Source organism: Amorphus orientalis (assembly GCF_030814015.1).
In the GTDB taxonomy this organism is placed as follows: domain Bacteria; phylum Pseudomonadota; class Alphaproteobacteria; order Rhizobiales; family Amorphaceae; genus Amorphus; species Amorphus orientalis.
Genome location: NZ_JAUSUL010000009.1, coordinates 1 through 56,480 on the forward strand (window position 1 = coordinate 1; position 56,480 = coordinate 56,480).

Annotated in this window: 52 protein-coding genes, 1 tRNA gene and 1 pseudogene (1 of these 54 running past the window's edge); 21 read left to right on the plus strand and 33 right to left on the minus strand. The window is 67.0% G+C overall.

The features are described from left to right. The first annotated feature begins 18 nt into the window (after window positions 1-18). The gene (locus tag J2S73_RS21225) at window positions 19-1,587 is read left to right on the plus strand and encodes a YifB family Mg chelatase-like AAA ATPase (RefSeq protein WP_306887773.1); all 1,569 of its coding nucleotides are present in this window, start codon (window positions 19-21) and stop codon (window positions 1,585-1,587) included. A gap of 257 nt (window positions 1,588-1,844) precedes the next feature. On the opposite strand, the gene J2S73_RS21230 is transcribed toward J2S73_RS21225, so the two are convergent. Further along, entirely contained in the window at window positions 1,845-2,297 is a 453-nt protein-coding gene (locus J2S73_RS21230) for a type II toxin-antitoxin system RatA family toxin (protein WP_306887711.1), read from the minus strand. A 31-nt stretch (window positions 2,298-2,328) separates the two neighbouring features. After that, the gene (gene lipA / locus J2S73_RS21235; RefSeq protein ID WP_306887712.1) at window positions 2,329-3,306 is read right to left on the minus strand and encodes a lipoyl synthase; all 978 of its coding nucleotides are present in this window, start codon (window positions 3,304-3,306) and stop codon (window positions 2,329-2,331) included. Window positions 3,307-3,581: 275 nt separating this feature from the next. Between lipA and J2S73_RS21240 the strand changes: the two genes are divergently transcribed. Beyond that, on the plus strand, window positions 3,582-4,562 hold the full coding sequence (locus J2S73_RS21240; RefSeq protein WP_306887713.1) for a threonine ammonia-lyase: 981 nt from the start codon (window positions 3,582-3,584) through the stop codon (window positions 4,560-4,562). A gap of 55 nt (window positions 4,563-4,617) precedes the next feature. Here J2S73_RS21240 and J2S73_RS21245 read toward each other — a convergent pair whose 3' ends face one another. Together J2S73_RS21245 and J2S73_RS21250 are read right to left on the minus strand one after the other, a co-directional pair. After that, a complete protein-coding gene (locus J2S73_RS21245; RefSeq protein ID WP_306887714.1) occupies window positions 4,618-5,535 on the minus strand; it encodes a response regulator transcription factor in 918 nt (305 codons plus the stop codon). Next, a complete protein-coding gene (locus tag J2S73_RS21250) occupies window positions 5,525-8,890 on the minus strand; it encodes a hybrid sensor histidine kinase/response regulator (RefSeq protein ID WP_306887774.1) in 3,366 nt (1,121 codons plus the stop codon). The genes J2S73_RS21245 and J2S73_RS21250 overlap by 11 nt, the downstream gene beginning before the upstream one ends. Before the next feature lie 273 nt (window positions 8,891-9,163). Between J2S73_RS21250 and urtA the strand changes: the two genes are divergently transcribed. The 7 genes from urtA to J2S73_RS21285 all read left to right on the plus strand — a co-directional run bounded on the left by urtA (window position 9,164) and on the right by J2S73_RS21285 (window position 16,043). Continuing rightward, the gene (urtA, locus tag J2S73_RS21255; protein WP_306887715.1) at window positions 9,164-10,438 is read left to right on the plus strand and encodes an urea ABC transporter substrate-binding protein; all 1,275 of its coding nucleotides are present in this window, start codon (window positions 9,164-9,166) and stop codon (window positions 10,436-10,438) included. A gap of 122 nt (window positions 10,439-10,560) precedes the next feature. Next, window positions 10,561-11,487 carry an urea ABC transporter permease subunit UrtB gene (gene urtB / locus J2S73_RS21260; RefSeq protein WP_306887716.1) on the plus strand — a complete coding sequence of 309 codons (927 nt, stop codon included), beginning with the start codon at window positions 10,561-10,563 and terminating at the stop codon, window positions 11,485-11,487. A gap of 11 nt (window positions 11,488-11,498) precedes the next feature. After that, window positions 11,499-12,644, plus strand: coding sequence for an urea ABC transporter permease subunit UrtC (urtC, locus tag J2S73_RS21265; protein ID WP_306887717.1), 1,146 nt, complete (start codon window positions 11,499-11,501; stop codon window positions 12,642-12,644). 13 nt (window positions 12,645-12,657) lie between these two features. Next, window positions 12,658-13,428 carry an urea ABC transporter ATP-binding protein UrtD gene (gene urtD, locus J2S73_RS21270; protein ID WP_306887718.1) on the plus strand — a complete coding sequence of 257 codons (771 nt, stop codon included), beginning with the start codon at window positions 12,658-12,660 and terminating at the stop codon, window positions 13,426-13,428. A 63-nt stretch (window positions 13,429-13,491) separates the two neighbouring features. Next, entirely contained in the window at window positions 13,492-14,181 is a 690-nt protein-coding gene (urtE, locus tag J2S73_RS21275) for an urea ABC transporter ATP-binding subunit UrtE (RefSeq protein ID WP_306887719.1), read from the plus strand. Between the two features lie 49 nt (window positions 14,182-14,230). After that, the gene (gene fmdA / locus J2S73_RS21280; RefSeq protein ID WP_306887720.1) at window positions 14,231-15,460 is read left to right on the plus strand and encodes a formamidase; all 1,230 of its coding nucleotides are present in this window, start codon (window positions 14,231-14,233) and stop codon (window positions 15,458-15,460) included. Window positions 15,461-15,701: 241 nt separating this feature from the next. Continuing rightward, window positions 15,702-16,043 (plus strand): FmdB family zinc ribbon protein, encoded by a 342-nt coding sequence (locus J2S73_RS21285; protein WP_306887721.1) that lies wholly within the window; start codon window positions 15,702-15,704, stop codon window positions 16,041-16,043. 11 nt (window positions 16,044-16,054) lie between these two features. On the opposite strand, the gene J2S73_RS21290 is transcribed toward J2S73_RS21285, so the two are convergent. Together J2S73_RS21290 and J2S73_RS21295 are read right to left on the minus strand one after the other, a co-directional pair. Next, a complete protein-coding gene (locus J2S73_RS21290) occupies window positions 16,055-16,510 on the minus strand; it encodes a hypothetical protein (RefSeq protein ID WP_306887722.1) in 456 nt (151 codons plus the stop codon). A gap of 391 nt (window positions 16,511-16,901) precedes the next feature. Next, window positions 16,902-16,978 (minus strand) — tRNA-Arg (locus tag J2S73_RS21295). A 278-nt stretch (window positions 16,979-17,256) separates the two neighbouring features. On the opposite strand from J2S73_RS21295, the gene J2S73_RS21300 reads away from it, so the two are divergent. Next, window positions 17,257-17,979 (plus strand): GntR family transcriptional regulator, encoded by a 723-nt coding sequence (locus J2S73_RS21300; RefSeq protein ID WP_306887723.1) that lies wholly within the window; start codon window positions 17,257-17,259, stop codon window positions 17,977-17,979. 60 nt (window positions 17,980-18,039) lie between these two features. Here the strand turns inward: J2S73_RS21300 and J2S73_RS21305 are convergent, their stop codons facing one another. Both J2S73_RS21305 and J2S73_RS21310 read right to left on the minus strand, forming a co-directional pair. Next, window positions 18,040-19,128 (minus strand): glycosyltransferase family 4 protein, encoded by a 1,089-nt coding sequence (locus J2S73_RS21305; RefSeq protein WP_306887724.1) that lies wholly within the window; start codon window positions 19,126-19,128, stop codon window positions 18,040-18,042. Window positions 19,129-19,337: 209 nt separating this feature from the next. Next, on the minus strand, window positions 19,338-19,760 hold the full coding sequence (locus tag J2S73_RS21310) for a CBS domain-containing protein (protein ID WP_306887726.1): 423 nt from the start codon (window positions 19,758-19,760) through the stop codon (window positions 19,338-19,340). Window positions 19,761-20,161: 401 nt separating this feature from the next. Between J2S73_RS21310 and cysD the strand changes: the two genes are divergently transcribed. From cysD to J2S73_RS21325, 3 genes are all read left to right on the plus strand, one after another. Beyond that, window positions 20,162-21,070, plus strand: coding sequence for a sulfate adenylyltransferase subunit CysD (cysD, locus tag J2S73_RS21315; RefSeq protein WP_306887727.1), 909 nt, complete (start codon window positions 20,162-20,164; stop codon window positions 21,068-21,070). Continuing rightward, a complete protein-coding gene (gene cysN, locus J2S73_RS21320; RefSeq protein WP_306887728.1) occupies window positions 21,070-22,983 on the plus strand; it encodes a sulfate adenylyltransferase subunit CysN in 1,914 nt (637 codons plus the stop codon). Before cysD ends, cysN begins: the two co-directional genes overlap by 1 nt. A 210-nt stretch (window positions 22,984-23,193) precedes the next feature. Continuing rightward, entirely contained in the window at window positions 23,194-23,424 is a 231-nt protein-coding gene (locus J2S73_RS21325; protein ID WP_306887729.1) for a hypothetical protein, read from the plus strand. Between the two features lie 15 nt (window positions 23,425-23,439). On the opposite strand, the gene J2S73_RS21330 is transcribed toward J2S73_RS21325, so the two are convergent. After that, entirely contained in the window at window positions 23,440-23,880 is a 441-nt protein-coding gene (locus J2S73_RS21330) for an EamA family transporter (RefSeq protein WP_306887730.1), read from the minus strand. Window positions 23,881-24,245: 365 nt separating this feature from the next. Between J2S73_RS21330 and J2S73_RS21335 the strand changes: the two genes are divergently transcribed. Then, on the plus strand, window positions 24,246-24,620 hold the full coding sequence (locus J2S73_RS21335; RefSeq protein WP_306887731.1) for a DUF805 domain-containing protein: 375 nt from the start codon (window positions 24,246-24,248) through the stop codon (window positions 24,618-24,620). Window positions 24,621-24,704: 84 nt separating this feature from the next. On the opposite strand, the gene J2S73_RS21340 is transcribed toward J2S73_RS21335, so the two are convergent. From J2S73_RS21340 to J2S73_RS21380, 9 genes are all read right to left on the minus strand, one after another. After that, window positions 24,705-25,745 carry a magnesium transporter gene (locus J2S73_RS21340; protein WP_306887733.1) on the minus strand — a complete coding sequence of 347 codons (1,041 nt, stop codon included), beginning with the start codon at window positions 25,743-25,745 and terminating at the stop codon, window positions 24,705-24,707. A 145-nt stretch (window positions 25,746-25,890) separates the two neighbouring features. Further along, on the minus strand, window positions 25,891-26,790 hold the full coding sequence (locus J2S73_RS21345) for a 2-oxo acid dehydrogenase subunit E2 (RefSeq protein WP_306887734.1): 900 nt from the start codon (window positions 26,788-26,790) through the stop codon (window positions 25,891-25,893). A 10-nt stretch (window positions 26,791-26,800) separates the two neighbouring features. Then, on the minus strand, window positions 26,801-28,246 hold the full coding sequence (locus tag J2S73_RS21350) for an NAD-dependent succinate-semialdehyde dehydrogenase (RefSeq protein ID WP_306887736.1): 1,446 nt from the start codon (window positions 28,244-28,246) through the stop codon (window positions 26,801-26,803). Window positions 28,247-28,453: 207 nt separating this feature from the next. Continuing rightward, window positions 28,454-29,797 carry a biotin/lipoyl-containing protein gene (locus J2S73_RS21355; protein ID WP_306887737.1) on the minus strand — a complete coding sequence of 448 codons (1,344 nt, stop codon included), beginning with the start codon at window positions 29,795-29,797 and terminating at the stop codon, window positions 28,454-28,456. Further along, complete coding sequence (locus J2S73_RS21360) at window positions 29,787-30,785, minus strand: alpha-ketoacid dehydrogenase subunit beta (protein ID WP_306887738.1); 999 nt, start codon at window positions 30,783-30,785, stop codon at window positions 29,787-29,789. Before J2S73_RS21360 ends, J2S73_RS21355 begins: the two co-directional genes overlap by 11 nt. Beyond that, window positions 30,782-31,801: a thiamine pyrophosphate-dependent dehydrogenase E1 component subunit alpha gene (locus J2S73_RS21365; protein WP_306887739.1), complete on the minus strand. Its 1,020-nt coding sequence runs from the start codon at window positions 31,799-31,801 to the stop codon at window positions 30,782-30,784. Before J2S73_RS21365 ends, J2S73_RS21360 begins: the two co-directional genes overlap by 4 nt. A 184-nt stretch (window positions 31,802-31,985) precedes the next feature. Next, a complete protein-coding gene (locus tag J2S73_RS21370; protein WP_306887740.1) occupies window positions 31,986-33,284 on the minus strand; it encodes a M24 family metallopeptidase in 1,299 nt (432 codons plus the stop codon). A 77-nt stretch (window positions 33,285-33,361) separates the two neighbouring features. Continuing rightward, entirely contained in the window at window positions 33,362-34,171 is an 810-nt protein-coding gene (locus J2S73_RS21375; RefSeq protein ID WP_306887741.1) for an SDR family NAD(P)-dependent oxidoreductase, read from the minus strand. Between the two features lie 12 nt (window positions 34,172-34,183). After that, complete coding sequence (locus tag J2S73_RS21380; RefSeq protein ID WP_306887742.1) at window positions 34,184-35,938, minus strand: extracellular solute-binding protein; 1,755 nt, start codon at window positions 35,936-35,938, stop codon at window positions 34,184-34,186. Window positions 35,939-36,256: 318 nt separating this feature from the next. Here J2S73_RS21380 and J2S73_RS21385 point away from each other — a divergent pair, with 318 nt between their 5' ends. From J2S73_RS21385 to J2S73_RS21415, 7 genes are all read left to right on the plus strand, one after another. After that, window positions 36,257-37,219 (plus strand): sugar ABC transporter substrate-binding protein, encoded by a 963-nt coding sequence (locus J2S73_RS21385; protein ID WP_306887743.1) that lies wholly within the window; start codon window positions 36,257-36,259, stop codon window positions 37,217-37,219. A gap of 418 nt (window positions 37,220-37,637) precedes the next feature. Further along, window positions 37,638-38,651 carry an ABC transporter permease gene (locus tag J2S73_RS21390; protein WP_306887744.1) on the plus strand — a complete coding sequence of 338 codons (1,014 nt, stop codon included), beginning with the start codon at window positions 37,638-37,640 and terminating at the stop codon, window positions 38,649-38,651. Window positions 38,652-38,664: 13 nt separating this feature from the next. Continuing rightward, window positions 38,665-39,666, plus strand: coding sequence for an ABC transporter permease (locus tag J2S73_RS21395; protein ID WP_306887745.1), 1,002 nt, complete (start codon window positions 38,665-38,667; stop codon window positions 39,664-39,666). Then, complete coding sequence (locus J2S73_RS21400) at window positions 39,663-41,174, plus strand: sugar ABC transporter ATP-binding protein (protein WP_306887746.1); 1,512 nt, start codon at window positions 39,663-39,665, stop codon at window positions 41,172-41,174. Before J2S73_RS21395 ends, J2S73_RS21400 begins: the two co-directional genes overlap by 4 nt. Continuing rightward, a complete protein-coding gene (locus tag J2S73_RS21405) occupies window positions 41,174-42,052 on the plus strand; it encodes an NAD(P)-dependent oxidoreductase (RefSeq protein ID WP_306887747.1) in 879 nt (292 codons plus the stop codon). Before J2S73_RS21400 ends, J2S73_RS21405 begins: the two co-directional genes overlap by 1 nt. Continuing rightward, on the plus strand, window positions 42,049-42,762 hold the full coding sequence (locus J2S73_RS21410) for a ThuA domain-containing protein (RefSeq protein ID WP_306887748.1): 714 nt from the start codon (window positions 42,049-42,051) through the stop codon (window positions 42,760-42,762). The genes J2S73_RS21405 and J2S73_RS21410 overlap by 4 nt, the downstream gene beginning before the upstream one ends. A gap of 300 nt (window positions 42,763-43,062) precedes the next feature. Beyond that, the gene (locus tag J2S73_RS21415) at window positions 43,063-44,736 is read left to right on the plus strand and encodes a methyl-accepting chemotaxis protein (RefSeq protein ID WP_306887749.1); all 1,674 of its coding nucleotides are present in this window, start codon (window positions 43,063-43,065) and stop codon (window positions 44,734-44,736) included. Between the two features lie 316 nt (window positions 44,737-45,052). Here the strand turns inward: J2S73_RS21415 and J2S73_RS21420 are convergent, their stop codons facing one another. The 15 genes and pseudogenes from J2S73_RS21420 to J2S73_RS21490 form a co-directional block, all read right to left on the minus strand. Then, the gene (locus tag J2S73_RS21420; RefSeq protein WP_306887750.1) at window positions 45,053-45,457 is read right to left on the minus strand and encodes a hypothetical protein; all 405 of its coding nucleotides are present in this window, start codon (window positions 45,455-45,457) and stop codon (window positions 45,053-45,055) included. After that, the gene (locus J2S73_RS21425) at window positions 45,454-46,527 is read right to left on the minus strand and encodes a peptidoglycan-binding protein (RefSeq protein ID WP_306887751.1); all 1,074 of its coding nucleotides are present in this window, start codon (window positions 46,525-46,527) and stop codon (window positions 45,454-45,456) included. The genes J2S73_RS21420 and J2S73_RS21425 overlap by 4 nt, the downstream gene beginning before the upstream one ends. Window positions 46,528-46,745: 218 nt before the next feature. Continuing rightward, complete coding sequence (locus tag J2S73_RS21430) at window positions 46,746-47,867, minus strand: DUF2793 domain-containing protein (protein ID WP_306887752.1); 1,122 nt, start codon at window positions 47,865-47,867, stop codon at window positions 46,746-46,748. Next, a complete protein-coding gene (locus J2S73_RS21435) occupies window positions 47,860-51,435 on the minus strand; it encodes a baseplate multidomain protein megatron (RefSeq protein WP_306887753.1) in 3,576 nt (1,191 codons plus the stop codon). The genes J2S73_RS21430 and J2S73_RS21435 overlap by 8 nt, the downstream gene beginning before the upstream one ends. Next, window positions 51,422-51,736, minus strand: a pseudogene (locus J2S73_RS21440) (C40 family peptidase); the annotation flags it as partial. The pseudogene J2S73_RS21440 and the gene J2S73_RS21435, both read right to left, overlap by 14 nt. Then, window positions 51,736-52,617, minus strand: a complete 882-nt coding sequence (locus tag J2S73_RS21445) for a phage/gene transfer agent baseplate hub protein (protein ID WP_306887754.1) — start codon at window positions 52,615-52,617, stop codon at window positions 51,736-51,738. The gene J2S73_RS21445 and the pseudogene J2S73_RS21440, both read right to left, overlap by 1 nt. Beyond that, window positions 52,614-53,258, minus strand: a complete 645-nt coding sequence (locus J2S73_RS21450; RefSeq protein ID WP_306887755.1) for a DUF2460 domain-containing protein — start codon at window positions 53,256-53,258, stop codon at window positions 52,614-52,616. The genes J2S73_RS21445 and J2S73_RS21450 overlap by 4 nt, the downstream gene beginning before the upstream one ends. Before the next feature lie 29 nt (window positions 53,259-53,287). Further along, window positions 53,288-53,875 carry a phage tail tape measure protein gene (locus J2S73_RS21455; RefSeq protein WP_306887756.1) on the minus strand — a complete coding sequence of 196 codons (588 nt, stop codon included), beginning with the start codon at window positions 53,873-53,875 and terminating at the stop codon, window positions 53,288-53,290. Further along, complete coding sequence (locus tag J2S73_RS21460; protein ID WP_306887757.1) at window positions 53,868-54,101, minus strand: phage tail assembly chaperone; 234 nt, start codon at window positions 54,099-54,101, stop codon at window positions 53,868-53,870. Before J2S73_RS21460 ends, J2S73_RS21455 begins: the two co-directional genes overlap by 8 nt. Beyond that, window positions 54,098-54,430 carry a gene transfer agent family protein gene (locus J2S73_RS21465; protein WP_306887758.1) on the minus strand — a complete coding sequence of 111 codons (333 nt, stop codon included), beginning with the start codon at window positions 54,428-54,430 and terminating at the stop codon, window positions 54,098-54,100. Before J2S73_RS21465 ends, J2S73_RS21460 begins: the two co-directional genes overlap by 4 nt. 2 nt (window positions 54,431-54,432) lie before the next feature. Then, a complete protein-coding gene (locus J2S73_RS21470) occupies window positions 54,433-54,846 on the minus strand; it encodes a phage major tail protein, TP901-1 family (protein WP_306887759.1) in 414 nt (137 codons plus the stop codon). 90 nt (window positions 54,847-54,936) lie between these two features. Next, window positions 54,937-55,368 (minus strand): hypothetical protein, encoded by a 432-nt coding sequence (locus tag J2S73_RS21475; protein WP_306887760.1) that lies wholly within the window; start codon window positions 55,366-55,368, stop codon window positions 54,937-54,939. Window positions 55,369-55,432: 64 nt separating this feature from the next. Beyond that, entirely contained in the window at window positions 55,433-55,840 is a 408-nt protein-coding gene (locus tag J2S73_RS21480) for a DUF3168 domain-containing protein (protein ID WP_306887761.1), read from the minus strand. Beyond that, window positions 55,840-56,172, minus strand: coding sequence for a phage head closure protein (locus tag J2S73_RS21485; RefSeq protein ID WP_306887762.1), 333 nt, complete (start codon window positions 56,170-56,172; stop codon window positions 55,840-55,842). Before J2S73_RS21485 ends, J2S73_RS21480 begins: the two co-directional genes overlap by 1 nt. Then, on the minus strand, window positions 56,169-56,480 hold the 3' portion of the coding sequence (locus J2S73_RS21490) for a head-tail connector protein (RefSeq protein ID WP_306887763.1). 249 nt of this gene lie beyond the right edge of the window; only the last 312 of its 561 coding nucleotides appear in the window; its start codon lies beyond the right edge, outside the window; it ends in the stop codon at window positions 56,169-56,171. Before J2S73_RS21490 ends, J2S73_RS21485 begins: the two co-directional genes overlap by 4 nt.

Sequence of the window (56,480 nt, forward strand, 5' to 3'; positions counted from 1 at the left end):
TCGTTCATGGTATTGGCCATGGTACCGGCCAATTCAGCCAATCTATTTGTCTTTGATTTTCAATATCTTGATTTTCCGGTGGCGTTTCAGGGGGTCGAGGCGGTTCCGGTCGACGTTCAGGTCCAGATCGGGCCGGGCGCGGTCGCCTTCACCATCGTCGGCCTGCCCGACAAGGCTGTGGCGGAGAGCCGGGAGCGGGTCCGCTCGGCGCTGATCGCCTCCGGCCTGTCGCTGCCGCCCAAGCGCATCACCGTCAATCTGGCACCCGCCGACCTGCCGAAGGAAGGCAGCCACTACGATCTGCCGATCGCCATCGGTCTGATGGCGGCGATGGGCGTGGTGCCGGCCGATCAGGTGCTCGACTACGTGGTCCTCGGCGAGCTGTCGCTGGACGGCACGATCGCCCAGGTTGCCGGCGCCCTGCCCGCGGCGATCGGGGCCAACGCGCTCGGCAAGGGCCTGATCTGTCCGGCCGCCTGCGGGCCCGAAGCGGCCTGGGCTTCCGGCGACATGGCGATCCTGGCGCCGCGCAGCCTCATCGCGCTCGCCAACCATTTCAAGGGCACCCAGGTCCTGTCCCGGCCGGATCCGCGGATCCGGTCCGAAGACGCGCCGCTGCCGGACCTCGTCGACGTGAAGGGCCAGGAGACCGCCAAGCGGGCGCTGGAGATCGCGGCGGCCGGCGGACACAATCTCCTGATGGTGGGGCCGCCCGGCGCCGGCAAGTCGATGCTCGCCCAGCGTCTACCCTCGATCCTGCCGCCGCTGTCGCCGCGCGAGCTGCTCGAGGTGTCGATGGTCCAGTCGATCGCGGGTCAGCTCGGCGAGGGCCGGCTGTCCCAGCGCCGGCCGTTCCGCTCGCCTCATCACTCCGCCTCGACGGCGGCCATGGTCGGCGGTGGCGTGCGGGCGCGGCCGGGCGAGGTCTCGCTGGCCCATCTCGGCGTGCTCTTTCTCGACGAACTGCCGGAATTCGCCCCCCAGGTGCTGGACGCCCTGCGCGAACCGCTGGAGACGGCCCGGGCCGTGATCGCGCGGGCCAACCACCGGGTCAGCTATCCCGCCCAGTTCCAGCTCGTCTGCGCCATGAACCCGTGCCGCTGCGGCTACTACGGCGAGCCGGGCCACCAGTGCCGGCGCGGCGACCGCTGCGCCACGGAGTATCAGGCGCGATTGTCCGGGCCTTTTCTCGACCGGATAGACGTCCGCATCGACGTGGCGGCCGTGACCGCCGCGGATCTGGCCCTGCCCGCGCCCGGCGAAGGCTCGGCCGAGGTGGCGGCCCGGGTCAAGACCGCGCGGGAGCTTCAGGCGGCCCGTTTCGCAGCCCTCGGCGCGCCCGCGCGGACCAACGCGGACTGCGGCCCGAGCCTGATCGAGGACATCGCCCGGCCGGACACGGAGGGCGCCAGACTGCTGCGGGATGCGTCGGAAGCCATGCGGCTGTCGGCCCGCGGCTATCACCGGGTGCTCAAGGTGGCCCGCACGCTCGCGGACCTCGACGGCAGCGAGCGGGTGGGCCGGTTGCATCTCGCCGAGGCGCTGGCCTATCGCCAGGCCGGCCCACGGCTCGCGCTGGCGGCGTGACCGGATCGGGCCCTTTCCCCGGCATGAGGCCTCGGGCGGCCTTCAATGTCGGACAGACAGCGGCTTTCGCTGGAATTTGCTCGTCAGAGCGAGACAGCGCGCCGGCCGCTCAAGAAGCGCGGAGCGAAGCGACCGGGACTTAAGGACCGGCCGCCCACCCGGAGCCATGAGCGAAGCGAACTCGGCGTGAGGGAGAAGATCTCTTCACCGCAAAGCCGGACGCGAAACCGGTGCCCACTTTCGCTGGGATTTGCTGGTCAGGTCCCGTAGACCTCGTCGGCGCGTTCCTCGAACGCCGTGGCAAATTTGCGGAACGCCCGGTCGAACACGGACCCCATCACGGCGGACAGCGCCCGGCTCTTGAACTCGTAGTTGATGTAGAAGCCGACCTCGGAGTGCTCGTCATCGACCGGCTTGAAGGTCCACCGGTTCTCCATGTGACGGAACGGGCCGTCGAGATATTCCACGAAGATCGTCCGGTTCGCCCGGTCGAGCACCACCCGCGACGTGAAGGTCTCGCGGATGAACCGGTAGGCCACCGTCATGTCGGCCACCAGCACCTCCGTGCCGTCGCCCTGCTCCCGGCGCCCACGCACGGAGAGCGACTGGCACAGGGGCACGAAGTTCGGATACTTCTCCACGTCCGCCACCAGGTCGAACATGTCCTCGGCAGAGTGGTTCACTCGGTGCGTGGTTTCGAAATGCGGCATGAGAGGACAACGACCTGGAGCGGGTTGGGTTTCACGCGCGGGTGCGCGCCTCGCGAGCCTGGCGCAGCCGCTCGAAGTCCTCGCCGGCGTGGTGCGACGAGCGGGTGAGCGGGCTCGCCGACACCATCAGGAAGCCCTTGGCATAGGCGATCGCCTCGAACGACTTGAACTCTTCCGGCGGAACGAAGCGGACCACGGCGTGATGCCGGCGGGTCGGCTGGAGATACTGGCCGATGGTCAGGAAGTCCACGTCGGCGGAGCGCAGGTCGTCCATCAGCTGGAGCACCTGATTCCGCTCCTCGCCGAGGCCGACCATGATCCCAGACTTGGTGAACATGCCCGGGTCGAGCTGCTTCACCCGGTCGAGCAGCCGGATCGAGTGGTAGTAGCGGGCCCCCGGCCGCACGGTCAGATACAGCCCCGGCACCGTCTCCAGATTGTGGTTGAAGACGTCTGGCTTGGCCTCCACGACGCGCTCCAGCGCGCCCGGCTTGCGCAGGAAGTCCGGAGTCAGGATCTCGATGGTGGTTCCGGGCGCTGCGTTCCGGATCTCGGTGATCACCCGGTAGAAATGCTCCGCGCCGCCGTCATCGAGATCGTCGCGGTCGACGGAGGTGATGACCACGTGATTGAGGCCGAGCTTGGCGACGGCTTCCGCCACTTTCTGCGGCTCGTCCTGATCGAGCGCGTCCGGCAGGCCGGTGCGCACGTTGCAGAACGCGCACGCCCGAGTGCAGGTGTCGCCCATGATCATGAACGTGGCGTGCTTCTTCGACCAGCATTCGCCGATGTTCGGGCACCCGGCTTCCTCGCAGACCGTGACGAGGCCGTTTTCCTTCACGATCTTCTGGGTGTCGCGATAGACCGGCGAGCCGGGCGCCTTGACGCGCAGCCAGTCGGGTTTGCGCTGCGTCGGCGTTTCCGGCCGGCGCGCCTTTTCCGGGTGCCGCGGACGCGCGGCCCGCGCCTCGGCGTCCTGACGTTCGGTGGTGTCGAGCAATGTTACCATGATGTCTTCATTGTCGGGCGGCAGGACCTGTTTATCAAGTCCGCCACCATGAGCTCGAGGGATCAGGGTTCACGTCTCCGCAAGGGGATAAGGCGCGTGGCAGGCTGCGGCAAGACCCGGCGTCCCGGCAAACGCGCAGACCAGAAGCGCGCGCAGCGCGCAGCCGTCTGCCTGCGCGAAATTCGCTGCGCGCGCGCACTGGCGTCGGCGCAGCGGTCGGATAGAGTGCGCACAGCCCCATACCCTCCACCCTGCCCCGTGCGGAGCCCCTTTCGATGTCCTCCCGTCCCGATCTCGACGACATCCGGCGCGCAGCCGACGGCCTGCGGGGACAGGCGATTCGAACGCCGCTTCTGGAGAATGACTGGCTGAACCAGCACACGGGCGGCCGGGTCCTGATCAAGCCGGAGGCCCTGCAGCGGACCGGCTCTTTCAAGTTCCGCGGCGCCTACACCAAGATTTCCCGGCTGACGCCGTCCGAGCGCGAAAAGGGCGTCGTCGCCTATTCGTCCGGCAATCATGCCCAGGGCGTCGCATATGCCGCACGTATTTTCGGAATACCGGCCACGATCGTGATGCCGTCGAACGCGCCGCGCGCGAAGATCGACGGCACGAAGCGCTACGGAGGCCGTGTGGTGCTCTATGATCGCGCGACGGAAGACCGCGCCGCGATCGCCGCCGCAATCGTCGAGGAAACCGGCGCGACCCTCGTACGGCCGTTCGACGACCCGGACATCATCGCCGGCCAGGGTACGGTCGGCCTTGAGATCATGGAGGATGCCGCGACCCTCGGCCTTTCGATCGATTTGGTGATCGTGCCGGCCGGTGGCGGTGGCCTGACCGCGGGGACGGCAACGGCCGTCAAGGCGCTGTCGCCCGCCACCGAGATCTGGTCGGCGGAGCCGGCGGACTTCGACGACACGGCACGGTCGCTTGCCGCCGGAGAACGGCTCGGCAACGCTCCGGGCGGACACTCCATCTGCGACGCGCTGCTGTCGCCGATGCCCGGCGAGATCACCTTCGAGATCAACCGGCGGCTCCTCGCGGGCGGGCTCACCGCGAGCGACGAAGAGGCCGAAGAGGCGATGCGGGTGGCTTTCGATCACCTCAAGGTCGTGCTGGAGCCGGGCGGCGCCATCGCCCTCGCCGCGGTGTTGGCGGGCCGCATCGAACTCGCCGGACGGACCTGCGTGATCGTCGCCTCGGGCGGCAACACCGACCTGCAGCATCCCGGCCGGGCGAGCGCCGCTGCCTGACGGATCGCCCCACCGAACACGAGACAGAACCGTTTCCGTGAAGGTGGGCAACGCTCTAGCGCGTGCCCAGCGCGCGCAGGGCCTGAACGGCGGCGGCCGTCCGGTTCTCGACCCCGAACTTGTCGAGAATCTTCTCCAGATGCTTGTTCACCGTGCCGGGATTGAGCGAGAGGATCTCGGCGATGTCCCGGTTCGACTTGCCCTGAACGATCCAGTGCAGCACTTCCGCCTCCCGCTGGGTCAGGCCGAGCTTCTCCCGGAAGAGCGCCTCGTCCGCCTGTTCCCCTCGGGAGACGCGCACCAGCACGTCGCCGGACGTGGTGCGACCGATATAGGTCACCGTGACGTGGCCGCGTCCCTCCGCCGCCTCCCAGGGGGCGACCGACGAGGTCGGGCTTTCCCAGACCGACGCCACCCAGCCGAGAAACGCAGCATTGCCGATCTCGGAGCCGTCGTCGGCGATCTGCAGCGCGCGGCCGGCGATATCCAGCGCCTGGACCGAAGCCCATGCGATGGCACCGGTCGGACTGAGCGCCATCACCGGCTGACCGACCGCATCGAACGCGTTGCGGGTATCGTCGATCAGGCGGGCGTTGGCGATGTGGATGGCCACGCGCGCGATGAGCTCTTCCGTGTTTACCGGCTTGGTCACGTAGTCGACGCCGCCGGCCCTAAGTCCGGCGACGATGTGGGAGGGGTCGGACAGGCCGGTCATGAAGATGATCGGCGCGGCGACCGGGTCCGGTCCGGACTTGAGCCGCCGGCAGGTCTCGAAACCGTCGATCTCCGGCATCATGGCATCGAGCAGGATCGCGTTCGGCTGGACCCGGCGCGCCAGCGTGAGCGCGGTGATGCCGTCGCGCGCAACGATGACCGTCAGACCCGCCTCCTCCAGCGTGTCGATCAGCATCGACAGCGTTTCGGGCGCATCGTCCACCACCAGCACGATGTCGCGCGTCTGGTTAAGCATCATGGTCGCGCTCCATGTCGCCGAGCACCTTGTCGAGGTGCGGCAGATCGTAGGTCGCGACGATGCCGCGCAGGCGCGCCACGGTGCTGCTGAGGCCCGGATCGTCCACCTCGATGGCCGAGAGGGTCTGCCGTAGCCCGCGCGGATAGCCGATCTGGGCGAAGTGCCGAAGCTCTTCGATCCGGTCTCGCGGAAGCCTCGGATGCTCCAGCGCCTCGGCGCGCTCAACGCCGCCGGCCAGCGTGTAGGTGATCTTCAGGTGCCGCTCGAGCTTGATCAGAAGCTCGTCGATGTTGATCGGCTTGGAGATGAAATCATCGTGCAGCGCGCCCTGGGCCCCGCGCGTGCGCAGGTCGTTGGCATGGGCGGACACCATCAGGATCGGCGTCGTCTCGTGGCCGTGGGCACGCAGATGTTCGGCGAGTTCCCACCCGCTCATGCCCGGAAGCGCCACATCGAGAAGAAAGAGGTCGGGGACCAGGTCCGGCAACATGGCAATGGCGGCTTCCGCACTTTCGGCGAAGTGGAGCGACAGGCCGACTGGGCGCAGGGCGTCCTGGATCAGGGCGCGATGGTCGGGTTCGTCCTCCACGGCCAGGATCGTGCGGCGCGGGCCGCGGTAGCCGTTGACCCTGCGGCGATGATCGGCGGGTAGCGTGGTGCGCCGGTGAACCCTCGGCAGCATCAGGCGGATCTCGAACCGGCTCCCCTCGCCCACCACCGAGTCCACCGTGATCTCGCCGCCCTGGATCTCGGTGAGAAGCTTGGTGATGGTCAGGCCGAGCCCCGTGCCGGGTACGACCGGCCCGTGCGGCCGGGTCAGCCGCTCGAACGGCAGGAACATGCGGGGGATCTGGTCTTCGGGAATGCCAGGGCCGGTATCGGTCACGGTGAACCGCGCGACCTCGCTGCGATACTGGACCTCGAAACGGACCTCGCCGGTCTCCGTGTAGCGGATGGCGTTGGTCAAGAGGTTCATCAGGATCTGGCGGAGCCGGCGTTCGTCGCTGCGGACCCATCCCGGCAGCCGATCGGTCGCCTCATACGTGAAGACAAGGCCTTTTTCGGCCGCCTGCATGCGGAACACGGCGGCAAGCTGGTTCAGGAATTCCGGCAGATAGATGATATCGGAATCGATCTCCAGCCGTCCGGCCTCGATCTTCGAGATGTCGAGAAGGCCCTCGATCAGGCCGGAGAGATGTTCGCCGGACCGCCGGATGACCGAGACCGCCTCCTGGCGGCGCGGGGGCAGATCCGGATCGTTCTCCAGGAGCTGGGCATAGCCGAGAATGGCGTTCAGCGGCGTCCTCAGTTCGTGGCTGATGCCGACGACGTAGCGGCTCTTGGCCACGTTCGCCGCATCCGCCGCCTCCCGCGCCCGCTGCAGTTCGGCGTCGGTGTGCTTGTGGGCGCGGATCTCACGCATCAGGAGTTGGGCCTGCTGCTCGCTTTCGGCCATGGCGGTGCGCTGGCTTTCCTGGGCCAGCACGAACAACCAGATGGCGATGCCGGCGATGAAGATCAGCATTGCGTAGGACAGCCACAACGCCTGGACGAGCGAGCCGGCCGGGTCGGTGCTGACCAGATAGATCCACCGCATCGGCAGGCCGATCGCCAGGGCCGCGCCCGCCATGAGAACGACGAACACGGCGTAGCGGGTCTTGAGCGCCCGCCCGACACGCTCCGGAAAGGCCCAATCCACCAGGTCCTTGAGCTGTTCGGGCAGACTGCCGTGGGGCTTGCAGATGTCGCTGCAGCGCGCGTCCAGCGAACAGCACAGCGAGCAGATCCAGTTGGCGTAGAACGGGCAGTGGATGGAATCCTCGCGCTCGAAGACGTTGCCGCACAGGCTGCAGGCGACCTCGCTCTCGTCCAGCGGCTCCGGCGGACGGGCGATATAGTATCGGCCCCTGGTGGCGCAGGCGATCAGGGGGGCGAGGACGAAGGTGGCGGCCAGGGTGATCGCCGTGGCAAAGGCATCGGCGGTCGTTCCGAACAGGCCGCCGCTGGCCGCCAGCCCCAGCGCCGCCGAGCCGACCATGGCGCCGACGCCGACCGGGTTGATGTCATAGAGATGGCCGCGACGGAACTCGATGCCGGGCGGGCTGAGGCCGAGCGGCTTGTTGATCACCAGATCCGCGACGATCGCGCCGATCCAGGCGACGGCCACCGTCGAATAGATGGTCAGCGTGGATTCCAGCGCCGCGAAGACCCCGAGCTCCATCAGCATCAGGGCGATCAGGACGTTGAACAGCAGCCAGACGACGCGGCCCGGATGGGCGTGGGTCAGCCGGGAGAAGAAGTTCGACCAGGCGATGGAGCCGGCATAGGCGTTGGTGACGTTGATCTTGAGCTGGGAGACCACGACGAAGGCGCCGGTCAGGGCCAGCGCGATCATCGCATCGGGGATCATGGTCTGGAACGCGACCAGATACATCTGGGTCGGCTCGACCGCGTTGAAGGAGGCGACGCCCGCATGGACCGCCAGGACGGCGAGATAGGACCCGGCCAGCATCTTCACCACGCCAAGGACGGACCAGCCCGGACCGGCGGTGACGAGGGCAAGCCACCATTTGCGCTTTTCCGCCGGCGTGGTCGGCTCCGGCAGGAAGCGGAGGAAATCGACCTGCTCGCCGATCTGGGCGATCAGCGAGAACACCACCCCGGAGGCCGCGCCGACCATCAGAAGGTCCAGCCCGCTGCCTGACACCCCGTTGCGGGGCGCGAACGACATCCAGTCCGCCAGGCCGAGATGGCCGGAGACCGCCACAAGGGCGAAAGGCGTGATGTGCAGGATGATCCAGAGCGCCTGGGTCCACTTCTGGAAGATCGAGATCTTGGTGAAGCCGTGGGTCACCAGCGGGATCACCACCAGCGCGTTCAGGAGATATCCGATCCCCAGCGGCACCCCGAAGCAGAGCTCCAGTGCCAGCGACAGGATCGCCGCTTCAAGGGCGAAGAAGATGAAGGTGAACGAGGCGTAGATCAGCGAGGTGACGGTGGACCCGATGTAGCCGAAGCCCGCGCCACGCGTCAGCAGATCGATGTCCACGCCCGCCTTGGCCGCATGGTAGGAAATCGGCAGGCCGGTCAGAAACAGCACGAGGCCGACAAGCATGATCGCGACGATCGCGTTGTCGAACCCGTAGGACAGCGTGATCGCTCCGCCGATCGCCTCGAGCGCAAGGAACGAGATCGACCCGATCGCCGTGTTCGCGACCCGGCCGAACGACCAGCGGCGGGCCCGGCGCGCGGTGAAGCGCAGCGCGAAATCCTCCAGCGTCTCGTTCGCGACCCACTGATTGTAGGTGCGGCGCTGCCGAGTGATCGGCCGCGCCCGGTCTATCGAGCGATCCACCGCGTCCAACTGCCACTTCCGGCATGCTGCATTGCAACGTGACGATGCAATCCGTCGGCCGGTCCCCGTTGCTCACAAGATCTCGGTCTCCGACATCCCCAGCGAAAACCGCAGAGCGACGCCAGTTTCAGCAGCATGACCTCCAATTTTGCGTAGCACCATGGGTAAATTCACCCATTGCTGCAGCGCACCAGCCGCGACGATGCTCCTCGAAACGGGTCAGACGGCCCGAACAACCAAGCAACCGTTCCACCAACGTCACTTGCGAGGGGCATGATGACTGATCGAAAAACACCTTCCGGCCTGAATCCGCCGGTCAACCGGCGCAGTGTTCTCATGGGCGGCGCCGCTCTTTCTGCTGCACTGTTCATGCCGAAAGGCTTGCGTGCGCAGGATTACCCGACCGCGCAGGTGAATACGACCGGGCTTGCGGTGACCGACGACACGGTGACTGTCGGAATTCTTCATTCCATCACCGGCACGATGGCGATTTCAGAGACCGGATCGGTTCAGGCCGAGAAGCTCGCCATAGAGCAGATCAACGCCCAGGGCGGCGTGCTCGGCCGCAAGATCAACTACATCCAGGAGGACGGCGCCTCGGACTGGCCGACTTTCGCCGAAAAGGCGAAGAAACTGCTGGTCAACGACAAGGTCGCCTCGGTGATGGGCTGCTGGACCTCGGCGTCGCGCAAGGCGGTGCTGCCGGTCTTCGAACAGTACAACGGCTTCCTCTACTACCCCACCTTCTACGAGGGTCTCGAGGAGTCGCCGAACGTCATCTACACCGGCCAGGAAGCGACCCAGCAGATCATCGCCGGCATCGACTGGGTCGTGAGGGAGCGCGGAGCCGAGACGTTCTACCTGCTCGGCTCCGATTACATCTGGCCGCGCACCTCCAACAAGATCGCGCGCAAGCACATCGAGGACAAGCTGGGCCTGAAGGTCGTCGGCGAAGAGTATTACCCGCTCGGCCACACCCAGTTCAACTCGGTCATCAACAAGATCCGGCTCAGGAAACCCGACGTGATCTACGCGATCGTGGTCGGCGGGTCGAACGTCGCCTTCTACAAGCAGCTGAAGGCGGCCGGCATCGACATGACCCAGGAGAACCCGCTGCTGCTGACGATCTCCGTGACGGAGGACGAGATCCGCGGCATCGGCGGCGAGAACATCGAGGGCGCCTATGCCTGCATGAAGTACTTCCAGAGCCTGGAGAACGAGAACAACAAGGAATTCGTCAAGGCGTTCAAGGACATGTGGGGCGAGGACATGGTCATCGGCGACGTGACCCAGGCCGCCTATCTGGGCCCGTGGCTGTGGAAGATGGCCGTGGAAAAGGCCGGTTCGTTCGACGTCGACAAGGTGCGCGAAGCGTCCCCCGGCCTGGAGTTCACCAAAGCGCCGGAAGGCTACGTGCGCATCCACGAGAACCATCACCTCTGGTCCAAGACCCGCGTCGGCCGGGCGCTCGAGAACGGCCAGTACGACGTGGTCTACGAGACCTCCGAACTGGTCGAGCCCGATCCGTTCCCCGAGGGCTACCAGTAAGCCGCCTCCCTCTGCGGCCAAGGGCGTCTCCCGCACATGCGGGGACGCCTGCCGCCGAGCGGTTTACGACCTGAAGCCGCCGATCATCGCGCGGCGTCCTTTCGGCACCGGGGGCATCTGCCATGTTTGACGGCTATTCATCCAGCGAGCTCGTCGCGATCTTTGCCATGCAGGGATTTGCGGGCCTTATTCTCTTCTCCGTCCTCGTTCTCATGGCCCTCGGCCTCGCCATCATCTTCGGACAGATGGGCGTCATCAACATGGCGCACGGCGAATTCATGATTCTGGGCGCGTACGTCACCTATCTCTGCTCGAACATCTTCGAGACGTACATTCCCGGCCTGTTCTGCATCTACTTCTTCATCGCCATGATCCTGGCGTTCATCGCGGCAGGCGCGCTGGGCATGTTTGTGGAATGGGCGATGATCCGGCACCTCTACCGCCGGCCGCTCGACACGCTGCTGGCGACCTGGGGCCTGAGCCTGATCCTGCAGCAGACCTACCGCTCGATCTTCGGCGCCCGCGAGGTCGGCGTTCAGATCCCGGACTGGATGATGGGCGCCCTGCCGCTCACCGACATGATCGACCTGCCGATCAACGGCATCTTCGTCATGGTGCTGACCTTCGCGATCTTCGTCGCGGTGGCGCTGCTCCTCTTGAAGAGCGGCTGGGGCAAGCAGGTCCGCGCGGTGATGTTCAACCGCACCATGGCCGGCGCCGTCGGCATCAACACCGAGCGCGTCGACCGGATGACGTTCGGCATCGGCTGCGGCATCGCCGGCGTCGCCGGGGCGGCTTTCACCATGATCGGGTCGACGGGCCCCTCCTCCGGCCAGCTCTACATCGTGGACACCTTCCTGGTGGTCGTCTTCGGCGGAGCCGCGAGCCTGTTCGGCACGCTCGCCTCGGCCTTCTCCATCAGCCAGGCCCAGTCGATCATGGAGTTCTTCCTGTCCGGCTCGATGGCCAAGGTTCTCACCCTGCTCACCGTCGTCGGCATCCTGATGCTGCGCCCGCAGGGTCTGTTCAGCCTCAAGATCCGCAGCTGAGGGCCGGCATCATGACATCCTTCGCCAACCGCACCTTCACCAGCGCCGAGATCATCGGGTTTCTCGTCCTCGCCGCGCTAATCTTCGTGGTCCTGCCGCTCGGGCTCGACACCTTCCGGCTGAACCTGTTCGGCAAGTACCTCACCTACGCCTTCGTCGCCCTCGGGTTGGTTCTGTGCTGGGGCGCAGGCGGCATCCTCTCCCTCGGCCAGGGCGTGTTCTTCGGGCTCGGCGGCTACTGCATGGCCATGTTCCTGAAGCTGGAAGCCTCCTCGCCGGAAAACACCGCGATCCAGTCCACCCCCGGCATCCCGGACTTCATGGACTGGAACCAGGTGACCGCCCTGCCCTGGTGGTGGGAGCCGTTCCACTCCTTCGCCTTCACCATCTTCGCGGTGATCGCGGTTCCCACGGCGCTGGCCTTCATCATCGGCATCGCCATGTTCCGGCGGCGCGTGGGCGGGGTCTATTTCGCCATCATCACCCAGGCCATCGCCGCGATCCTGACCATCCTGATCATCGGCCAGCAGGGCTACACCGGCGGCGTCAACGGCATCACCGACCTCAGGACCCTGCACGGCTGGGACATCCGGACCGACGACGCCAAGGTGATCCTCTACTTCGTCAACGCGGTGCTCCTGTTCGGCTGTCTTGTGGCGGCCCAGTTCGTGCGCCGCTCCAAGCTCGGCCGGCTCCTGATCGCCATCCGCGACCAGGAGGACCGGGTCCGCTTCTCCGGCTACGACGTGGCCAACTTCAAGGTGTTCGTCTTCTGCCTGGGCTCCGCCTTCGCCGCCATCGGCGGGGCGATGTTCACGCTCCAGGTCGGCTTCATGTCGCCGACGCTGGTCGGCATCGTGCCCTCGATCGAGATGGTGATCTTCTGCGCCGTCGGCGGCCGCTACTCCATCTTCGGCGCCGTCTATGGAGCCCTGCTGGTCAACTGGGCCAAGACCACCTTCTCGGAGAGCTTCCCCGAACTCTGGCTGTTCGCCATGGGGGCGCTCTTCATCGGCGTGGTGCTCGCTTTCCCCCAGGGCCTGGCCGGCCTCTACGCCGAGCACGTCGAGCCGCACCTGAAGCGCCTGTTGCGCCGCTCCGGAGATGTCCGTCCCGCGCCCGGGGCAACACCCGCGCCCGACGCGGCGGCAGAGTGAGGAAGGACACGCCATGACCCCCCAAGCAGCATCGGCCGCGCCGCAACAGAAAGACTTCCTTCTCGCCGTCGAGGCCCTGACGGTCTCCTTCGACGGGTTCAAGGCGGTCAACGACGTCTCCTTCTACGTGGACCCGAACGAGATACGGGTGATCATCGGACCGAACGGGGCCGGCAAGACCACCGTGCTGGACCTGATCTGCGGCAAGACGCGCTCATCCGGCGGGTCCGTCAGGTTCAAGGGCCACGATCTGACCCGGATGCGGGAGGACCAGATCGTCCATGCCGGCGTCGGGCGCAAGTTCCAGAACCCGTCGATCTACGAGGACCTCAGCGTCTTCGAGAATCTCGAACTGTCCTATCCCAAGGGCCACAACGTGTTCGGGGCGCTGTTCTTCAAGCGCGACCAGGCGGTGATCGAGCGCATCCATGAGGTCGCCGAGATGATCTTCCTCGGCGACCACCTGACGGACAAGGCGGCCCACCTCTCCCACGGCCAGAAGCAGTGGCTGGAGATCGGCATGCTCCTGATCCAGAAGCCCGAACTCCTGATGCTCGACGAGCCGGTCGCCGGCATGTCGGTGGCGGAGCGGCGCAAGACCGCCGAGCTCCTGAACCGGATCATCCAGGACCACGCCGTGATCGTCATCGAGCACGACATGGGGTTCGTCGAGGACATCGCCCACAAGGTCACCGTCCTCCACCAGGGCAAGGTGCTGGCCGAAGGGTCGATGGAGAAGGTCAAGACCGACCCGCGCGTGATCGAGGTCTATCTCGGGCACTGACCCGCCGCGGCGCCGGACGGGGATCCGGCGACGGCACTGCGCCCCTTCCGAGGAGAGCCGAAGATGCTCAACGTCCACTCCCTGCACGTCGCCTACGGCGAAAGCGAGGTCCTGCACGGCATCGATCTCGATGTCGCGCCCGGCGAGATCGTCGCCATCATGGGCCGCAACGGCATGGGCAAGACCACGCTCATGAAGTCGATGATGGGGATCATCCCGCCGAAGTCGGGGTCGATCCGGGTCGGAGACACCGACGTCACGTCCATGAAGAGCTACCGGCGGGTGGCGAACGGGATCGCCTACGTGCCCCAGGGCCGGATGATCTTCTCCACCATGACGGTGCGGGAGAACATCGAGACCGGGCTGACCGTCACCGGAGAGACCACCGTTCCGGAGACCATCTACGAACTCTTTCCGGTCCTGCTGGAAATGAAGGGTCGCCGGGGCGGCAACCTGTCCGGCGGCCAGCAGCAGCAGCTGGCTGTGGCGCGCGCGCTCGCTTCCAAGCCGAAGGTGCTGCTTCTCGACGAGCCGACCGAGGGCATCCAGCCGTCCATCATCCGCGACATGGGCCGCACGCTCCGCCGCATCCGCGACGAGCGCGGCCTGTCGATCGTGGTCTCCGAACAGGTCCTCTCGTTCGCCCTCGACGTCGCCGACCGGGTGCTCGTCATCGAGAACGGCGAGATCGTGCACGAGAGCCCGCGCGAGACCATCGACGAGGAGAAGGTCGCCAAATTCCTGTCCGTCTAGATCAAGTCACGGACGGCCATTTCATCACTTTGGAAGAAGGGGAGCCAAGATGCCCGAAACGCTGATCAAGATCGATCTGGGCGAAAGCCCGCACACCAACGAGAAGATCCACAACCGCTGGCATCCGGATCTGCCGATGGCCGACTGGGTGGAGCCCGGGGACGACTTCCTGGTCGAGACCTACGACTGGACCGGCGGGCAGATCAAGAACGACGACGATGCGGCCGACGTGCGCGACGTGGAGCTGCAGCAGGTCCACTACCTGTCCGGCCCGATCGGCGTGAAGGGCGCGGAACCCGGCGACCTGCTCGTCGTCGACATTCTCGACATCGGCGCCTTCGACACGATGCTGTGGGGTTTCAACGGCTTCTTCTCGAAGAAGAACGGCGGCGGCTTCCTGACCGAGCATTTCCCCGAGGCGCAGAAGTCGATCTGGGACTTCGAGGGCATGTTCACCAAGTCGCGCCACGTGCCCGGCGTGCGCTATGCCGGCCTGATCCATCCGGGCCTGATCGGCTGCCTGCCCGATCGCAAGATGCTCGACATGTGGAACACGCGCGAAAAGGCGCTGGTCGACACTGATCCCGACCGGGTCCCCGAGCTCGCCACCCTGCCCAACACCCAGTCGGCCCACATGGGCAAGCTCACCGGCGAGGCCCGCGACAAGGCGGCGGCCGAGGGCGCCCGCACGGTGCCGCCACGCGAACACGGCGGCAACTGCGACATCAAGGATCTGTCACGCGGTTCGAAGATCTACTTCCCCGTCTACGTGGACGGGGCCGGCCTTTCCATGGGCGACCTGCATTTCAGCCAGGGCGACGGCGAGATCACCTTCTGCGGCGCGATCGAGATGGCCGGCTGGCTGCACATCAAGGTGGATCTGATCAAGGGCGGCATGGCCAAGTACGGGATCAAGAACCCGATCTTCCGGCCCTCCCCGATCACGCCGAAGTACGACGACTACCTGATCTTCGAGGGCATCTCCGTCGACGAGGCCGGCAAGCAGCACTATCTCGACGTCCACATCGCCTACCGGCAGGCCTGCCTCAACGCCATCGAGTACCTGAAGACGTTCGGCTACACCGGCGCCCAGGCCTACGCGATCCTCGGCACAGCGCCGGTGCAGGGGCACATCTCCGGCGTCGTCGACATCCCCAACGCCTGCGCGACGCTATGGCTGCCGACCGACATCTTCGAATTCGACATGATGCCGGGCAAGGACGGGCCGACGAAGTATCTGGACGGCTCCGTCGACGTACCGCTGGCGCCGGATCTGTAGAGCAATCCCAGGAAAAGTGGGAACCGGTATTCCGTCCGGGATTGCGGTGAAGAGGAAACCGGTTTTTTGCGCTCACGCCAGCTCGCTACGCTCGCGGCTGCGCGGGCGCGGCGATCCCCATGGTCCCGGTCGCTGCGCTCCTCGCCTCTTGACCGGCCGGCGCGCGGTCGCGCGCTGGCCTCGCGGGGCAGGAGAATGACTGCGAGCCGGTTCTTCGATATCGCTGAAGGGAGAAAGAGCCATGCCGCTCTATGATTATTACTGCGAGGAGCACGGGGCCTTCACGGCACTGCGCCCGATGAGCGCCTACGCCGAGCCGTGCGAATGTCCCGACTGCGGCGCCTCCGCGCCCCGGGTCATGCTGACGGCGCCGCGTCTGGGCCTGCTCGACACCGCCACCCGCACCGCCCACGCCGTCAACGAACGCTCGGCCCACGAGCCGAAGCGGGCAAGCTCCCACGGGCATGGTCCCGGATGCGGCTGCTGCGGCGGGGGGACGGCTAAGAAAGGCCGCAAGACCCTCCATCGCCCGGACGGCTCAAAGTCGTTCCCTTCCGCCCGCCCGTGGATGATCTCTCACTAGGTCACGACGGCCTAGGGACACGGACTCGGCCCGATCCACGTTCCCGCCTGCTGAGAAAAGACGCAGAGCCGATGGGCCCGTTGGTAGGGGGTCCCATACACAACGAAATTCGCGCTGCTGCCGCCGTTCATGAACAATTGCCACGCGGTAAAGATGGCAGGCGGGGGCGCGTGAGTTGCGGCGAACCGGTCGGCATCCCTCTCGAGGGCTGCAGGATGCACCCCCATCGTAAACGGATGGCCGAGTGCAACATGGCCATGCTCATGAAACTTAAAGAAGACGCAGGCCAAACCGATCTGATTGCAGAGGTGGGGGTTGTAAACGATCACCGCCCCGGTCGGGCTACCCGGATGCTGTTGAACCATCGCGATGTCATTGAGACTTGCGTTCGGAATTTCCGGTGTCGGCGTCTGCGCGGATGCCGAAAAGGACCAAAAGAAAAGCAGCAAGCCGGCAAGAGATCTCATTGCATCCAGCCCCCAGAGAACCCATCCAGAAAGTAAACTGGCTATCGATCCAAAATGCAATCTGCTGGCGGCCTGCCCTTTTGCAAGCTGAGTCCGGCGAGCGTGTCACCGATCATTCCTATCTCGCCCCCGATGGAGATCGGCATCTGAATATCGCGCCGTGCCCTGGCCGTGAGACCGGCCTGAACCTGTCTCCGAACAGGTGCTTTGCCGCTCCTTGGAAGCGCCTTCCAAACAAGGCTCATCCGGCGGAACGTTGATGGCGACCGAGCTTGCGCACCGCTGCCAACCGAAGTTGCGCGCTACATCAATCGAACATCGCCGCACACGCGTCCCATTGGACTGGCGCGACCGCCTTCCATCCCGATGCTTCAGCCGTGGTGCGGAAAAGTGGTGTCCCCGGCAGGATTCGAACCTGCGACCCTCAGATTAGGAATCTGATGCTCTATCCTGCTGAGCTACGAGGACCCGGGTCGATATAGCCGGAATCGGCGCCGCCGCGAAAGTCCCGCGCCGAATGTTCGACCCGCCACTTCACGACCCTATATCAAAATGTCGCAGGGACGACGCCCGTTCCGCAAGCTCCGGGCGATGGACCTGGCGGAGGAACGCACAGACAGCGGGTCGGGGAGGCCGACGGACGGGCCCGCGACGGACGGAACCAGACGTTCGTCCGGATCAGACTCCGGGCGCGTCGAACCAGAACGAACGGTCTTAGAGAATTGTCGGACCACCAGATCAAGCTCGTGAGCCTGCCTCCCGGAGAGCGGCCGGAACCGGAGGATGCCGACGTGCCGGGTGACGACCTTCCGGTCACGCGCACCGCCCTCGCCTACGCCCAGATCAGGCGCGATATCCTGTCCAACGCGTTCGAGCCCGGCAGCCGCATCACGATCCAGTTCCTGCAACGGCGCTACGATATCGGCCCGACGCCGCTTCGCGAGGCCCTTGCCCGGCTCGCCGCCGTCGGCTTCGTGATCGGAGAGGACAATCGCGGCTTCCGGGTGCCCCGGATGTCCCTGACGGCGCTGCGCGACATCACCGATCAGCGCAAGCTCGTCGAGGCCCAGGGGCTGAAGCTCTCCATCGAACGCGGCGAACGCGCCTTCCGCAGCGACCTCAAGGAGACGTTCCGGCAGCTGGAGGTTTTCAACCAGGCGCGCAGCAAGGACGACCTGAACGGGTTCCTGGCTTGGGAGGCGCTCCATCGCCGCTTCCATGCGGCCCTCATCTCGGGATCCGGCTCCGAGTGGCTGATCCGCTTCCAGAGCATTCTGTTCGATCAGGCGGACCGCTATCGGCGGACCTACAGCAGTTGCAGGATGAAGCCCGACATCGAGCAGGACCACCGCCGCATCATGGAAGCGGCCCTGGATGCGGACGCGCCGATGGCCGTGCTGCTCCTGGAGCGCCACATCGAACGCGTCTATGCCACGGCCGAGGCCTCGGGCCGGCTGCCGGATGTTTAAGGCGGAACCAGAAGGACCGAACGGGACCGAAGCCTCTCTGCCGGCCCGGCCGTGCAGGCGCTACGCCCGGATCAGCTCCGGCTGGCGTTCGGCCCGGCGGACGCGGGCGGCGTCGTAGGCGTCCAGCAACTGGTCGACCTGATGGTTTGGCGTGAACTGGCGCGAACGCAGCGTGGCGGCGGTGACCATCGCCTCGAGCCGTGCCGGGTCGGCAAGCAGCGCCTCGATGGCCGCGGCGAAGCCGGCGGTGTCGTCCGGCGCGCAGAACTCCGCGGAGCCTTCCCACAATTCCCGGAAGGTCGAGATGTCGGAGAGCACGAGCGCGGCGCCCGCGCTCGCAGCTTCCAGCACCGACAGACCGAAGGATTCGTAGTGCGAGGCGCACACGAAGACCGCAGCCTCGCCCATCAGACGGCGCACCTCGGACGGGGGAAGCGGACCGGTGGCGATGGCGTGGGCGGGCGCGAAGCGGCCCTGCCCCTCCTCGTCCAGGGCACCTGCCATCACGACCGGGACGGACAGGGATGCGGCGAGACTGTCGATGGTCGCGGCGTTCTTCTCGTCGTCCCACCAGCGGCCGGCCGCGAGCACATAGCGCTTGCGCTGCCTGCTCCCCGCGCTCGGCACGGCGGCGTTGTGGACGACGTTGACGGGAACGGTCAGGCCGTAGGCACGGCGTACCGCCTCCGCGTGGGTTGCGCTCGGCGCGATCACCGCGTCGGCGGCGGCGAACCCCCGCTGGTTTCGCCGGAAGCGCCATGACCAGTCGGCAGACCAGGGCACTGTGTCGACCGCGTGCCAGCCGGTCGCAATACAGGCATGGCTCGCGATGGCCACCGGGACCGGACTGTCGAGGCCGGCGGCCTGGGCCGGGCCGTTCAGATGAAGCAGATCCACCCGTTCATCGTGGGCGAGCCGCGTGAGAATTTCCGGCTGCCGATCCAGATCGGCGTCGCATGTGGCAGTGCGGTCGGCAGGCGTGTCGATCCAGATCAGATGCGCGTTGTCCAGATCGGCGATTTCACGGCGCTGGGTCCGGTCGAGCTGCGGACCGAAGCCGACGAGCAGACACTCGACCCCACGCTCGCCCATACCCTTCGCCGCGTCGACGGCATAGCGCCAGACGCCACCACCGGCCTCCAGCGTCATCAATATCCGTCGCGGGGCTTCCGTCACACGCCACTCCACTCGTTGCCCGGAAACTGCCGGGAATGGTCACAAATCCCGGCCGTCCTGCCGGCGCTGGCCTCTCACGCCGCGGCCTCCCCGGGACCGTATCGGCTGCACGATGCCCCGGCGCCACGCGGCACCGCCGGGCCGAATGCCCGGCCGTCCGCGCCGCGACACGAGGGGACCGATCAGGCGGTCCCTGGCTGCGCACCGAGCTTGCCAAGGCCGCGCCCGGCACCTTCCGCAGCGCCATGCTGCGCTGCATCAGAAAGCGATACCACGCCGACGAGGCGCTTGTCGCGGTTAATGACAGGAAGGCGACGGACGCCGTTGTTGGCCATGTTTCCCGCGATCTGCTCGACATCGTCTTCATCGAAGCAGTACTTGACGTCGCGCGTCATGATTTCGTCGACGGTGCAGCTTCCGTCGCGGCCGTTGGCCAGACCGCGGGTGACGATGTCGCGATCGGTGATGCTGCCGACGAGGCGGTCCTGCTCGCCGACTGGCAGATAGCCGATGTCCTGATCCGCCATCCGGCGCGCAACCGCTTCAATCGTCTCGTTGGGATCGGCAATGACGGTATCGCGGGACATGATTTCCGAAATACGCATGATGCTCCTCCATCTTCGGTTTGTGTCAGCGCGAAACCTCAGACGTCGGGCAATTGTTCCCGAACCGCCGCCCGAAAATGGACGCCATCGGAAGAAAAAATACGCCGATGAAAGGGAACCGCGTCCGATGCCCGTCGCCGGGGTCCCGCACGGCGGTTTTGGGAGAGCGGCCGGATCAAAGGCGGGCGGGCGAGCGCAATTGCGCCGATTTTGCATCGCGGCGGATTTCTATTCTCCATTTGGGCGATGCAGCGAGACGGCCCTTTCTTGTTGGGCCGAGGTGGCTGGCATAGACCTTGTGGATATGTGAAAGGCCCCGCTGCGGGCGCAAAGCGATGGGCGTCGGCGTCCGTCTTCCGCGTCGCCGGGACCCGCCTGGTTCAACCTGCATCGGATTGGTCATGTCGTCAGAGCGTATGTCCCACCTTCAGCGGCTCGAAGCGGAATCGATCCGCATCATGCGCGAGGTGGCGGCGGAATTCCGGAACCCGGTGATGCTGTATTCGATCGGGAAGGATTCCTCGGTCATGCTGCATCTGGCGATGAAGGCGTTCTATCCGTCCAAGCCGCCGTTCCCCCTGCTCCACATCGACACGACGTGGAAGTTCCGGGAAATGATCCGCTTTCGCGACGACACCGCCAAGCGGCTGGGTCTCGACCTCTTGGTCTACACCAACCAGGAAGGACTGGCGCAGAACATCAACCCGTTCGACCACGGCTCGTCGCACTACACCCACGTGATGAAGACGGAAGCGCTCAAGCAGGCGCTGACCAAGTACGGCTTCGACGCCGCCTTCGGAGGCGCCCGGCGCGACGAGGAAAAAAGCCGCGCCAAGGAGCGCGTGTTCTCGTTCCGCACCGCGACCCACGCCTGGGATCCGAAGAACCAGCGGCCGGAGTTCTGGAACGTCTACAACACCCGGGTCCAGAAGGGGGAATCGATCCGCGTCTTCCCCCTGTCCAACTGGACCGAGCTCGACATCTGGCAGTACATCCTGGCCGAAGGCATCCCGATCGTGCCGCTTTATTTCGCAGACCGGCGTCCGATCGTGGAGCGGGATGGCACGCTGGTCATGGTGGACGACGAGCGGCTTCCACTCGCCGCAGACGAGACGCCCGAACAGCGGATGGTGCGCTTCCGCACGCTCGGCTGCTATCCGCTGACCGGCGCCATCGAGTCCCCCGCACAGACGCTCGAGGACATCGTCGGCGAGATGCTGATCGCCCGGACCTCCGAACGCTCCGGCCGGCTCATCGACAGCGATGAGGCCGCCTCGATGGAAAAGAAGAAACGGGAAGGGTATTTCTGATGAACCGCGCTCCCGATCCCGGAAGCTTCGCCGCCGACTATCTGGCCGAGCAGGAGGAGAAGGGTCTCCTCCGCTTCATTACGTGCGGCTCCGTCGATGACGGCAAGTCGACCCTGATCGGCCGTCTGCTGTTCGATTCCAAGCTGATCTTCGAGGACCAGCTCGCCACACTCACCCGCGACAGCCGCAAGCACGGGACTGTCGGCGAGGACATCGACCTGGCCCTCCTGGTCGACGGACTGGAGGCCGAGCGCGAACAGGGCATCACGATCGACGTGGCCTACCGCTTCTTCACCACGGAAGAGCGGAAGTTCATCGTCGCCGACACGCCCGGCCACGAACAGTACACGCGCAACATGGCGACCGGCGCGTCGAACGCCGAACTGGCCGTGATCCTGGTCGACGCACGCCACGGCATCCTTCCGCAGACGCGCCGGCATTCCTTCATCGTCTCGCTGCTCGGCATCCGCCACCTGGTGCTCGCGATCAACAAGATCGACCTGGTGGATTACGATCGGGCCGCCTTCGACCGGATCGTGGAGGAGTACCGCGCATTCGCAGAAAAGCTGGGCTTCGAAACGCTGCAGGCGATTCCGATGTCGGCGCGCTATGGCGACAACGTCATGCAGCGCTCCGAGCGCATGCCCTGGTACACCGGGCCGACGCTCAAGGAGCATCTCGAGACGGTGAACGTCGCCGACGACCTGGAAGAGCGGCCGTTCCGGATGGTGGTTCAGTGGGTCAACCGCCCCAATCTCGACTTCCGCGGATTTTCCGGAACCATCGCCACCGGCTCGATCCGTCCGGGCGACGAAATCGTGGTGGCCAAATCCGGTCGCACGTCCACGGTCAAGTCGATCGTCACCTATGACGGCGATCTCTCCGAGGCGTTCGCCCGTCAGGCGGTGACGATCACGCTCGCCGACGAGATCGACATCTCCCGCGGCGACGTGTTGTCGAAGGCCCAGGACCGGCCGCAGGTGGCGGACCAGTTCCAGGCGAACCTGATCTGGCTCCAGGACGACCACGACTTCCTTCCCGGCCGCTCCTATCTCCTGAAGAGCGGCGCGAAGACCGTCAACGCGGTCGCGACCGATCTCAAGCACAAGGTCGACATCACCAGCTTCGACCACATCGCGGCCAAGACGCTGCATCTGAACGAGATCGGCGTCGCGAATTTCTCGCTCTCCGAGCCGATCGCCTTCGACAAGTACGGCGACAACCCGGAGACCGGCGGCTTCATCCTGATCGACCGGCTGACCAACCGCACCGTCGGCGCCGGGATGATCACCCATGGGCTGCGCCGGGCCTCGAACGTCCATCTGCAGGCGCTCGACGTGAACAAGACGCTGCGGGCGGCCCAGAAGGGTCAGAAGCCGGCGATCCTGTGGTTCACCGGCCTGTCGGGCGCCGGCAAGTCGACGATCGCGAACCTGGTGGAGAAGAAGCTCGCGGCTGCCGGCCGGCACACCTATCTGCTCGACGGCGACAACGTCCGCCACGGCCTCAACCGCGATCTCGGCTTCACCGAGGCCGACCGGGTGGAGAACATCCGCCGGGTGGCGGAGACAGCCAAGCTGTTCGTGGACTCCGGCCTGATCACGCTGGTGTCGTTCATCTCGCCGTTCCGCTCGGAACGCCGCCTGGCGCGGGAGATCGTCGAGGACGGCGAGTTCATCGAGATCCACGTCGCGACGCCGCTGGAGCTCGCCGAAGCGCGCGACCCCAAGGGCCTCTACAAGAAGGCGCGCGCCGGCGAGCTGCCGAACTTCACCGGCATCGACAGCCCCTACGAGGCGCCGGAAAATCCGGAACTGGTGCTCGACACGGCGAGCCGCTCGGCCGAAGAGCTGGCGGACGACGTCGTCCGCTACCTGGAAGACAACTTCTATCTCGCCCCGCCGGCGGTGTGACGCCAGCCGATCGATCCCGGTCCGCCGTGGCGGGCCGGGAACCCTTGTCCCCGCCGAGACCCGCCCGACCGCACGCGAAGCGGCCGGGATCACCCATGTTCACGATCCGTCGCCTGACCGGAACGAGATCCGGGCGCCATCCGTTTCGCGCCATAAAGCGGGTTGCGGACGCCTGACCGGCGTCCCCCTGCGCGAAGAAGGAACGGACCCATGCATCTCACGGATCAGGAGTTTGACGTGCTTGCCGCCCTCGCGCGGCTTCACAACGACCATGGCGAATACATCGCAGCCGACACGCTCGCTGGAACTGTGTCCGGGAGCGACCGGCGCGTGGTGGCGAACGTGTTGCACGGACTGAGCGACAAGCAGTGTGTGGAATTCGACGATCAGGATCGTGTGACGATCACAGAGGCCGGTGCGGCGGCCCTCAAGGCGATCTGACCGCCGCCACCAACCTCAGAGGATCGGGCGGGAAACCAGGTACGCTCCGAGGCCGATCAGGCCGATGCCCGCCCAATTGGTGATCGACAGCCGCTCGCCCAGCAGCACCACGCCGAAGACGGCGACCAGCACCACCGAAAGCTTGTCGATCGGCGCGACGCGTGCGGCATCCCCGAGCTTGAGGGCCCGGAAGTAACAGACCCAGGATGCCCCCGTCGCCAACCCCGACAGAACGAGAAAGACGGCGGACTTCGGAGAGATCGTCCTGAGGCTCTGCCAGCCCTGAGTTGCGGTCAGGATCGCCGCCAGGGCGGCGAGAACCACGACCGTCCGCAGAAAGGTCGCGAAGTCGGACCCGACATTCTCGACACCCACCTTGGCAAAGATCGCCGTCAATGCAGCGAACAGGGCCGCCAGCAGCGCCCAGACGATCCAGGACCCGGATAGAGCGGCCATCGGTCATCCTCCTGTGGAACGGGACAGCCCCATCATCCACGCCCGCGCGCCCGTGTCACCTTCGGAGCCATCCGCACCGCTTCAGGCCCGCAGGCGGCGAATGTGCCGGGATCCGGCCCGTGTCGGGGCCCATGCAGGTCCGGGTCTCCCCACCTCCACCAACCGGCGACGTTCCGTCTCGGACGAGACTGTGTCCGAACCAGACCGGCCTGAACGAGAAAGATCTGCTCAAGCTATTGAATCCGGAGCCATTTCTTACTGCTCAGATGTTTCCATGCGAGCAGAAAAGGCTCTAAGGTCGGGACGTGGGTGAGAGGGCGAACGGGCCAGCCGCTTCGCCATAGCTCGATTTGGGGGAACTGACGATGATCGAGAGCTACAAGCACGTCATGAGCAACTATGTGACCTTTTCGGGTCGCATCGACCGTAAGACCTACTGGCTTTACGTCCTGACCTACGTGATCATCATCATCATCGCGAGCATTCTGGACAGTATTCTGGGATTCGCGCCCTACGAAGGCAGCGGTCCCATCGGGGCGATTGTCGGCCTGGTCCATTTCCTGCCGTCGCTCGCTGCCGGCTTCCGCCGGCTTCACGACATCGGCAAGTCGGCCTGGTGGTACCTGATCATCCTGATCCCGCTGATCGGGATCCTGGTTCTCCTGTTCTTCCACATCCAGCGCGGCGAAGACGGAGCGAACCGGTTCGGCGCCGACCCCCGTGGCAGCGTCGCGGCCTGACGAAGCGGCGTCACCCCGGCCTTGAGCCGGGACGCTCGGAACAACGGTGGACCGTGAGGCTGTGCCCCGTTGTCCCGTTCCGGATCACGTATGCGCGAACGGGATGCCGAGCATCCAGGTGGTGATGGAGAAATAGAGGATGAGGCCGGTGAGATCGACGATGGTCGTCAGCGCCGGCCCCGACACCAGCGCCGGGTCCTGCCTGATCGCCAAGGCACCTAGCGGCAGCAAGGCACCGATCAGGGTCGCCGTGACCACCTGAACCGCCAGCGCCAGTGCGATCGCAACGGCGATCCCCTCGATGGTCAAACCGGCCGGCACGTCGGCGGCGTTGGAGATCAGGGCGACCTTGAGGAAGGCGAACGCGAACAGGGTCGCCGCCAGCAGGATCGAGACGCAGCTTTCCCGCCACAGGATCCGCCCGAAATCGCCGATCCGGACGCTGCCGACCGCGATCGCCCGGGTCACCAGGCTCGCCGACTGGGTGCCCACATTGCCGCCGGTGTCGGCGACCATCGGCATGTAGAGTGCCAGGATGACCAGCGCGTCGAGGGCGTGCTCGTAGACGTGGACGACATAGCCCGCGGCGAGCCCGGCAACGGCCAGACCCAGCACCCAGGGAACCCGGCGGCGGAAATCCCTCCAGACAGTCTGGTTCAGGTAATCGTCCTCAACCTCGCCGGCGATGCCGACGAAGCGGTCGGCGTCCTCGATCAGCTCGCCCAGGAGATAGCGGTTCGCGCGATCGGCGAACACGACACCGGCGAGCCGTCCATCCGCCTCCAGAACCGGAACGACGACGGCCCCGGTCCGCAGCATCACACGCGCCACGCCCTCCGCCGTATCGCTCAGCCGGGCAACGATCGGAGCGGGGGTCGCGACCGCCGACACCGGAGTGGTGCCGTCGACGCTCAGAAGGCGGCGGAGGGAAACCAGCCCGACCACGCCACCCGACGCGTCCATGACGAGGCCCTCACAGGCTGCTCCGCTTCCCCCGTCGCTCGCGAAAGTGGCCATCGCTTCCGCGCAGGTCGCCGCTTCGGGCACCTGGACGAACCGGTCACTCAGGATGGCTGCCACGCCGTCGACGACGTCGTTTCCCGCACTTCCGTTCTCCGGCGCCATCGGCCGCTCCCCCTTCGCCTCGTCCCGTCCCGGACGCCCTCAAGGACGCCGCTTGTGCCGAGCTTCTGCAAAGGTTTGGTGACCGAACCCCCGATCAGACATCGCGCGGCAGACGCATGCGGATGGAGGGAATCCGGATCGGCTGTCAACCGATCAGAAGGCGGCGCGGCTCCTCCAGGAGGTCGGCGTAGCGGCGCAGGAAACGGGCCGCATCGGCGCCGTTGATGACACGGTGGTCGTAGGACAGATCGAGCGGCACCATGGGGACGGGGACGAACGCGTCGTTCTCCCACACCGGAACGGTTTCGGTCCGGGTGATGCCGAGGATCGCCACCTCCGGCGGATTGACGATCGGGGTGAAGGCCGTCCCGCCGATCCCACCGAGATTGGAGATCGACATGGACGCCCCGCCCATCTCCTCCGGACGGACCTTGCGGGCCTGGGCCCGGCCGGCCAGATCCGCGATCTCGTCGGCAATCTGCCAAAGCCCCTTTTGGTCGGTGTCGCGGACGACCGGCACCACGAGCCCCGCCGGGGTATCCACCGCGATGCCGACATGGACATAGGACTTCATGTGCAGCGTCTTGCCGTCGGCGCTGAGCGAGGCATTGAACTTCGGGAACGCCTTCAGACAGGCCGTCAGCGCCTTCACGTGGAAGGCGAGCGTGGTGAGCTTCACGCCACGCTCCACCGCCTCGTCCTTCAGCCGTGCGCGGAACGCCTCGACCCGGCGGATGTCGGCCCGGTCGTGATGGGTCACCTGGGGGATGTGCGCATTGGCGGCGGCGAGATTGTCCGCCGCGATCTGCGCCATCCGGCTGAGCGGTTCGTCGGTCACCGGACCATGGGCGGTGTGGTCGACGTCCCAGTAGCGCCTGCCCTCCCCCGCCGGCGCGCCGCCCGACGCTCCGCTCTCGCCGGCCAGATGCCGGTCGACATCCTCCTTGGCCAGCGTTTCCCGGCCCGTGGCGGACGCCACGGCACCGAGATCGACCCCTTTTTGTCCGGCGTAGGAGCGGACGGAGGGCGACGCGATATAGCTCATCGCCGCCTCCCTACCAGGTCGCCGAGATGTACTGGGTTTCCATGAACTCCAGCATGCCTTCGTGGCCGCCCTCGCGGCCGAGGCCCGACTGCTTGGTGCCGCCGAAGGGCGCCGCCGGATCGGAAACCAGCCCGCGGTTCAGGCCGACCATGCCGTAGTCCAGCCGCTCGCAGACCTGCAGGCCGCGCTTCATGTTCTCCGTGAACACGTAGGCGACCAGCCCGTACTCGGTGTCGTTGGCGCGGCGGACCACGTCATCGGTGTCGGTGAAGGTCTGGATGGCGGCGACCGGGCCGAAGATCTCGTCGTGCACGCAGTCTGCGGTCTCCGGAACGTCGGTCAAGACGGTTGGCGGGTAGAAGAAGCCGCGTCCCGCCGGCAGTTCGCCGCCGAGCTTCAGCTTGGCGCCCTTCTCGATCGCGTCGGCCACGAAGGCGGCGACCTTCTCCTGGGTGTCGCGGTTGACCAGCGGGCCGACGTCGACGTCCGGATCGAGCCCGTCACCGACCTTGAGCTTCGCCATCGCGGCGGTGAACTTCTCGGCGAAGGCATCGGCCACCTTTTCGTGGACATAGAACCGGTTGGCAGCGGTACAGGCTTCGCCAAGATTGCGCATCTTGGCCAGCATGGCGCCTTCCACGGCGGCGTCGATGTCGGCGTCGTCGAAGACGATCAGCGGCGCGTTGCCGCCAAGCTCCATGGCCGGCTTCAGCACCTGGTCGGCAGCCGAATGCAGCAGCTTGCGGCCGACGCCGGTGGAGCCGGTGAACGACACCACCCGCACGCGCGGATCGTGCAGCAGGTGATCGACCAGCTTGCCGGAATGGCGCGAGGGAAGCACGTTGACGAGCCCCTTGGGCACGCCGGCCTCCTCCAGAAGCGGCATCAGCGCCAGCATGGTCAGCGGGGTCTCGCTGGCCGGCTTGATGATCACCGGGCAGCCGGCCGCCAGCGCCGGCGCGATCTTGCGGGTGCCCATGGCCGCCGGATAGTTCCACGGCGTAACGAGGACCGCGATGCCGGCCGGCTTGTGCTGGACGATGATCCGCGCGCCGGAGGCCGGCGCATGGGTAATCAGCCCGTCGGCGCGGACGGCTTCTTCGGCGAACCAGCGGAAGAACTCGGCCGCATAGGTCGCCTCGCCGCGGGCATCGGTCCCCGCCTTTCCGTTTTCCAGCGTGATCAGCCGCGCGAACTCGTCGAGCCGCGCGGTCATGAGTTCCCAGGCCTTGCGCAGGACTTCCGAGCGCTGGCGCGGCGTGCGTCCGGCCCACTCGGCGAACGCCTTGTCGGCGGCGTCGAGCGCGGCATCGGCATCCTCGATTTCCGCCGACGCCACGTGGGCCAGAACGTCCTCGGTCGCGGGATTGAGGACCTCGAAACGGTCGCCGGATGCACCGGGCCGCCACGCGCCGCCGATATAGAGATCCGTGAATTGCTGAACGGCCTGATCCATGATGGACGCCTTTCCTCTCCAAGGAGCAGGTCCCCTCGGATCCGAACAGATCGGATCGGGGACAGAACTGCTCGTCAATCTATGCTCTCAGCCCTTTCCCGACGGCCCGGCGATCGCCGGCCGGCAGGAACGGCTTTCGATTGCTCCGGCGGCGGAGCGGATGCATCGACCCGCCGCGTGCCGGTTCCGGTTTCGCCCGGACGCCCACTAAAGCAGGTGACGGAGCGGTTCGCCAACACGCTCCGCAAAACCGGACAACACCGCGATCGCGGCTTCGGCCGACAGCGCCCCGGCGGAGCCCTCGAAGGTCAGAACGAGCGCGTCCCCCGACCGCGTGACGGTCAGGACAGGCACGTCTTCTCCCCCGAGATGGACGCTGGTAACCGGCCCGCCGCTCAGATCGCGCAGGATCACCGCCGGCGCGCCGGCCTCCGGATCCGGTTCGCCCGAGCCGAGCCCCGCCCTGTCCGGATCCACGAAGAAGCTGGCCTTGCCGAAGCTTTCCGCCCGAACGACCAGGGGGGTTTCGTCGGATACCGGGCGGATCGCAGCCGCGGCGAAGGCGGCCAGAACCGCCACCCGCGACACCGGTCGGCCGAGCTCCTTGCCCAGCCAGGCGAGAAGATCGTCGAGGCCGGCCGGAGCGACTTCCGCGACGATGCGCCTGGATACGGCCCCTGGCCCCCCGGCGGGGCTCACCGCCTCGGCCGGCAGGGCCGCAAGGGTGTCCAGGTCCGCGACGTGGAAGGGCTGCGGCACGCCTTCGCGCACGAGGCGCTCCAGGTCGAGCCCCCGCTCCTGCGCCAGACGCCTGGCCTTGGGCGAGGCCAGGATGCGGCCGCCCGACGACGGCTTGGGTGCTGCGACGGCGTCCTTAGCCGGCGCCTTCTGCGGGGCCGGCACCTTGTCAGGCGGCGGCGCCTCTTTCTCAGGCGCTGCGGCGGGCTTCGCCGACGAAAGCGACCGGGAAACCGGCGCCTCGGGCTTGTCGTCCGAAATGATCGCGATCACGTCGCCGACCGGTACATCCTCCCCGGCCTCGGCGAAGAGGCCCGCGACATATCCATCGAACCCGGCCGGGACCTCCATCGCGCTCTTGTCGGTCTCCACCTCCAGAAGCACGTCGTCGGCGGCAACCTGATCGCCGGGCGCCTTCTGCCAGGAGATGATCCGGCCAGTGTCCTGGGACATGCCCAGCGCCGGCATGATGACCTTCTGGCCCTGGATTTCGGGTGCGTCGGTGCCAGCTGCCCCCTCCGGGGCCGGCGCGTCATCCGCCTCCCCTTCGGCCTCCGCCTCTTCCGGCTCGTCGGCGGTCTCGGTGATCCGGGCGACCCGTTCGCCCACCGGCACGTTGTCGCCGGCCTTGGCCCTGACGCCGGTCAGGTATCCGTCCGCCTGGGCTTCGACCTCCATCGTCGCCTTGTCGGTCTCCACCTCCATCAGCGCGTCGCCGGCTTTCACCGGATCCCCCGGCTGCTTGAGCCAGGACACGATCAGGCCGGAGTCCTGCGACATGCCGAGCGCCGGCATGATCACGTCATGCGGCATGGACCAGCTCCCCGCGGCAGATTTTCCGCGCCTTGTCCGCAACGCCCCGCGCGTTCGGAACCGTCAGATCCTCCAGCGCGGGCGAGAACGGCACGGGCACGTCCATCGCGCCGATCCGGATGACAGGCGCGTCCAGATGATAGAACGCCTTTTCGCTGATCCGGGCCGCGATCTCGGCGGTCACGCCGTAGCTCTGATGGCCCTCGTCGACGACCATCGCCCGGGAGGTCTTGCGCACCGAGTTGAGGATGGTCTCCTCGTCCAGCGGAACGATGGTGCGCGGATCGATCACCTCGGCACTGATGCCGTCTTCCGACAGGATGTCGGCGGCTTCCTCGGCCACGGCGACCATGGAGGACGTGGCGACGATGGTGACGTCCCGCCCCTCGCGCTTCACGGCCGCCTGGCCGAACGGAATGAGGTACTCCTCTTCCGGGACCGGCGCCTTGTCCTGGTACATCAGCTTGTCTTCGAAGATGACGACGGGATTGTTGTCCCGGATCGCCGTCTTCATCAGCCCCTTCGCCTCGTAGGCGGAGGACGGCAGCGCCACCTTGAGCCCGGGAATGTGCGCAACCAACGCATGCAGGCTCTGGGAGTGCTGGGCGGCGGACCGGCGGGTCGCCCCGAGATTGGCCCTCAGCACCAGCGGCACCTCGAGCTTGCCGCCCGACATGTAGTGGATCTTGGCCGCCTGATTACAGAGCTGGTCCATGATCAGATAGATGAAATCGCCGAACATCAGGTCGACGATGGGCCGCGATCCGGTCATCGCCGCGCCAACAGCGATGCCCATGAAGCCGGGTTCGGAGATCGGGGTGTCGATCACGCGGTCGGTGCCGAACTCCTCCACCAGGCCAGACAGAACCTTGAAGGGCGTGCCGGCTTCCGCGACGTCCTCGCCGATGATGAACACGGTCTCGTCGCGGCGCATTTCTTCCGCGATCGCCTCGTTGACGGCCTTGGCCAGTGTGATGTCGCGGCTCATGGGCGGGCTCCGGGAAGATAGTCGAGGGCGTGGTCGACACCGGCATAGACATGCATGTCGACTTCGGACGGGTCCGGATACGCGGCATTCAGCGCGTACTCGACCGCAGCCTCGGCATCGGCCTTGATCTCATTGTTGATCTCGACGAGCTCGTCGGCTGACACGATGCCCTGATCCTCCAGCCATTTGCCGAAGTTGGTGATCGGGTCGCGCAGCTTCTTCCACTCCGCTTCCTCGTCCTTGGCGCGGTAGTAGTCGCGGTTGATGTCGCCGACGTGGTGACCGTGATAGCGGTAGGTCTTCAGCTCGATGAAGAACGGGCCCTCGCCCTTGCGACACCGGTCGCTCAGCGTCTCGGCCAGCTCGTTGACGGCCAGCACGTCCTGGCCGTCGATCTGGAAGGATTCGATGCCGAACGCCTCCGCCCGCTTGATCAGCGAGCCGGCCGCAATTTCCTTGGTCTTTGTGTATTCGCTGTAGCCGTTGTTCTCGCAGGCGTAAATGACCGGCAGATTCCAGAGCGCGGCCATGTTCATCACCTCGTACCACAGCCCCTGGGCGGTGGCGCCGTCACCGAAGAAGCAGACCGTCACGAAGTTCTTGCCGAGACGCTTGGCGGAGAGCGCGGCGCCGGTGGCGATACCCATCGAGCCGCCGACGATGGCGTTGGCGCCGAGATTGCCGTGGGACTGGTCGGCAATGTGCATCGACCCGCCCTTGCCGCGGCAGTAGCCCTCCTCCTTGCCCAGGAGCTCGCAGAACATGGCCTTGAACTCGGCGCCCTTGGCGACGCAGTGGCCGTGGCCGCGATGGGTCGAGGTGATCCGGTCCTCGTCGGTGAGCGCCTCGCAGATGCCGACCGCGACGGCCTCCTGACCGGAGTACATGTGCGTGAGCCCCGGCATCTTGGCAGCGAGATAGAGCTGGTTCGCGTTGTCCTCGAACGCGCGAATGCGCACCATCTGCCGGTACATACGGAGATAGTCTTCGGTGTTGTGCGTGCGTGTTTCCGACACCACCAATGTCCTCCCTTGAACACCCCCTGCACGGACCAGCCCGTCCGGAACGCGGCGGGCGGTGCCTGCGCAGGTTGTCGGCGACCCGGGTCGCCGACCTCTTGTTATCGCGCCGACGCTGCCCCCGATGCGCAGGATCGGATGCCGCGCGAAGTTCGCCGCGCGGCATCAACCGCCAGTCCGGCTAGTAGCGGTTGGCGATGGGCAGCTCTTCGGCCGGGAACAGGCTGATCACCTCCACGCCGGTGTCGGTGACCACCACCTCTTCCTCGATGCGCGCGGCGGAGTAGCCGTCGGCGGCCGGGCAGTAAGTCTCCAGCGCGAACACCATGCCGGTCTTGATCTCCATCGGGTGCTCCAGCGACACCGCCCGCGAGATGATCGGCCGCTCGTGCAGCGCCAGTCCGAGCCCGTGGCCGAACTGAAGCCCGAACGCGGCGTCCTCGCTCGGGAAGCCGAATTCTTCCGCCTTCGGCCAGACCTCCGCCACCTTGTCCGTCGACACCCCCGGCTTGATCATCTGGATCGACGCGTCGATCCATTCGCGCGCCTTCACGTAGGCGTCGTGCTGGGCCGGCGTCGCCCGGCCGATGTTGAACGTCCGGTAGTAGCAGGTCCGGTAGCCCTGATAGGACTGCAGGATATCGAAGAAGGCCTGGTCGCCCGGCCGGAAGTAGCGGTCGGTGAAGTTGTGCGGATGCGGATTGCAGCGCTCGCCGGCGATCGCGTTGATCGCCTCCACGTCGTCCGACCCCATCTCGTAGAGCTGCTTGTTGGCCAGCGCGACGATGTCGTTCTCGCGGATGCCCGGCTTCAGCTCCTCGTAGATGGTGTGGTAGACGCCGTCGACCATCGAGGCCGCCTGGGTGAGCAGCTGGATCTCGTCCCAGTTCTTGATCTCGCGCGCCGCCAGCATGATCTGCTGGCCGTCGATGACGTTGAGACCCTCTTCCAGCAGCGCGTGGAACATCGCCGTCTCGGCATAGTCGACGCCGACCGGCATGTCGGCCATTCCGGCATCGCGGATCAGCCCGGCGATTTCCTTCGCATAGCGGCGCATCAGGCCGAATTCGGGCGGGATCGTGCCGCGCATGCCGACCACACCGGCGCGGCAGTGGTCCGGGATCAGCCAGTCCGCATATTTCTGATGGTGAACGGCGGCGGATCCGAAGTCCCAGACATAGGGCGCGTCGTCACCGGTCAAGAGGCAGAACCGGCACATCTTGTCCCGCTCCCACTCGCCGATCTTGGTCGCCGAGACGTAGCGGATGTTGTTCACGTCGAAGAGCAGCAGCGTGCCGGCCTTGGAGGCCTGCAGCGCCTCCCGCGTGCGCGCCAGACGGTAGCGCCGCAGCCGGTCGTGATCGATGCGGCGCTCAAAATCGACCGAGGTGTGGCCCCAGGCCGGGATCCGTCCCTCCCAGCGCCAGTGCGGCTCGAGATCCTGAGGGGTGAGCACGTTGGGTGTCAGTGCAAGGTTCATGGCTCGGCTCCGTTTGACCGCTCAGCGGTCGGAGGTTTGCAGGCGGCGGACGGCGCAGGTGCGCCGGTCGGCCCCGGTCACTGCATGATCATTCCGCCGTCGATCATGATGAGCTGGCCGGTCATGTAGTCGCTCTCGTCGGAGGCGAGGAACGCGGCCGTTCCCTTCACGTCGTCGGGGGTGGACAATTCCTTCATCAGGATCATCGTCTGGGCGAGGTGGTCCATGGACTGGCCCTCCTCCTCGAACATGCCGATCTCGACCAGGTCCTTGTCCAGCTGCGCCCAGAGTTCCGTCTTCACGACTCCGGGGCCGTAGCCATTGACCGTGATCTTGTGCTGCCAGAGCGCCTTGGCGCCGCCGATGATCAGTGCAAGCGCACAGTATTTCGAGCAGGAATAGGGAATGACGTCGAGAAACGCGGTCCGCGATACGATCGAGCCGACGTTGATGATCTTGTAGGGATGGTCCTCCATCGGGCCCTGATCGATCATCTTGCGGGCGGATTCCTGCATGCCAAGAAGCATTCCCTTGGCATTGATGTTCATGATGGCGTCCCAGTTGTCTTCGTCGATATCCATGAACATGCGCGGCTTGTTGATGCCCGCGTTCATCAGGGCGACGTTGATCGATCCGAACTCTTCGGCAGTCGCCTCCACGGCGGCCCGGTTCTGGTCGCGCTTGGTGACGTCGAGCTTGACGGCGATCGCCTTGCCGTTGCCGGCCGCGTTGATCCGCTTGGCGACGTCGTTGACCCCATCGACGTTGATGTCACCGAGGCAGACGTTGGCCCCCTGCGCGGCGAAATATTCCGCGTTGGCGGCCCCCATTCCCTGAGCTGCGCCGGTGATCAGAATGTTCTTTCCCTTGAGGCGATTGGGGTCCATGAGCTCCTCCCGTTAGAGTTTTCCCGCCGCCCTCAGAAGCTGGTCGGCGCGGTCTTGTGCGGATTGAAGGGCAGCCTTCGGTGACTGAACGCCGCGCAGCATGTCGTGGCATTCCTCGCCGCAGATCTGGATGATGCGGCTGATTTCCGGGACCGGCGGGCGCGGCCAGAACTGGAGCTCGTCGCGCCAGGACATCGCGTCGACCGCCTCGAAGATCGGCGACAGACGACGCACCTCCGGATCGGCGCTGACCGAGTAGCGCGGATTGGTCCGGCTGCCGTGCTCGACATAGAGTTTCTGGGCTTCCGGAGAGGTGAAGACGATGAGCGCCTCAACCGCCGCCGCCAGCCGCTCCGGGGCGATGTTGGCCGGGATGCAGAGCAGGTAGCCGCCGACCGGCGCAATCGGATGCGCATTCGGCCCGGCCGGATGCGGCAGGTAGCCGACCTTGCCGTAGGCAGCGCAGGTCGGGTTCTGCTCGAAATAGGGCGCGAGCAGCGTGTAGCCGTAGGCCATGGCCACCCGCCCGTTGGCGAACGGGCGCACCCGCTCGTACCAGGACATGGACAGGATGTCGGGCGGCGAATACTGCAGCAGCGCCATCAGATATTCCGCCGCCTCCAGCGCGCGCGGCGTGTCGATGGTCGGGCGGTAGCTGCCGCTCGCCAGCCGCGAGGCGTCGAAGCCGCCGGCCTGTCTCGGCAGATCGAGGATGGGCTGGCCGAAATCGGCACAGGTCATCATGAAGGTGTGGCCGAGCGCCGTGCCGCGCGCCGCGTTCCAGGCGATGCCGTAGCGGCCCTTTGATGGCTCGTGAAGGACTTGAGCCGCCTCCAGGAGGGCGTCCGTCGAATGGGGCGGCTCGAGACCGGCCTCGGCGAACAGGTCCTTGCGGTAGAAGAGAAGCTCCGGCGTGGTCTGGGAGGGAACCCCGTAGGCGCGGTTTTCCCAGTGCGCGCCCTGCCAGCCGGCGGTGTGGAAATCGCTCGGGGTCAGCCGCTCGACGTCGAGCACGTCCTCAAGCGGCATCAGATAGCCGTTTTCCGCGAACTCCCCGACCCAGGGCAGGTCCAGCGCGATCAGGTCGTACCGGCTGACCGAGCGCTGGGCGTTCTTGAGCGCCTCCTCGTGGAGGCGGTCGATGGAGAAGGCGCGCTGCTGGATCGGACAGCCGATGACCTGTTCGAACTGGCGCTTGAGGCCGTGCATGACCATGAAGGTGGGATCGCCATGCACGAGCACCCTGAGGCCGCCGGTCACCTTGAGCGGCTCCAGCAGAACCTGGGGCGGCTGAATGGTCCGCGCGGCCAGATAGGAGCTCCCGAAATAGTAGTCCCGGGCCTCCGCCCGCGGCTCGCCCGTGCCGAAGAAATCGCCGGCGAGCCGGCGCACCCGGTTGCTGAACTGGGTCCAGGCTTCCAGCATGTGCGCGCTGGGATGCAGCGAATAGCTCTTGCCGCTGGAGGTCCGCGGACGCTGCTCGATGAGCCCCGCCTCGATCATCTCCTTCATGCGCCGGTTCGCGGTCGCATAAGGCACCCCCGACGCCCCGATCAGGGAGGTCGGCGTCACCGCCTTGGCTTCGAGATGGCGCTTGACCAGGTACGCGGACATCTTGACGTAGGCGTTGGGCGCCGACAGCTCCATCAGCCCGGCCAGCTCGTCGTCGAAATTCTCAAGGAACCCAAGAACCTGGAGGATCTCGATCTTGGCCTGGGGCGTCAGGTGCGGCTGCTCCTTCGCCAGTTCTCCCTTGTGGTGGTTCATCTGGGTGCTCCATGAGACCCCGGTGGCCGAACCACGCTGCGTTTCCTTCAAAATGAATTGTTTTTGGATAGCCATCGGCCACCTTCCCGACATTGAGCGAGCTCGCAGCTTCGCAAAACTCAGGAAGTATCCAAATTGATTTCTGGATTATCCATTATGGATTTTTTTGGGGGAGCGCAGAATTCGCCGTCTGGGCACGCTAACGATGACGCCTGCCGTGAGCATCCCGAGAGGATCCGGAGGCGATCCAAAGGAATTCGGCCGAAACGGGCCCTTAAAGAGACTTCGGCCGAAACGGCCATAATGGGAGGACTGAGAATGACCAGTAAAATGCGCGCACTTCTGACTGCCACCACCGCGGTGGCCGGTCTCGCGCTTGCCGGTTCCGCCTACGCCGATACGATGAAGATCGGCATCACCCAGAACAATGTCGGCGTCGACAGCTACCAGACGACCTATGAAAGGGCCTTCGTCTCGGCAGCCGAGGCCAATCCCAACGTCGAAGCCGTCGTTCTGGACGCCGGCGGCGACGTCGCCCGACAGATCGCCCAGATGGAAGACCTGATCCAGCAGGAAGTCGACGCCATCATCATCTGGCCGACCAACGGCGAGGCGGTCATCCCGGCCGTGCGCAAGGCCCAGAATGCCGGCATCCCGGTGATTGTGACCAATTCGAACATCGCCGAGCAGGGCTTCGACTTCGTGAAGTCGTTTTCCGGTCCGGACAACATCACGCAGGGATCACGCTCCGCGGAGATCATGTGCGACAAGTTCAAGGACATGGGCATCGCCGACGAGGCGAAGATCGTCCAGATCTCCGGACAGCCGGGCTACACCACCGCGATCGAGCGGGCGAAGGGCTTCGAGGACCGCCTGCCGGAAGTGTGCCCGAACGTGGAGCTGATGGAGACCCAGCCCGGCGACTGGAACCGGGAGAAGTCGCAGAGGGTGATGGAAGCCTTCCTCGTCAAGTATGACGACATCGACGGCGTCTACGCCGGCGACGACAACATGGGTGTCGGCGCCCTCAACGCCGCCAAGGCGGCCGGCCGGGACGGCATCATCTTCGTGGGCGCCACCAACTTTGCGGTCGGCTACGAGGCGATGGAACGCGGCGAGTACTGGGGTTCGATCTACCAGTCGCCGGTCGACGACGCGGAAGCGGCCCTGCAGACCGCGATCGACATCCTCGACGGCAAGGACGTGCCGTTCCTGAACTACTTCGACACGCCGAAGATCACCCAGGAGAACATGGACCAGTTCGACAAGCCGGTCTTCTGATCTCCCTCCTCGTCCGCGGGACACCTTGCGGGCCCTCGACGGGCCCGCCCTTTTTCCCGGCCGGGACGAGCGCACCGATCCACACGGGTCGACATGACGGACGCCGGGAACGTGCGGCGAAAGCATCGCCAACACATCCGGCCTCCGCTTGAGCCACCGCCGCTCGGATGGAAGCATCGGAGCGATAAGAAACGGCTCCAAATTCAACAAGCTGCGCAGGTTCCGCTCAAGCTGATCCAGCCTGAGCGGAACATGCTCTAAAAGATTTTCGGGACGGGAGACTCCGGCATGGTCCGGAGCAATCGCCGCCCCGCTCGCGCATCAACGAAGAACATCCGCGAGCGGTCCATAGGGCGGCTTCGGGCCGGTGCTCAGGCGCCGGTCCCCTCAACAGGTTAGGGAGGATCTGTTGGCCGACATGACAAGTAGGCGCGAGAGTGCGTCCGGGGGGAAAGGGACGGGGCGGTTCAGCCTTGCAGGCGCCGGCCAGGTGCTGGCCAAGCAGGGCATTCTCGTCGCCTTCGCTCTCTTCATGATCGGGTTCACCATCGCCAACGAGCGGTTTCTCGACCCCGACAACATCATGGGCGTCGTGCGATCGTCGGCCATTCTCGGCGTCATGGCGCTGGGGGTAACCTTCGTCGTCATCAGCGGGCATCTGGACCTGTCGGTCGGCTCGATGATGTCGTTCGCCACGATCGTGGTGCTCGATCTGCACGACAAGATCGGCCCTGCCCTGGCCATTCCGACCATGTACGGCATGGTGCTGTGCCTTGGCGCCTTCATCGGCTTCCTGGTCGGATATCTGAAGCTCAATTCCCTGATCGTGACGCTCGGCATGCTGTCGGCGATCCATGGACTGACGCTGACCTATTCCGGCGGCAAGAACATGGACATTGCCGACAAGGAAGGCACCTGGTTCTCCGTCTTCGGCCAGTCGGACATCATGGGCATTCCGGTCACCATCCTGATCTTCGCCCTGCTGGCCTCCTTCCTCGGCATCGTGCTGGCCAAGACCCCGTTCGGCCGCAAGGTCTACGCCGTCGGCGGCAACGGCACCGCCGCCACCTTCTCCGGCATCCGCCGCGCCCGGGTGGTGTTCTGCTGCTACCTGATTTCCGCGTCCTGCGTCGCCACTGCCGGCCTCATTCAGGCAAGCCGGTCGCTCGGCAGCCAGAACACGGTCGGCCAGGGCCTGGAGCTCGAAGTGCTGGCCGCGGTCATTCTCGGCGGCGCCTCGCTGCTCGGCGGTTCCGGCACGATCTTCAAGACCGTCATCGGCGTGCTCATCCTGGGCTTCATCCAGAACGGACTGCTGCTGGTCGGGCTGCAGTTCTACGTCCAGTACGTCGTCACCTGGATCATCATCATCCTTGCCGTCTGGCTCGACATCGCAGCCAAGCGCGGCAAGCTCTGGTCGCCGATCGCCTGAGGGAGGGGAAGACATGGAACCGGGAGCCCTCAGCACATTCCTGAAGCGCGGCGCGATCTGGGCGTTCATCGTCCTGGAGCTGGTGTTCTTCTCCGTCGCCGGACGCTTCTTCTCGCTCAGCGACACGGCGTTCATGGACGTCGACAACATGCTGCTGCTTCTCAAGCAGTCGGCGCCGATCGGCATCATCGCGATCGGCATGACGGTGATCATGATCAACGGCAACATCGACCTGAGCGTCGGCGCCATCTTCGCGCTGGCCGCCGTCGTCCTGCTCGACAGCATGACCTGGCCGATCTTCGCCGGCCTCGGCGACAGCGTTATTCCGCTCGCCTGGATCATGGCGCTCACCACCGGCGTGCTGCTCGGCGCGCTCAACGGGCTGATCGTCTGGAAGACAGGGGTGGACGCCTTCATCGTCACCCTGGGCGCGATGCTCGGCTATCGCGGCCTGGTGTTCATGTACAACGGCGAGCAGCCGACCTCGCACCTCAACTGGACGCTGGTCGACTTCGCCGAGGCCCAGTTCCTCGGCCTGCACACCGCCACCTGGTTCCTGCTGGGGGTAACGATCGCCGTCTGGTTCATCATGAACCGGACGGTGCACGGCCGGAACGCCTACGCGATCGGCGACAACCGCGAGGCCGCCGTCAACGCCGGCATCCGCGTCGGGCCGCACATCATGATCAACTTCATGCTGATCGGGTTCCTGGCGGCCCTGTCGGCGGTGGTGTTCTACTCGGAGTCCGGATCGGTCAACCCGAACGATGGCGAACTCTACGAGCTGTGGGCCATCACGGCGGTGGTGCTCGGCGGCACCAAGCTGACCGGCGGCTCCGGCTCGGTGATTTCCACCCTCGGCGGCGTGATCGCGATCCAGCTCCTGCGCAAGGGCCTCGGCCACATCGGCGCGGATACGGAGACCGTGAACCTCGTCATCGGCCTGATCCTGATAGCCGTCCTGTTCCTGGACCGGCAACTCAATCTCAAGGGCAGAGAGGAGCTTCGGGTATGAGCGACCCCACCCCCGCCCTGCGTCTGGAAGGGATCGTGAAGACCTTTCCCGGCGTGCGCGCCCTGGACGGCGTGTCGCTGTCGGTGCTGCCGGGAGAGGTGCACGCCCTGATGGGCGAGAACGGCGCCGGCAAGTCGACCCTGATGAAGGTCCTCGGCGGGCTCCATCAGCCCGACGCCGGCACCATTTTCGTCAACGAGCAGCCGGTCCGCATGGCCTCGCCATTGGATGCCAAGTCGAAGGGCATCGTGTTCATCCACCAGGAGCTCAGCCTTAGCGAAGAGCTGACCGTGGCGGAAAACATCTATCTCGGCGAACTGCCGCGCAAGGGCTTCGGTCTGGTGGACTGGTCGACGCTCTACGCCCGCACCGCCGACATCCTGAAGAAGCTGAACGTCGGCTTCGGGCCGAAATCCCGTGTCGGGGACCTGTCGATCGCCAATCAGCAGATGGTGGAGATCGCCCGTGCCCTCACCGTCGACGCGAAGGCGGTGATCTTCGACGAGCCGACGGCCTCACTGACCGATGCGGAGAAGGTCGTTCTTTTCGACGTGATCGCGGATCTGAAATCCCACGGGGTCGGGATCATCTACATCTCCCACCGCATGGAGGAGATCTTCAAGATCACCGACCGCATCACGGTGCTGCGCGACGGATCTTATCGGGGGACGCTTGTCACCGCCGAGACGACCGAGGACGAGATCACCCAGCTCATGATCGGCCGCAAGCTCGATCTGAGCCGCAACACGACCCACAGCGAGATCGGAGACGTGGCGCTGGAGGTGAAGGACCTCTCCTGCGGCCGCTATTTCAGCGACGTGAGCTTCGAGGTCCGCCGCGGCGAGGTGGTCGGCTTCTACGGGCTGGTCGGCGCGGGTCGGACGGAGATCGCCGAAACGCTGTTCGGACTGCGCGAACCGACGGCGGGCGCGATCTATCTGGACGGACAGGAAACCCGCATCCACTCGCCCACCGACGCGATCGCGAAAGGCATCTCGCTGGTGCCGGAGGACCGCAAGGGCCAGGGCCTGGTGCTCGGCATGAACTGCCGGGACAACATGACCCTGCCCCAGGTCGCGGACCTGACTTCCGGTCCGTTCGTGGCCGAGGGCGCGGAGATCGCGATCTTCGACCAGTACCGCGACCGGCTCGACATCCGCACGCCGAGCTGGCGGCAGACCGTCGGCAATCTCTCCGGCGGCAATCAGCAGAAGATCGTCATCGGCAAGTGGCTCTCCATGCGGCCGAGCGTGCTGATCGTCGACGAGCCGACACGCGGCATCGACGTCGGCAGCAAGTCGGAGATCCACAACCTGATCCGCGAACTGGCGGGCCAGGGCTATGCCGTGATCGTGATCAGCTCGGAAATGCCGGAGGTCCTGCACGTGAGCGACCGGATCGTCGCCATGTTCTCCGGCCGGATCATGCGCACCTTCACGTCCGACGAGGTCACCGAGGACAATCTCATTCAGGCGATCTCCGGGATCACACCCGAAAAGGTCGCGTGATGCGGGTCGGATTTGCCGGGCTCGGACGGATGGGCGCGCGCATGGCTGCCAACCTGGCAGCCGCCGGCCATGAGGTGACGGTCTGGAACCGGACCCGGGACAAGGCCGAGGCCTTCGCCCGCGCCCACGGTGCGGCCAGCGCCGCCACGCCCCGCGAGATGGCGGCAGCCAGCGACGTGGTGATCTCGATGCTGGCGGACGACGACGCCGTCGACGGGGTCTATTTCGATCCGGACGACGGTATCTTTGCCGGGTCCCCTGGCGCCACCGTCCTCTCCGAAATGGGCACGATCTCGGTGGCGAAGGCGAAACAGCTGTTCGAGGCCGCATCCGCGACCGGGCGGCGCTTCGTCGACGCGCCGGTCTCAGGATCCACCCGGGCGGCAGAGGACGCGCAGCTTCTCATCATGGCTGGGGCGCCATCCGGTTACGCCGACGAGCTGACCCCGCTGTTGGACGCGATGGGCAAGCGCACGATCTGGCTCGGCGGACCCGGCACCGGTGCCACCATGAAGCTCGGCGTCAATATGCTGATCCACGGCCTCAATCAGACGCTTTCGGAAGCCCTCGCGCTCACGACGGCCGCTGGCATCCCGCCGGAGGCGGCGTACGAGGTCGTCGAGAATTCGGCGGCGGCCGCGCCGGTGCTGTCCTATCGCAAGGGCCTCTATCTCGACGAGGCGGCCAACCCGGTGAGCTTCACGGTCGCGCTCGCCCGCAAGGACGTCGGTCTTGCGCTCGACCTCGCGCGGTCCCTGGGCATTGCGATGCCCCAGGCGGAGACCAACCGCGCGGTGCTGCAGGATGCAGGCGACGCCGGATACGACGCCCGCGACATGGCGTCGATCCTTTCCTTCGTGAAACGGGGCCTCACATGAAAGCAGCGGTGTTCGTCGGCGGCTGGGAAGGTCACACCCCAACCCATTTCAGCGACTGGTACGAGGCGCTGTTGCGGGACAACGGCTTTACCGTGGATGTCTACGACACCCTGGAACCCCTCGAGCGGCCGGACGACCTCGGCGATATCGACCTGATCACGCCGATCTGGTCCTCGGCCCGCTCCGGCCACCAGGAAGAATTCGGCAACATGACCAAACCGCAGGAAGACGGCCTGCTGACCCTGATCGGGAACGGCTGCGGCATCGCAGGCTGGCACGGCCACATGGGCGACGCCTTCCGCGACCGGCCGACCTATCACTTCCTGATCGGCGGACAGTTCGTCGCCCATCCGCCGGGCTGGCCGGACAACCTTCAGCCGAGCGAAGACTATGTCGACTACGACGTCACCATCTGCCGGCCGGACGATCCGATCGTCCACGGCATCCGCAGTTTTCGGCTGAAGTCCGAGCAGTACTACATGCTCGTCGACCCGTCCAACGAGGTGCTGGCCACCACGACCTTCTCCGGCGATCATCTCTGGTGGATCGAGGGAGCCGTCATTCCGGTGGTCTGGAAGCGGCGGTGGGACAAGGGAAGGGTCTTTTACTGCTCCATCGGCCATGAACTGGACGACCTGAAGACCCCTCAGGTCACCGAGATCATCCGCCGCGGTGCACTCTGGGCGGCCGAAGGCAAGGCGCGTGCCTGACGGCCGTGCCGATTGAATGGAACACCCGGACTCGCACTGAAAGACACCAGATTACGCGGCCCCAGCCCCTTCCCGTCTCTGACGCGAAAGCACACAGACTAGGGCGCGCTCCGGATTTTTCGCCTGGGCGGCACAAGCTCCAGGTCAGTCTCGCGCAAGTTAGTATTTATACTTATCGAGGCCATGGGTTCTCCTGGACCCCGGCCTTCGACTGTCGGTTTGCGGCCGGCGGAATCCGGGTCGACGTCTCGGGCCCTTCTCCATCGCGCACGTCTGTTCCGCATTCCCTCAGAGGCCCCAATGTCCGTCCGTAAAAAGCTGCTGCTCCTCGTCGGAGGCGTCCTGTTCGTCTTCGCCATTACCATCGGTCTCAATCTCGAGACGACTTATTCCGCCATGATGAAGGATCGCCGGGCGGCGGTTCGCGAGCAGGCGGAGACCGCGCACAGCATCATCGCGGACATCGCCGAGCGCGCCGAGGCGGACGGTCTAAGCACCGCGGAAGCCAAAGCCCTGGCCGCCCGCGTGATGCGCTCCATCCGCTACGGAAACGACGACTACGTGTTCCTTATGGAATCCGATCCGAGCCGCGTCGGCGAGGTGGCCGTTCATCCCAATCGGGATCTCGAAGGCAAAAACCTTCTCAAGACGGATCCGGACCGCTTCGCCTATACCCGTGAACTGGACACGCAGGCCAAGGCCGGCGGCGGTTTCACCCCCTATGCCTATCCGCGGCTCGGCGAGACCGAACCGTCGCCGAAGATCGCCTACTCGCTGCTGTACGCGCCGTGGGGCTGGACGATCGTGACGGCGGCCTATGTCGACGACATCTGGGCAACCTTCATGGATCAGCTCATGATCATGCTTGCCTGGCTGGTCCCGCTGTTCGTCGCGATCGGCGCCGGCGCCTGGTTCTTCGCCAACTCGATCACGAAGCCGCTCGGTGCGATCACCGGGTCGCTGCGTCGTCTGGCCGAGGGGGACATGGGCGTCGAGATCCCGGGGACGGGCCGGCGCGACGAGATCGGCCAGATGGCCGAAGCCGCCGAGGTCTTCCGCGAGGGCATGATCCAGGCCAAGGATCTGGCCGAGGCCCAGGCCGCCGAGCAGACCGTCCGCGAGGAGCGCGCCCGCCGCATCGAGGACCTCACCCAGCAGTTCGACGACAGCGCCGCCAAGCTGCTCGGCGCCGTCACCTCGTCCGCCGACGCCATGGAGCACAACGCCCGCGCCATGGCCCAGATCGCCGACGGCACCAACTCCCGCTCCGCGACCGTCGCAACCGCCGCCCAGCAGGCCTCCGCCAACGTCCAGAACGTCGCCTCGGCCACCGAGGAGCTCTCCGCCTCCATCCGCGAGATCGGCTCCCAGGTCTCCAAGTCCACCGAGATCGCGTCGCTCGCCGTCAGCGAGGCCACCAAGACCAACCGGCAGATCCAGGGCCTTGCCGCGGCCGCGGAGAGCATCGGCCAGGTCGTCTCCATCATCGCGGCAATCGCCGAGCAGACCAACCTGCTCGCCCTCAACGCCACCATCGAGGCCGCCCGCGCCGGCGAGGCCGGCAAGGGCTTCACCGTGGTGGCCGCGGAAGTGAAGGAACTGGCCAGCCAGACCTCCAAGGCGACCAAGGAGATCACCGACCAGATCAACGCCATCCAGGCCGAGACCCAGGTCTCCGTCTCCGCCGTCGACGCCATCGTGAAGACGGTCGAGGAGATGAACGACATCGCCTCCGCGATTGCCGCCGCCGTGGAGGAGCAGGGCGCCGCCACCGGCGAGATCACCCGCAACATCGAGCAGGCCTCCCGCGGCACCCAGGACGTGACGGAGAACATCGTCAACGTGTCCCAGGCCGCCGGCGAGACCAAGACCGCCGCGACCGACGTCACCAACGCCGCCTCCACCGTCACCCGCGATGCCGGCGCGCTGCGCATGGAGGTCGAACGCTTCCTCTCAAGCGTCCGCGCCGCCTGAGCCGGCCCCGCGCCGGGCCAGGCCCCGACGGCCCGCGCCCGGTCACGACCGGTCCCAGAACACCGAACTGACAAGGGCGGCCAAACGGCCGCCCTTGTCGCATGACGCTCAAAACAGCTACCGCAGCGCCGCGTCCCGGAGATCGTAAAACCGCACCAGTCCGGCATGGCGTTTCCCGCAGGTGACGAGCGCCGCCCGGTCCTTCGCCCAGAGGGTCACGACACGGGCTTCGTTTATCCCTCCGTCAGCTTCGCCGGGGGCAAGAGTGACCGCCCCGGCGCCGCTCGCCGAGGCTGCGCCGAGCGGCACCGGCTCGTCACAGGCCTGGATGAGGGCCGCCGGCGGATCGGCGAGCGTCGGTCTGACCGCCGATCCGGTCGAGGAGACGCAGGCTGTCAGAACCGAGCCCGCAAGCGTCGCTGTCAGGATGGGTGCGGGCCGCATCGGCGATCTCCATGAGCGTGGTTTTCAGGCGGTCGTTTTCGGCGGAAAGCTCCGAGACGATCTCCGCCCCGGTCTTGAGGGCGACCTGATTGGCCGCTGCCTGGCGCGTGCGCTCGGCAAACGCGGCGGCCTTGATGTCGGCTTCGCAGTCGGCCCGTCCGCGCTCGTAGATATGATCGGCGCCAAGCCAGGCCGCGAGCATGATCGCCCCGGCGGCATAGACCTGCCAGGGCGTGCGTCCGAAAATGGAGATCAATCCGAGAACGGCGGCGGTCATGACGTCCGCGTGCCGCTCGCCGTACCGCCGAACCAAGACGGCAGGGCGCCGGCCCGCCGGAGCATCCGGTAGGCCTGGAAGCCGAGAAGCGCGACCACCGCGAGGCCGAAGACGGCGTGCAGCACCGTGCCCGGCGCGACCGTTCCCTCCCCGTGCCGAACCGCTTCGAGCGCCTGATCGATCCCCTCTCCGATCAATCCGGCACCCGCGACGGCGCCGCCGCCGCCCACCACCGCAGCCCGGGTCCTGGCCGCGGACTGGTCCGTCGGCTCGTCGACCCGGGGGGCCGCCTCGGCCACCTCCAGGTCGGCGTTCGCCTGCTCGGCCCCGGCCGGCTCCCCGCGCGCCGCCGCCGCGGCCATCGCGTCGATCGCCGTCATCGTGCGCGGTCCGAGCACGCCGTCGATCTCGAGGCCGTTCTGCCGCTGGACCACGCGGATCACGAAGACGGTCCGCTCATCCATCGTGCCGGAGACGGGGATGACGTAGCCGAGCCGCCGCAGCGTCTTCTGGCACCGGCGCACCGCCTCGCCGCTGTCGCCGGGCGAATAGATGCCGTCATAGGCATTTTCTTGGGTCCCGGTCGCGCCATCGGCGCGCCGCGCCTCCTGGGTCAGCGGCCTCTCCGCGGGATAGGCGGACCACGGCAGCTGCCAGTGGGGATAGTCCTTGAACGAGCGCCAGTCGCCGCCCCACTCGACCGGCACGCCGAGATCGCGCGCCGCCGTCTTCACGGCGGTTTCGAGCCGCCGCCAGGCCGCCGCACCCGAAGGCGAGCCCGGGCTTGCCCAGAAGTCCGCGCCGTCCACATCCCCGTCGCCGTCGACGTCGAATGCCAGCACCAGATCGACGGCATGGCCATGGCCGTTGGCGCCGGGGATGTGGCGCGAGTTCATCGTCTTCGACACACCCCGGCGAACGTAGGCGCGCTGGCGCTCGATCGTGCGGGTGCCTTCGAACACGCGAAACGGAACCGGCGTGAGGCGGGCGGCGCGTTCGACGACGGCAACGAGATCCGGATGCACGCCGTCGAGCGCCGCGCGATCGCGCGACGTCAGGGAAAAAGCCATCGGATGTCTCCAAAGAGGCGAGGAATGGCTAAGCCATGACCGGGACAGGCCGAACAAAAGGCGAGGAATGGCTAAGCCATGACCGGGACGGGCCAGCCAAGAGGCGCGAAGTGGCGAAGCCACGACCGGGAAGCCAAACAAGAGGCGCGGAGCGGCAAAGCCGCGACCGGGAAGCCAACCAAGAGCCGCGGAGGGACAAAACCGGTCTGTTCGCCCGCTCAGACCTTGATGCAGGCGAGCAGGGCCAGGTTGCGGGGTCGGGTTTCCGATGCGGTTCGCGGCGCCCCGTTCGACCCATCGGAAATCGCGGCATTCGCCAGCGGAACGACACCGATCGCGGACGGCCCGATCGCCGCGGCCTGGTAGGGTGTTCCGACCGAGACCGCCCCGGGCGGCGACTGGTGGATGTGGCCCTGGAACGCGTCGCTCTGGGCCGATCCGATCGCCCGCCCTGTGTCAACGCCGCGTCCGTCGTCCAGCCCGCGCACGAACTCGCCGCGCAGGTCGGGCAGGTTGAAGGTGGTCGCCCCATTGCCTGCGCCGTAGGTCGTGCCGATGGCTGCGAACAGACGGGCGTAGGTCGCGCGGGAGACGGCCGCTCCGTCCGCCTTGAGGAACCCGTTCGGCGCCGTCGACGCGGCGTGCCAGATGACGGTCCCGACCGGCAGGCCGTCGGAGCCACTGGGAAAGCGCACCTCCCCCGTCGAGCGGTCGACCACCATCGCCTCGTGCCAGGCCGATCCGTCCGGGCTCACCTTGACGCGGAAGTCGTCGTCGCCGGCAAGCCCGAACTCCGCCCGACCCGAAAACCCGGTTTGGAAGACGACGCTCGCCGTTGCCGCCGGGGCCTCCTTGTCGAGCTTGACCCGGATGTCGCCGGAGCCCGGCGTCACGTCGTCATGGGAGAAGAGCGCCGCATCGGACTTCACCGCCAGCCGGTTGGTCGCATCCGCACTGGTGTTGATGCCGAACAGCGCCGCGTTTGCCGCAGAAGCGAAGCTGAGATGCGCCCAGGCCCCTCCGTCCCAGTAGACGAGACCCGCCTCGTCCTCGACCCAGGCCGTCCAGCCGCTTTTCGGCGGGAAGAAGATCCAGGTGCCGTCGATCCGTGCGGCCACCTGCCCGCTCTTTCCGGTCCAGGCCCCGGTCGCCGACCCTGCGACGATGTAGCGGTCGCCCTCGTCCGGCGACGCCGGCGGATCGGCCAGATCGCGGTCTCTCACCGAGAGCTGGACCAGCGCGTCGAGCCGCGCGAACGCCTCGTTGACGGGCACGTGCTTCTGGGCCTGGGCCGGCCAGACGGTCGGAAGCTGAAGGTTCGGGGTGGTCGGTTCAGACATCGAGTTCGACCTCTCGGGGAAGACCCGGACCGATCCCGCTCGCAAGCTGGGCGATCCGGACGCGGACGGTTGTGACGGCGGCTCCGAAGTCGGCGATCTGATCGCCGAGCGCGTAGGAAAAGACCGGCTCCGCGACCTCCGCCGTGCGCACCGCGACGCCGCCGGACAGGATCTCGACCCGGTAGCGTTCGAACGCTTCTCCCAGCGGAACGTCCTCGCTCGCCCAGTCGTCGCCGCCCACCCGGGTGCGCCGGATCCAGCTCAGGCGGATATCTCCGGTGTCGCTGCGCCGCGCCCTGACATGGACCGGGCTCAGCGGACGGATGCCGCGGCCGGTCGCCGAAAACGTCAGCTCGGTGACGGCAGGGCCGGCGATCCCGCCTCCCGGCGGCCCGATCCGGTAGGTGCGGGCGAGCCCGAGCGCGCTCCGGTCCAGGGGAACCCGGGCCACCGCAGCCGAAAGCACCACGACATCGGCGCCGGTGTCATGGCCGGCCGCCATCGCATCCTCGGTTCCGAGCTGGGCGCGCAGCAGGGTGCGCAGCAGATAGCGCCGCTCGCCGACGAGCTCCGCTTCGACGAACTGAAGCACCTCCCACGCCCCGCCGGCCGAGCGGATCGCGAGCGCATTGCGACCGGCGAAGACGTCCTGTTCGGCACGGCTCGACAGACTGCCGCCGAACAGCTCCACGAGGATCGTGTTGGTCCGGTCGAACCGTCCGACCGGGCCTGGCGCCAGCGGCTCGATCAGGCGACCGACCGTGGCCGGCGCGGCGAGCGTCGCGACCGGCTCGAACCCGCTTGCGGCCGGCGCCCGCCAGACCGTTTCCGCCCCCGGCCAGGGTGCGGAATGGACCGCCAGCCGCGGTCGGTGATCGTCCTCGTCGACCACGCGCGGCAGGTCGAGAAAGACGGCGAACGGCGCGCCGAAGCCGCCGCCCTGGGAGGACGCGCGGCCCACGCCGGTTGCGCCCGTCGTCCGGAACACGCCGGCCTCGTGGCTGCGGGCTTCGATGCGCCGATGTCCGCCGTCCTCGATCTCCTCCAGCTGCGCGGTCCGTACGCCCGAGCGAAGCTCCAGGTCGATCACGTCGCCCGGCTCCACTGCGATCCGGCTGATCGGAAGGCCGAACGACAGCCGCGTCCGCTCCGACCATCTCGCGAAGAGACGCCGTTCCGCGGCCTGGCCGGCAAGGCCGTCCCAGAGGGCTGCGGGAAGCGAGAGATCGGCCACCTGCCGGCTCGCTCCCACCAGGCGCCGCGATCCCGCCGCCGACAGGCGGAAATCCTTCAGCGTGTCGCGAAAGGCCATCCGCAGCTCGATCGGGAGTTCGCCCGACTGCTCGCGAACCATGGACGCGAGCCCCTCCTCCCGTCCGCTGTCGTCCACCAGATCGCCCTCGGCGATCGTCGCGACCACCCGCCCCGCCCGATCGGCGAAGCGGACATGGGTGCCGGCATCGATGCCGCGGAACCCGAACGCCTCGCCGAGCGGCGAGAGCACCGCGCGCAGGTCGCTCGGCCCCTCGACCACGAAGCCGTCGACCGTCGTGTCGAGGCCGACGATCTGGGGCGCGTCCAGCCCCCAGTCGGAAAACAGCGCGCCGACCAGCGCCGACAGGCTCGTGCCGCCCAGCCGCCCGGTCAGCCAGTGGCCGCGCTGCCAGTTCGGTCCGTCGGACCAGACGTCCTCGCGCAGCGGGAACGCCGGAAACGGCCGCGCGTCCCAGGTCCAGGCATGGATCGCGCTCGCATCGACCATTCGCCCGCCATAGACGCCCGAAACCGGATTGGCCGCATCGTCCGCCCCGAATTCGGTATCGAAATGGCCGGCCACCGCTTCCAGATAGCGGCGCTGCACGGCATCGTCGCGGCCGCCGTTGGAGAAGTGGGGAAAGAAGGATTCCGACGACTTCGGATCGTAGAAGACGTTGGGCTGGTTGGCCCCGCGGTCGATCGCCGGGCAACCCACCTCGGTGAACCAGACCGGCTTCATGGCCGGCTGCCAATCGGTCGAGCCGCCCGCTTCGACGCCGCCGGGCCGGTCGACATGGGCGTTCGACCACCAGCCTTTCAGGTCCTTGTAGCGGAACACCCAGGGCTTGCCGTAGGCGCCGTCGGTGATCGCCGTCCGCACTTGCCCCGCGCGGTCGGCATCGCTGGCATAGTACCAGTCGTACCCCTCCCCGCCGGTAACGTTCGCGGTCAGATAGGCCAGATCCGTCGGCCCGTAGCCGATCGCCGCGTCCAGCGGCGTGCCGTCCCGCCAGTCCGAGAGCGGCCAGTAGACGTCGATGCCGACGAAATCCACCGACGGCCGGGCCCACAGTGGATCGAGATGGAAGTGGACATCGCCGGTCCCGTCGGACGGCTGATGGCCGAAGAACTCCGACCAGTCCGCCGCATAGGAAATACTGGTCTCCGCCCGCACGATCCCGCGCACGTCGTCGGCCAGATCGCACAGCGCATCCACGAACGGATAGGCGCTCGTGGCCGAGCGGACCTGGGTCAGTCCGCGCAGCTCCGAGCCGATCAGGAAGGCGTCGACCCCGCCCGCCAGCTCGCAGAGATGCGCGTAGTGCAGCACCATCCGCCTGAGCGACCAGTCCGCCGGGCCCGAATAGGCGACCTGCCCGCCCAAGATGGAGAAATCGCCGGGAGCGGCTGCCCCGACCAGGCCGGCGACTTGTCCGCTCGCCGCCCCGGTTTTGTCCGGCGATCCGGGCTCTCCGGGCGCCGGGTGGACCGTGATCCGCCCACGCCAGGGATGCGGCGGCTGCTCGCTGCGGCCGTAGGGGTCGGGCAGGCCGTTGCCCGCCGGAATGTCCATCAGGATGAAGGGATAGAACACGACCTTGAGGCCGCGCGCCTTCAGATGGGCGATGGCCGCGACGACGGAAGCATCCGACGGGGTTCCGCCATAGGCGGCGCGGCCGTCGACCTGACTGGTCACCCGGGCCTGGGCGCGAGACAAGCCCGCAACCCGCCACACAGCCTCGGTCATCTCGCGAGTGGTACCCTCGACCTTCGGCTCGATCCGGCAGTGGCCGGCGCGCAGATCGTTGCCGAACCAGGCAACCACCAATGCCACCCGCTCCAGGTTCGGGCACAGCGCCAGCAGTTCGTCGAGGGCGGCCTCGATGTTGGAGCCTGCGACCGGCAGGTGCCGGTTGTCGGTCCGGCTGCGTCCGGGACCCAGATCCACACGCACTTCGCCCGGCTGATAGCCGAATTCGGTCGCGCCCGGGATCAGGGTGATCGCGCGCAGCATCGTCTCCAGTCGGTCGACCGGGCGGATCACCTCGAACGACAGCTGCGGCAGCCGGTTGCCGAAATCGGCGACGGGCAGCCGCTCGAACACCACGTAGCAGAGGCCGCGATAGGCCGGCGCCGTGCCCTGCTTCGCCTCGATCAGCGGATCGGGCATCTGATCGTCGCCGCCCAGATGGATGCGGCAGGTCACCGCCGTCCGGTCGAGAAGCTTGCCGTCGGCCCAGATCCGGCCGATCCGCGCGACCGGTCCCTCGCAGATGCCGACGGCGGTCGGGCGCGACGGCGATCCCGACATGCTTGGCCGGCAGGGAGAGCCGCCAGCGGAACAGGAGAACGTCGCCCGCCGCCGGGTTGCCCGTCTCCAGAGCGACCAGATGCCGGAAGCCGGCGGCTGCCAGCGTTTCCGCGCCCCCGGCCTCCGCCCAGTCCGCGGTGTAGGGCGGCGCGGTCTCCGGCTCCGGGCCGATCGTCTCCCGCCACACGCCCCTCAGAAGACCGAGACAGTCGCAGCCGACCCCCTTGAGCGAGGCCTGGTGGCGATAGGGCGTGCCATGCCAGGTGCGCGCGGTCGCCACGATGTCGCTGCGCGTCGGCATCAGGCGAGCGTCCCGCCGTCGTTGTCGCCGTCGCTCGAAACCGAGGCGAGCGCCACGTCGTTGCCGGGCATGTGCGGAAAACCGCGGAAATTGAGGGCGTTGGCGAACTTCTCCGCGCAGGTGGCAAACCGCTTGTCGCAGCCCGCCGTCAGCACGACCCCGTCCCCGATCCTGATCGCCTCGGGCATCGGCTGCCAGAGGTCGACGCGCCCGGACGCCTTGGAATGCGCCTTGATTTCCGAGGCGCGGCCGGCATTCGTCCCGGAGGTGACCAGAAGCCGGCCCCGGCTGAACCAGCCATCGGCGTACCCGCCGAGCCCGGTCACGGAGACCACGGACCGGCCCTCCGCCGCTTCAACCGTCCCTTCGAGCCGGTAGGCACCGGCGTCGAGATCGACCCCGCAGCGCCCGTCGCCGAGGTCCGCGTCGCAGCGGGGCTGGAACAGCCGGCCCCTCACCGCGTCGAGATCCGCCGCGGGTCCCCGGACCTCGGCCCGGAACGCGCCGTCGGAGACGGTCACCTCGCCAATCGTTCCGCGCCGGAGCTTCACCCGCTCGCCGATCTCCGCCCAGTTGACCAGCCAAAGCTCGACCGTCGCCCCATCATAGGCGCCGGCGGCCAGATCGTCGGCGGCAAGCCGGGCGTCCGACAGCGCTCCGTCGATCTCGAACCCGCCGACCGCAAGCCCAGAGGCGGCCACATCGGCGCTGGTCGACAGCCCGCCCGAGGCCGAATGGACGACGCCGTCGAATTCGATGTCCCGGTCGTGGTCGGTGAAGCCCAGCACCATCCCGTCGGCCCGGGTCAGCCGCCAGCATCGGCAGAGCGTCGTCGCGCCGCTTGCCAGATGGTCGGCCAGTCCCGTTGGAAGCGTTTTCACAGCCGGATCTCCACGATGGGAACGGAGGGCAGCGAGCCGGCGGAAAACGCCGTCAGCGACACTTCGAGCCGGTCGGTGTCGAAGCGCACCGGCACGTCGAACCGGAAGCCTGCCGTGACCGCCTGTCCGACCGCCGGCACGTAGCCGGGGTAGAAGGTGACGAGGCCTGTCCCGGCGTCGACCGTGAACGCCACCCCCGCCGTCACCTCGGCGCCCGCCACCGCCACCCGCACGCTCTCGCCCACGGGTTTGGCGATCGTCCGCGTCCAAGGCGCGTGGACGGACCCGTAGGTCTTCACCAGCTGGAAGCCGGCCGTCGCGCCGTCGCCGATCCCGATCCGCTGGTCGGTCGGATGCAGCTCCGCGCCGGGCGCGCCGGACCGATGATCCACCGGATCGCGGTAGCGGAAGCCGTAGAGCCGGCCGCGCCGCTCCTCGAAGAACGCCGTGACCGCGTAGAGGTCGTCGAGGGATCGGATGCCCGCGCCCGCATCGTAGCGGCGGCGGGAATCCGCCCAGCGGCTGTTGCGCTCCTCGTGGCCGGAGCCGAGCACGATGATCTCGGTGCGCCGTTCCGGCCCGCCGGTCGCGCCGAAGGCGACGGCAAGCGGGAACAGCGCCTCGTGAAAGGCCTGAACCATGGATCGTTCTTTCGGGTTTGTGGGCCGGCTCAGCCGCCGCGCCGGCCGCGGGCGACGGCGCGCGCCAGCAGCGCGGTGACCTGAGCCTCGGAACGCCGGAAGCTCTCCACGTCCGGCGTCGTGATGTTGACGATCACCCGGGTCGGACCGCCGCCGCCGGCCGCCACGCCGAGCCGGCCGTCGGGACCGCGCTCCAGCGGCAGCACGGCCTCCGGCCCCGCCTCACCGGCGAGCCCGGTCCGGCCGCCGCCCAGCGGAAAGGTTGCCGGCGCCCCGATCACGCCGCCCTCGGCGAACGGCAGCAGGTTGCCCACGCTCTTCACCCCGGCGGACGCGGCCGAGCCGAGGATCGACGTTCCCAGGCCGCCGAATCCGCCGAGCAGTTTCTCTCCGAGCGGCTTCAGCGAAGCCCTGAGGATGGACGCCGACAGGCTGCGCGCCGCCGACGCCAGAATGGTGTCGAGCCGCTTGCCCTCGATCACCGCCGCCTTCAGCCCGGAGACGACCGTGGTCGAGAAGCGCTCGGCGGAGCGTTCCAGCTCCGCGCTCGCCCGCGCCAGGCTCGCCTCGATGCGCGCGGCGTCGATGCCGTCGCCGGTCTCGAATTCGTCAGCCATTCGGGAGCTCCTTGCCACCGTCGATCCGCGTGATCAGGGCGCGCAGGCGTTGCGTATCCGGCCGCGACGGCCCGGATGCCGTCAGTGCGGCCAGCACCGTGACCAGCTCCGGCAGGCTCATCGCCCAGAAGACGGCCGGCCCCATTCCGAGCCGGCCCACCACCGTCGCCAGGGCCTCGCGCCAGGGAAATGCCGCGACGGGGTCGTCCGCCGCCGCGGCTCTCAAGGGTTTTCGGGATCGGGCTCCGCCCCGCCGAATGTCGCCGTCAGGAGGTCGGAGACGATGGCGGCGAAGCCCGCCGCGCCGCCGGCCGTGGTCATCGCCGCGACCTCCTCGTCGGAGACCGGGTTGCCGGCGCCGCGCAGGCCCGCCCCGATCACCCGGACCGCATCCTCCGCCCTGAGCCGGCCGGAGCCGAACCGTTCCGCCAGGCCGACGAGGTCTCCGGCCTGAAACGCGTCCTCCAGCTCCGCCAGCGCGCCGAGCGTCAGGCAGAGCGTGAAGCGCCGCCCGTCGAGGACGGCGCCGATCTCTCCGCGATGCCGGTTCGCCATCCTCACGCTCCCGAAAGCGTGAGTTCGCCGGCGGATTCCAGCGAGATCTCGTAGGTCACCTCGCCGTCGTGGTTGCCGGCATAGTCGAGGCCGGTCAGCTGGAACGGCCCGGAGACAGTGCCGAAGTCGGGGATCACCACCTGCCAGCTGCGGATATCGCCGGAAAAGAAGATGGTGCGGACGGCCGCATCGGACGCCGCATCCTTGAAGATGCCGGAGCCGGACAGGCTGGCGCGTTTCACGCCGGCGCCAGCCAGAAGCTCGCGCCAGCGGCCGGCGGACTCCGTGTCCGTCACGTCGACCGCATCGGTATTGAAGGACAGCCGCCGGGCCCGCAGGCCGGCGACCGTCGCGTAGGAGCCCGAGCCGGTCTGGTCGAGCCGGAGCACCAGGTCGGTGCCGCGTTGTGCGCCCATCGGCGCCTCCCATGTCTGTCGAACGAACCAGGGAAGCCCCGACGGATCGGCCGCCCCGCGTGGTGCGGGGCTCAGTCGGCCGTGTGCCCGTTATCTTGCGTAGTTGAAGATCGAGCAGGGGCTTGAAGTTGGGGTCGGCGTCTCGTCGCCGGTGTAGACGATCAGGCTCAGCCCGCCGTCGTCGCCGGTGGCGAGCACCAGGTGCGTCACCGGATTGCCCGGCATGCCGCACAGCTTGTTGCCGTTCAGGAGTTCCGGATCGGCCGGCGTCTCCAGCTTGAAGATGTGGCCTTCCATCGAGCCGCCGAAATCGGTCCAGTCGCCCTCTTTGGTGCCGACAGGCTCGATCTTGACGCTCTTGTTGTCGGAGAACGTCACTTCGCCCTCGCTGACGGTGATGTCGCCGGTGATCGAGGTCGCGGTGTTGCTCAGCGCGCTCCAGTTGCCGTCGATCTCTGCGGCCGCCGCCGTCTGGGTCAGGCCGAACAGGACAATCGCGGCCAGGGCTCCAAGTTTGTGCATTCGCTCGCTCCAATGTCTCCCGAAGGGTGAGTGAAGCGACCGTGGCACGAGCCGGCCGTGGAAACTACTGGGCAGGTTCCGTGACGGCGCGAAATCTCAGCGTCGCGATCTCCGACCGGCGGTCGCCGGCGGTGGCGAAGGTCCTGTCCACCGGGCGCAGCGACACAAGCCGATGCCCGTCGAGCGCGAGGGCGGCCCCCGCGAGAAGCCCCTCGATCCGGTCCGCGATCGCAGAGGCCTCCTTGCGGCCCCGGGCGGTGGAGTGAACCTCAAGGGACAGGCGATGCTCCCGCAGCGGCGGCACGTCGCCATCCATACGACGGTCGCTCGCCTCCGCAAAGCTCACGAACGGGTGGGGCGTCCCGCGCGGCGGACGGTCGAAGATCCGCGCCCCGCCGAGCAGGGAGACGAGGGTCATGTCCCCCGTGAGCTCCGCATGGATCGCGGCCTGCAGCGCGATGCCGGCATCCATCAGCGCCCCTCCTCTTCCGCTTCCAGAACCAGATAGGCGTCCCGGTCGCCGGACGGCCTGGTCGCGCGAACCGTCAGCACCCGGCCGTCGACCAGGATCCGCTGGCCGCTTGCGATCCCGCTGAGCGCACGGATCGTGACCCTATGGGTGGCAATCCCGTCCGGCCGGCCGGCGCGGACGCGCTCGGCGGCCGACAGCGTCTCGACCCTGGCCCAGACGGTCGCGAGCGGGGTCCAGGTGACGGTGACCCCGCCTGCCCCGTCCGGTGTGGAGGTCGGGGCCTCGATGACGATGCGCCGGTCCAGCGCCCCGATGGGCACGTTCGCGCTCATGCCACCCTCGTCAGCCGGAAGGGCCGGACGAGGCTCGCGAGCCCCAGAGCCACCGGCTCGGGCGGATCGGCAAGCGCGGCCTCGCGATGCTGGTACCAGTGGGCGGCGAGCATCAGCACCGCCTGGCGCAGCGGCGCCGGCACGTCCGAAGCCCCGCTGCCGTAGCCGGCCGTCACATCCACCTCGACCTGGCTGCCCGCAAGCGGCTCGCCGCTGGCCAGCATCCTCAGCCGGGCCGTGGCCAGATCGACGACATAGCGATCGGAGGCCAGCACGCTGGCGGTTCCGTCGGCGCGGCGCAGAGTCAC

Bases quoted from the DNA above. Each gene is read 5' to 3' on its own strand.
- lipA (WP_306887712.1), bottom strand. From the start codon at position 3,306: ATGGTAACATTGCTCGACACCACCGAACGTCAGGACGCCGAGGCGCGG.
- fmdA (WP_306887720.1), top strand. From the start codon at position 14,231: ATGCCCGAAACGCTGATCAAGATCGATCTGGGCGAAAGCCCGCACACC.
- J2S73_RS21305 (WP_306887724.1), bottom strand. From the start codon at position 19,128: ATGACGCTGGAGGCCGGTGGTGGCGTCTGGCGCTATGCCGTCGACGCG.
- J2S73_RS21405 (WP_306887747.1), top strand. From the start codon at position 41,174: ATGCGGGTCGGATTTGCCGGGCTCGGACGGATGGGCGCGCGCATGGCT.
- J2S73_RS21390 (WP_306887744.1), top strand. From the start codon at position 37,638: ATGACAAGTAGGCGCGAGAGTGCGTCCGGGGGGAAAGGGACGGGGCGG.
- J2S73_RS21400 (WP_306887746.1), top strand. From the start codon at position 39,663: ATGAGCGACCCCACCCCCGCCCTGCGTCTGGAAGGGATCGTGAAGACC.
- J2S73_RS21330 (WP_306887730.1), bottom strand. From the start codon at position 23,880: ATGGCCGCTCTATCCGGGTCCTGGATCGTCTGGGCGCTGCTGGCGGCC.
- J2S73_RS21360 (WP_306887738.1), bottom strand. From the start codon at position 30,785: ATGAGCCGCGACATCACACTGGCCAAGGCCGTCAACGAGGCGATCGCG.
- J2S73_RS21345 (WP_306887734.1), bottom strand. From the start codon at position 26,790: ATGAGCTATATCGCGTCGCCCTCCGTCCGCTCCTACGCCGGACAAAAA.
- J2S73_RS21375 (WP_306887741.1), bottom strand. From the start codon at position 34,171: ATGGACCCCAATCGCCTCAAGGGAAAGAACATTCTGATCACCGGCGCA.
- cysD (WP_306887727.1), top strand. From the start codon at position 20,162: ATGTCGTCAGAGCGTATGTCCCACCTTCAGCGGCTCGAAGCGGAATCG.
- J2S73_RS21475 (WP_306887760.1), bottom strand. From the start codon at position 55,368: ATGCACAAACTTGGAGCCCTGGCCGCGATTGTCCTGTTCGGCCTGACC.
- J2S73_RS21480 (WP_306887761.1), bottom strand. From the start codon at position 55,840: ATGGATGCCGGCATCGCGCTGCAGGCCGCGATCCATGCGGAGCTCACG.
- J2S73_RS21465 (WP_306887758.1), bottom strand. From the start codon at position 54,430: ATGGCGAACCGGCATCGCGGAGAGATCGGCGCCGTCCTCGACGGGCGG.
- J2S73_RS21430 (WP_306887752.1), bottom strand. From the start codon at position 47,867: ATGTCTGAACCGACCACCCCGAACCTTCAGCTTCCGACCGTCTGGCCG.
- J2S73_RS21455 (WP_306887756.1), bottom strand. From the start codon at position 53,875: ATGGCTGACGAATTCGAGACCGGCGACGGCATCGACGCCGCGCGCATC.
- urtD (WP_306887718.1), top strand. From the start codon at position 12,658: ATGACCCCCCAAGCAGCATCGGCCGCGCCGCAACAGAAAGACTTCCTT.
- J2S73_RS21325 (WP_306887729.1), top strand. From the start codon at position 23,194: ATGCATCTCACGGATCAGGAGTTTGACGTGCTTGCCGCCCTCGCGCGG.
- J2S73_RS21470 (WP_306887759.1), bottom strand. From the start codon at position 54,846: ATGGGCGCACAACGCGGCACCGACCTGGTGCTCCGGCTCGACCAGACC.
- urtB (WP_306887716.1), top strand. From the start codon at position 10,561: ATGTTTGACGGCTATTCATCCAGCGAGCTCGTCGCGATCTTTGCCATG.
- J2S73_RS21335 (WP_306887731.1), top strand. From the start codon at position 24,246: ATGATCGAGAGCTACAAGCACGTCATGAGCAACTATGTGACCTTTTCG.
- J2S73_RS21420 (WP_306887750.1), bottom strand. From the start codon at position 45,457: ATGACCGCCGCCGTTCTCGGATTGATCTCCATTTTCGGACGCACGCCC.
- J2S73_RS21245 (WP_306887714.1), bottom strand. From the start codon at position 5,535: ATGATGCTTAACCAGACGCGCGACATCGTGCTGGTGGTGGACGATGCG.
- J2S73_RS21410 (WP_306887748.1), top strand. From the start codon at position 42,049: ATGAAAGCAGCGGTGTTCGTCGGCGGCTGGGAAGGTCACACCCCAACC.
- J2S73_RS21385 (WP_306887743.1), top strand. From the start codon at position 36,257: ATGACCAGTAAAATGCGCGCACTTCTGACTGCCACCACCGCGGTGGCC.
- urtE (WP_306887719.1), top strand. From the start codon at position 13,492: ATGCTCAACGTCCACTCCCTGCACGTCGCCTACGGCGAAAGCGAGGTC.
- J2S73_RS21435 (WP_306887753.1), bottom strand. From the start codon at position 51,435: ATGTCGGGATCGCCGTCGCGCCCGACCGCCGTCGGCATCTGCGAGGGA.
- J2S73_RS21290 (WP_306887722.1), bottom strand. From the start codon at position 16,510: ATGAGATCTCTTGCCGGCTTGCTGCTTTTCTTTTGGTCCTTTTCGGCA.
- J2S73_RS21240 (WP_306887713.1), top strand. From the start codon at position 3,582: ATGTCCTCCCGTCCCGATCTCGACGACATCCGGCGCGCAGCCGACGGC.
- urtA (WP_306887715.1), top strand. From the start codon at position 9,164: ATGATGACTGATCGAAAAACACCTTCCGGCCTGAATCCGCCGGTCAAC.
- J2S73_RS21310 (WP_306887726.1), bottom strand. From the start codon at position 19,760: ATGCGTATTTCGGAAATCATGTCCCGCGATACCGTCATTGCCGATCCC.
- J2S73_RS21395 (WP_306887745.1), top strand. From the start codon at position 38,665: ATGGAACCGGGAGCCCTCAGCACATTCCTGAAGCGCGGCGCGATCTGG.
- J2S73_RS21355 (WP_306887737.1), bottom strand. From the start codon at position 29,797: ATGCCGCATGACGTGATCATGCCGGCGCTCGGCATGTCGCAGGACTCC.
- urtC (WP_306887717.1), top strand. From the start codon at position 11,499: ATGACATCCTTCGCCAACCGCACCTTCACCAGCGCCGAGATCATCGGG.
- J2S73_RS21425 (WP_306887751.1), bottom strand. From the start codon at position 46,527: ATGGCTTTTTCCCTGACGTCGCGCGATCGCGCGGCGCTCGACGGCGTG.
- J2S73_RS21340 (WP_306887733.1), bottom strand. From the start codon at position 25,745: ATGGCGCCGGAGAACGGAAGTGCGGGAAACGACGTCGTCGACGGCGTG.
- J2S73_RS21225 (WP_306887773.1), top strand. From the start codon at position 19: ATGGTACCGGCCAATTCAGCCAATCTATTTGTCTTTGATTTTCAATAT.
- J2S73_RS21370 (WP_306887740.1), bottom strand. From the start codon at position 33,284: ATGAACCTTGCACTGACACCCAACGTGCTCACCCCTCAGGATCTCGAG.
- J2S73_RS21415 (WP_306887749.1), top strand. From the start codon at position 43,063: ATGTCCGTCCGTAAAAAGCTGCTGCTCCTCGTCGGAGGCGTCCTGTTC.
- J2S73_RS21485 (WP_306887762.1), bottom strand. From the start codon at position 56,172: ATGAGCGCGAACGTGCCCATCGGGGCGCTGGACCGGCGCATCGTCATC.
- cysN (WP_306887728.1), top strand. From the start codon at position 21,070: ATGAACCGCGCTCCCGATCCCGGAAGCTTCGCCGCCGACTATCTGGCC.
- J2S73_RS21285 (WP_306887721.1), top strand. From the start codon at position 15,702: ATGCCGCTCTATGATTATTACTGCGAGGAGCACGGGGCCTTCACGGCA.
- J2S73_RS21380 (WP_306887742.1), bottom strand. From the start codon at position 35,938: ATGAACCACCACAAGGGAGAACTGGCGAAGGAGCAGCCGCACCTGACG.
- J2S73_RS21450 (WP_306887755.1), bottom strand. From the start codon at position 53,258: ATGGTTCAGGCCTTTCACGAGGCGCTGTTCCCGCTTGCCGTCGCCTTC.
- J2S73_RS21350 (WP_306887736.1), bottom strand. From the start codon at position 28,246: ATGGATCAGGCCGTTCAGCAATTCACGGATCTCTATATCGGCGGCGCG.
- J2S73_RS21230 (WP_306887711.1), bottom strand. From the start codon at position 2,297: ATGCCGCATTTCGAAACCACGCACCGAGTGAACCACTCTGCCGAGGAC.